The organism is Variovorax endophyticus (assembly GCF_025376855.1).
Lineage (GTDB): Bacteria > Pseudomonadota > Gammaproteobacteria > Burkholderiales > Burkholderiaceae_C > Variovorax.
Genome location: NZ_JAHUTH010000033.1, coordinates 55441 through 99328, shown reverse-complemented (window position 1 = coordinate 99328; position 43888 = coordinate 55441). Strand labels below are relative to the sequence as shown.

Below are 43888 nucleotides of genomic sequence, written 5' to 3'. Positions count from 1 at the left end.
GCGGCCGTACCGTGGGTTCGGGCGTCGTGGCCAAGATCCTCGACATCTAAGCCGAACGCAAAGGAAACACCATGGCAACCAAGCAAAAAATCCGCATCCGCCTGAAGGCGTTCGACTACAAGCTGATCGACCAATCGGCCGCCGAGATCGTTGACACCGCGAAGCGCACCGGCGCGATCGTCAAGGGCCCGGTGCCCCTGCCGACTCGCCTGAAGCGTTTCGACATCCTGCGCTCGCCGCACGTCAACAAGACCAGCCGCGACCAGCTCGAGATCCGCACGCACCAGCGCCTGATGGACATCGTCGACCCCACCGACAAGACCGTGGACGCGCTGATGAAGCTCGACCTGCCGGCCGGCGTCGACGTCGAGATCAAGCTGCAGTAAGCAGCATCGAACGAAGCCCGCTCGCGCGCCGAGCGCGGCATCGCTCCTCGAGGCCCGTTCACGGAAATGTGAGCGGGCCTTTGTCATTTGCGCGTCGTCTGTGGCATCCTCGCGCACCACCGGCCATCGATGCGTTGGCCGGAGCTGAATGAGGGCAGCACAAGCTATGAGCCACAGGATTCTTTCTGGTATCGGTTCGGCGTCGATTGCCGCGGCGCTCCTCGCGGGTTGCGGTGGAGGCGGTGGTGGTGGCGGCGGTGGAATCCCGATCGGTTTTCCGCCCCCGGTAATCGGTGGGGTCACGCTCAGCGGCAAGGCCACCTACGACTCGGTGCCCAACAACAGCGGGCCGCTGGTCTATTCGTCCACTGTCGCGAAGCCGGTGCGCGGCGCCTTCGTCGAGGTGCTCGATGCACTGTCGAACCAGGTCGCGGTGACGGCCACCGACGCCAACGGCAACTATTCGGTGTCGGTGCCGGCGAACAGCACGGTGAGCGTTCGTGTCCGAGCCCAGCTCCAGACCGCGGCATGGGACGTCAGCGTGCGGGACAACACCGGCGCCAACACACCGCTCTACTCGATGCAGTCGGCCGCCTTCGCGACCGGCTCCGCGGCGCTGACGCGCGACCTGCGCGCGGATTCGGGATGGGGCGGCTCGAGCTATACCGGGCCCCGCGTATCGGCACCGTTCGCGGTGCTCGATACGGTCTACACCTCGATGCTGAAGGTGCTGTCGGTGGCGCCCGCGACGAACTTCCCGCCGCTGAAGGTGTTCTGGAGCCCGAACAACGTGCCGAGCGGCGGCAGCCTCGCGCTCGGTCAGATCGGCAGCACCTTCTTCACCAACCGCAGCACCGGCCGCGAGATCTACGTGCTCGGCAAGGAGAACGTGGACACCGACGAGTTCGATGCGCCGGTGATCGCGCACGAGTGGGGGCACTACTACCAGTCGTCCTTCAGCCGGGACGATTCGGTCGGTGGATCGCACGACCTGAGCGACCGCCTCGATCGCCGCGTGGCCTTCTCCGAAGGCTGGGGCAACGGCTGGTCGGGCATTGCGCTCGGCCGCAGCAACTATGTCGATTCCCGCGGCGAAGGGCAGGTCGCGCCCGACGTCAGCGTGTCGGTCAACCTGGCGGCGGGGCCATCCAGCAATCCGGGCTGGTACCGCGAGCGCTCGATCCACTCGATCTTCTGGAATCTCAACCAGCAGGTGGGCTTCAAGCCGATCCACGATGCGATGACCAGCGCGCAGTTCAGGGGCGGCGCCGCCGTGACCTCGATCCATCCGTTCACCGCGGCCTTCAATGCGGCGGCGCCCGGCAGCGCGTCGGCATTGGCGGGCCTCCTGAGCGCGCAGAACATCAGCGCCGGTGCCAACGATCCGTTCGGCGAAGCCGAGGGCAACGGCGGTGGAACGCCGAGCGTGCCGAACGCACTGCCCCTGTACGGCAGCGCCGTGGTGGGCTCGCTCGCCAATGCCTGCGTCTCGACCGTGGCGGGACGCGGCAACAAACTGGGCAACTACGCCTACCTGCGCTTCGTGGCACCCACCACGCGCGAGTACCAGATCTCGGTGGCGTCGAGCGCGCCGACGGTGAATCCGGATTTCGCCGTGTTCCGCGCCGGCCAGATCCCGCGGTCGGGCAACAAGGTCAGCCTGCCGGCCGGCGAGTACGTGCTGGCCGTCACCGATCTCAACAGCTCGGGCGCGAACTGCATCAGCGTCGCGATCCAGTAAGAGGAATGATGGCCATGACGATTCGCTCGAACACACGGACCGCCGTCGCGGCGCTCTCGCTGGCGGTGCTGACGACCTGGGCGCTGGCCGACGGCACGCCGGACTCGCGCGTGCACAAGCGCGTGCCGCACAAGGCGGCGGCGGCACCCATGACCACGGCCGTGCAGAAGTCAAACGGCGCCGGTGTCGCGGTGCAGTACCGTGTCGACGGAGTGCCGCGGGCGGGGAGCGCCACGTCGGTGGTGCTGCAGTTCGACGACGTGACCGATCCGCAGGGCGCGTCGGTGCGCTTCACCGCGGACCCCGGCCTGACGCTGCGAAACGGCGCGCCGCTGACGCTTCCCGCCGGCCAACGCAGCACCGCGACGCTGTCGGTCATCGGCGAATCGGACGGGCTGCGCTACCTGAACGTGTTCGTGACCCAGGGCGGCGCGAGCAGCGCCATCTCGATCCCGATCCAGACCGGAGCGGCACCGTTGATGAAGACGCAGGGCGACACCCAGACCACCAAGGAAGGCGACAGCATCGTCACGATGCCCGCCAAATAGGCAAAAAGCGGCCTCCAGGAGCCGTTGCAGCCGCCCCGAAAGGGGCCTTTTCCAGCACTTGCAACCCGCGCAGGACGCGGGCTATAATCGCTGGCTCTGCCCTTGTTGCGTCCGCAAGGTACGTGCAGGTCGGAGATTTATCAACCTTCCCCCGTTGCCGCGAGTCGGTCATACGACTTCGGTCAAACGCTGTCGCCAATTGAAGTGGCAGCGGCGGGAGAAGCTTCCATTTTTTGGAGAAAACACATGAGTCTGAGCAACTCCCTCGGGTTGCTGGGCCGCAAGGTGGGGATGATGCGTCTCTTCACCGATGACGGGGACGCAGTTCCTGTCACGGTGGTGGATGTGTCGAACAACCGCGTGACCCAGATCAAGTCGCAAGAGACCGATGGCTACGTCGCACTGCAAGTGACGTTCGGTTCGCGCAAAGCATCGCGCGTGACCAAGCCCGAAGCCGGCCACCTCGCCAAGGCGGGTGTCGAAGCTGGCGAAATCATCCAGGAATTCCGCGTCACCGCAGATACCGCAGGTCAGCACCAGGCTGGCGGCGTGATCGCGGCCGGCAGCGTGTTCTCCGTGGGCCAGAAGGTGGACGTGCAAGGCACCTCCATCGGCAAGGGCTACGCCGGCACGATCAAGCGCCACAACATGAGCTCGCAGCGCGCGTCGCACGGTAACAGCCGTTCGCACAACGTGCCCGGCTCGATCGGCATGGCGCAGGATCCCGGTCGCGTGTTCCCCGGCAAGCGCATGACGGGCCACCTCGGCGACGTCACCCGCACGACGCAGAACCTGTCGGTGTTCCGCATCGACGAAGCGCGTCAACTGCTGCTCATCAAGGGCGCGATCCCGGGTTCGAAGGGTGGCTTCGTCACCGTGCGTCCCGCCGTCAAGGCCAAGCCGCAAGCGGCTGAAGGAGCGAAGTAATGGAACTCGAACTCCTGAACGAGCAAGGTCAGGCCGCGTCGAAGTACGACGCCCCCGAAACCGTGTTCGGCCGTGACTACAACGAAGACCTGGTCCACCAGATCGTCGTCGCATTCCAGGCCAACGCCCGCCAAGGCACGCGCGCCCAGAAGGACCGCGAACAGGTCAAGCACTCGACCAAGAAGCCTTTCAAGCAAAAGGGAACGGGCCGCGCCCGTGCCGGTATGACGTCCTCGCCGCTGTGGCGCGGGGGTGGCCGGATCTTCCCGAACATGCCTGACGAAAACTTCTCGCAGAAGATCAACAAGAAGATGTACCGCGCCGGCATGGCGTCCATCTTCTCGCAACTCGCTCGCGAAGGCCGTCTGGCCGTGGTCGATTCGATCAAGGTCGACTCGCCCAAGACCAAGCCGCTGGCTGCCCGCTTCAAGGCGATGAATCTCGACTCCGTGCTCGTGATCGCCGAAGAAGTCGACGAGAACCTTTACCTTGCCTCGCGCAACCTGGTGAACGTCCTCGTGGTCGAGCCGCGCTACGCAGACCCGGTGTCGCTGGTGCACTACAAGAAGGTGCTGGTCACCAAGGGTGCCGTCGACAAGCTCAAGGAGATGTTCGCATGAGCCGCGTGAACCCCACCCCTGCTCAACGTCAGTTCGACGAAGGCCGTCTCATGAACGTGCTGGTCGCCCCGATCGTGTCCGAAAAGGCCACGATGGTCGGCGAGAAGTCGAACGCTGTCACTTTCAAGGTGTTGCAAGACGCCACCAAGCCCGAGATCAAGGCCGCCGTCGAACTGATGTTCAAGGTCGAAGTCAAGGGCGTGTCGGTTGCCAACATCAAGGGCAAGACCAAGCGCTTCGGCAAGTCCGTCGGCCGCCGCGACCACGTTCGCAAGGCCTACGTCACGCTGAAGGCCGGTCAAGAGCTCAACCTCGTCGGGGAAGGCGCTTAATCATGGCCGTCATCAAGATGAAACCCACTTCGCCGGGCCAACGCGGCGCGGTGAAGATCTCGCGTGACCACCTGTACAAGGGTGCTCCGCTCGCATCCCTGCTGGAACCCCAGTTCCAGAAGGCCGGCCGCAACAACAACGGCCACATCACGACCCGTCACAAGGGCGGCGGTCACAAGCACCACTACCGCGTGGTGGACTTCCGTCGCAACAAGGACGGCATCCCGGCGAAGGTCGAGCGCATCGAGTACGACCCGAACCGCACCGCCCACATCGCGCTGGTCTGCTACGCCGACGGCGAGCGCCGCTACATCATCGCCCCGCGCGGTCTGGAAGCCGGTGCAACGCTGCTGTCGGGTTCGGAAGCTCCGATCCGCGCCGGCAACACGCTGCCGATCCGCAACATTCCGGTGGGTTCGACGATCCACTGCATCGAACTGCAGCCCGGCAAGGGCGCGCAGATCGCCCGCTCGGCCGGTACCTCGGCCACGCTGCTGGCCCGTGAAGGCGTCTACGCCCAGGTCCGCATGCGTTCGGGCGAAGTCCGCCGCATTCACATCGAATGCCGCGCGACCATCGGTGAAGTGGCCAACGAAGAACACAGCCTGCGCCAGCTCGGCAAGGCCGGTGTGAAGCGCTGGATGGGTATCCGCCCGACCGTTCGCGGCGTGGTGATGAACCCGGTCGACCACCCGCACGGTGGTGGCGAAGGCAAGACCGGCGAAGGCCGTCACCCTGTCGACCCGTGGGGCAACCTGACCAAGGGTTACCGTACCCGTAACAACAAGCGCACGCAGGTCTTCATCGTGTCGCGCCGCAAGAAGTAAGGGATAGCAAATGACTCGCTCTCTCAAAAAGGGTCCGTTTGTTGACCATCACCTCGTTGCCAAGGCCGACAAGGCCGTGACGACGAAGGACAAGAAGCCGATCAAGACCTGGTCGCGCCGCTCGATGGTCCTGCCCGAATTCATCGGCCTGACCATTGCCGTGCACAACGGCAAGCAGCACGTGCCCGTGTACATCACCGACCAGATGGTCGGCCACAAGCTCGGCGAATTTGCGCTCACGCGCACGTTCAAGGGGCACCCCGCGGACAAGAAAGTCCAGAAGAAGTAAGGAACGACCATGTCTGAAACACGTGCAGTCCTCCGCGGTGTCCGCCTCTCGGTCGACAAGGGCCGTCTGGTCGCCGACCTGATCCGCGGCAAGAAGGTCGATCAAGCGCTCAACATCCTGCAATTCACGCAGAAGAAGGCCGCTGTGATCGTCAAGAAGGTGCTCGAGTCGGCCATCGCCAACGCGGAGCACAACGACGGTGCCGACATCGACGAACTGAAGGTCAAGACCATCTACGTCGAACAGGGCGCCACGCTCAAGCGCTTCACGGCGCGCGCCAAGGGTCGCGGCAATCGCATCAGCAAGCCCACGTGCCATGTGTACGTGACGGTTGGCAACTAAGAGCCTGGAAGAAATATGGGACAGAAAATCCATCCGACCGGCTTCCGTCTGGCGGTTACCCGTAACTGGTCCAGCCGCTGGTACGCCAGCGACCGCGATTTCGCGGGCATGCTGGCCGAAGACATCAAGGTTCGCGAATACCTGAAGAAGAAGCTGAAGAACGCTTCGGTGTCGCGCGTCCTGATCGAGCGTCCCGCCAAGAACGCCCGCATCACGATCTACTCGGCTCGTCCGGGCGTCGTGATCGGCAAGAAGGGCGAAGACATCGAGAACCTCAAGCGCGAACTGGGCCGCCAGCTCGGCGTGCCGGTGGCAGTGAACATCGAGGAAGTGCGCAAGCCCGAAATCGATGCCCAGCTGATCGCCGACAGCATCACGCAGCAGCTCGAAAAGCGGATCATGTTCCGCCGCGCCATGAAGCGTGCCATGCAGAACGCCATGCGTCTGGGTGCCCAGGGCATCAAGATCATGTCGGCCGGCCGCCTGAACGGCATCGAAATCGCTCGTACCGAGTGGTACCGCGAAGGTCGCGTGCCGCTTCACACGCTGCGCGCCGACATCGACTACGGCACCTCGGAAGCCAAGACCACCTACGGCGTCATCGGCGTCAAGGTGTGGGTCTACAAGGGCGACACCCTGGGCCGCAACGACCTGCCCGCCGTCGAGACCCCGCGTCCCGAGGAAGAGCGTCGTCCGCGTGGTCCGCGCCGCGATGGCCGCCCGGGTGGCGACCGTCCGGGCGGTGACCGCCGCGGCGGCCCGCGTGCCGGTGCCCGTGGCCCGATCGGTGGCAACACCGCTCCCGCCGACGGCAGCGACAAGCCCGCAGAAGCAACCGGCGGTGCCGGTGCAGACTCGAAACCCGCCGTTAAGCGCGTCCGCAAAGCCGCGCCCGCTGCAGCAGCGGACGGTGCCAAGACCGAGTAATCGGTCTGTAGCCCCGGGTGTGCATTCGCACTGAAAGCCCGGGGCAGTCCTCACGGAGTAACAAGACATGCTGCAACCTGCACGCAGAAAGTTCCGCAAGGAACAAAAGGGCCGCAACACCGGCGTCGCCACCCGGGGCAACTCGGTGGCCTTCGGTGACTTCGGTCTGAAATGCACCGACCGCGGCCGCCTCACGGCGCGCCAGATCGAAGCCGCTCGCCGCGCGATTTCGCGTCACGTGAAGCGCGGTGGCCGTATCTGGATCCGCGTGTTCCCCGACAAGCCGATCTCGACCAAGCCCGCAGAAGTGCGGATGGGTAACGGCAAGGGCAACCCCGAGTACTACGTCGCCGAGATCCAGCCCGGCAAGATCGTGTTCGAGATCGTCGGCGTGCCCGAAGAACTCGCCCGCGAAGCCTTCCGCCTGGCCGCTGCCAAGCTGCCGCTGCGCACGACGTTCGTCTCGCGCCAGCTCGGCGCCTGAGAGGAGAACATCCATGGCAACACGTAAGAAGAAAGAAGCCGCGGCTCCGGCCAAGGTGAGCAAGGCAGCAGCACTGCGCGAGAAGGACGTCGCCGGTCTGCAAGCCGAAATCAAGGATCTGCAGAAGGCCCATTTCGGCCTGCGCATGCAGAAAGCCACGCAACAGCTGTCGAACACCTCGACGCTGCGCGTGACGCGTCGCGACATCGCGCGCGCCAAGACCGTTCTTGCTCAGAAGCAGCAAGAAACCCAAGCCGCCAAGTAAGGAGTGAACATGACGGAAGCTAAAAAATCCCTCAAGCGCACCTTGATCGGCAAGGTGGTCAGCGACAAGCGTGCCAAGACCGTGACCGTGCTGGTCGAGCGCCGTGTGAAGCACGAGCTCTACGGCAAGATCGTGGCGAAGACGAGCAAGTACCACGCCCATGACGAAAAGGGCGAGTACAAGCTGGGCGACACCATCGAGATCACGGAAAGCCGTCCGATCTCGAAGACCAAGAACTGGGTCGTGACCCGTCTGGTCGAGAAGGCCGTCCTGGTCTGATCCCCCTCGGGTAAGCCGGCTCCGCGAGGCAGCCGGCAGTCCATCGCGAAACGGCCCACAATGTGGGCCGTTTTTCTTTTTCCAGGAGCACTTTCAAATGATCAAAGTCGGCGACACCCTTCCCTCGGCCACCCTGCAGGAGTATTCCGAAGTCGAGGGCGAAGGCTGCAGCATTGGCCCGAACCCCGTCGACGTGAGCAAGGCAACGGCCGGCAAGACGATCGCGCTGTTCGCGCTGCCGGGCGCCTTCACGCCCACCTGCTCGGCCAAGCACGTGCCCGGCTATGTGCAGCACTTCGACGACTTCAAGGCCGCGGGCGTGGACGAGATCTGGTGCGTGAGCGTGAACGACGCCTTCGTGATGGGCGCCTGGGCGCGCGACCAGAAGACCGGCGCCAAGGTGCGCATGCTGGCCGACGGCAGCGCAGACTTCGCCAAGGCCACCGGCCTCACGCTGGACCTCACGGGCCGTGGCATGGGCCTGCGCAGCAACCGCTACTCGATGCTCGTGAAGGACGGCAAGGTCGCGACGCTCAATGTCGAGGCACCGGGCAAGTTCGAGGTCAGCAACGCCGAGACGCTGCTGGCGCAAGCCAAGGGCTGAAGCGGCGAAGCCGGGGCGACGCCTACAGGTCCACCTTCAGGTAGTGCGCCCCCGCGATGGGGTTGTGATAGAAGGGCGGCACCTCGGCGAAGCCCAGGTCCTCGTAGAGGGCACGCGCCGACTCCATCTCGTCGAGCGTGTCGAGCAGCACGCAGCCGTAGCCCGCGCCACGCGCCGCGTCGAGGATCGCCTCGGCGAGCTGGCGGCCCAGCCCCAGGCCGCGAAAGCCCGGGCGCACGTACAGGCGCTTCATCTCCGCCGCATTCACGTAGTCCGCGCTGTCGAGCGGCCGCAGCGCGCAGCAGCCGGCCACGTGCGCGAGCCGGCCATCGGCGCGCACCAGCGTGGGCGTGGCGCGGCCGGCCTCGTCCCTGACGTGCGCCGGATCGACCAGCGCCAGCAGCAGCGTGCCGCGCGGCTCGACGTATTCGCCCGGCAGCGCGGCCAGTTCCTGGTCGAAATTCTGGAAATCGAGATCGATGCCCAGCGAGGCGGCGTAGTCGCGGAAGATGAGGCGCGCGGCCTCGAGTTCGTGGGCCTCGTCGGGCGTGAGCAGCACGACGGCCGGCGTGTCCGACAGCGGCAGGGGGCGTGAGACGGATGAGCTCATGCGCGCAACGACGAAACCCAGTACGCGACGCCCGCGCACAGCAGCGCGAGCACCAGCGCGAAGCCGCGCGACGCGGCGTCGTCGCGGCTGCCGGCGGCAGCGATGTGCTTGTCGCCCGAGAGCATCGGAGCGACCAGCCGGTGGCGCTTCACCAGCACGTAGAACAGCACCGCGAGCACGTGCAGGCTCGCGAGCGCGATCACGATCCACTTGCCCTGCGTGCTGTGCCAGCCCGTGGCCAGGCTCACGAGATCGCCCGAGACGAAGCGCGTGAGCGGCCCCGCGGCCGAGATCTCGTCGTCGGCCACGAGGCCGGTGGCCACCTGCAGCGCCAGGATCGCGAGCACCGCGAACACCGACAGCGCGCCCAGCGGCGTGTGGCCGATCAGGTGGTCGGGATGGGCGCGGCCGCGCAGGTAGGCGAGGAGCGAGCCCGGCGCGTAGACGAAGGCCGCGAAGCGCGACCAGCGTCCGCCGACGAAACCCCAGACCAGCCGGAACAGCAGCAGCGCGAGCACCGTGTAGCCGAGGCGGAAGTGCCATTCCATGACGCCGCCGAGGCCGGTGGCGATCAGCCCGATCACGGCGGCGGCCAGGGCCCAGTGGAACAGCCGGGTCGGCAGGTCCCAGACGCGTGTTCGGGTGGCCTGGCGGGACGCCGCGGCCGCGGGGGAGTCGGTCATCGAAGGAGGGGGGAGCGCAAGGCTGCGGAAGGCGCAGATTAGCAAAGTCCGGGCCGTCCGCTCCATCGGGTTGTTGCTATGCGCGCCGGCCGGCCTGCCCCTACACTGCCGCGCAGGTGCCGCGCCCGACGGCATCACCCACGATTTCCCCACGTCAGGAGGACCCCGATGATCCGACTCGCCACCTTCGCGCTGGCCGCCGCCTGCGCCGCCACCACCCTGCCGGCCGCGGCCCAGTTCGCGAAGCCTGAAGACGCCATCAAGTACCGCCAGAGCGCGCTGTTCGTCATGTCGCAGCACTTCGGCCGCCTGGGCGCCATGGCCAATGGCCGCGCGCCCTACGACGCGGCCGCCGCCGCGGCCAATGCCGAGGTGGTGGCCGACATGGCGAAGCTGCCCTGGGCCGGCTTCGGCGCCGGCACCGAGGGCGGCAAGGCCAAGCCCGAGGTCTGGAAGGAAGCGCCGAAGTTCAAGGAGCACCAGGACAAGCTGATCGCCGAGACCGGCAAGCTGCTGGTGGCCGCCAAGGCCGGCAACATCGATGCGCTCAAGGCCCAGTTCGGTCCGACCGCCGCGAGCTGCAAGGCTTGCCACGACAGCTTCCGCGACCGCTGATCCGCCATCGCTTGCCCCAACGAAAAGGCGCTGCCCGGTCACGGGCAGCGCCTTTTTGGCGGGCAGGAGGAGGGCTCAGGCCTCGGCCAGCAGCTTCTCGATCAGCTTGTGCAGCTCGGCGAAATCGGGTTCGCCCACGTAGCGCTTGACGATCTGGCCCTGCTTGTTCACGAGGTAGGTGGTCGGCGTGAGCTTCACGTCGCCCCAGGCCTGCGCCACGCTGCCGGTGTTGTCGATCGCCACCTTGAACGGCAGCTTGCGGGTTTCGGCGAAATTGACGACGTAGCTCGGCGGGTCGTAGCTCATGGCCACCGCCAGCGTGTCGTAGCCGCGCGCCTTGTACTTGTCGTAGGTGGCGATCACCTTGGGCATCTCGCCGACGCAGGTCACGCAGCTCGTGGCCCAGAAGTTGACCAGCGTGACCTTGCCCTTGAGGTCCTCGGTGCTCTTCTTCGTGCCGTCGAGCAGCACGAAGGTCGAGGCGGGCGCCGCGGTGGTGCCCGAGCCGAGGTACACCCCCACGCCGGTGGCCAGGGCGACGGCAACGGCGGCTGCGATAACGTACTTTTTCATGGCTGCTGACTGAGTGGGGCGGCGCGATTCTAGTTCCGTGCGTCCGAACGTGCAGGCGCGCGCGACAGTCTCCGTGGAACGGTGGATCGATAATCCGATCCCCATGCCGCTGCCCACCTCCCGTCTTCGCCGCCGTGCGCGCGCCGCCTGCGCCGCCGCCGCGGTCCTCGCGCTCGCGGCCTGCAGCCCGACCTTCAACTGGCGCGAAGTCCCGGTGGCCGAGGCCGGCCTGGTCGCGCTGCTGCCCTGCAAGGCCGACCGCGCCACCCGCGCGCAGCCGCTGGGCGCCGAATCGGTGCAGGTCGACATGGCCGGCTGCGAGGCCGGCGGTGCCACCTTCGCGATCGCGCATGCCACCGCCGCCGATACCGCCCAGGCCGAGAGCTGGCTGCGCGCCTGGCAGCTCGCCACGCGCGAGCAGCTGCAGGGCGCGGCCACCACCGAGGCGCCCGCCACGGTGCCGCGCGCCGCCCCCGTGCCCGCGCCGCTGCGGCTCGACGCGCCGGCCACGCCCACGGGGCAGCCGCTGCAGGTGCTGTGGTTCGCCCAGGCCGAGACCCGCTCGACGCCCCCGGGCGCCGTGTCGCTCTACCAGGCGATGGTGCTGGGCCGGCCCTCGTCGGGCGAGGCCGCCAAGACCTTCTTCGAAGGACTGCGGCTGCCATGAGCCGCGCGCGGCGACGGTTTCGATCGTGCGTCGCTGCCGCGCGCCGCGGCGTCCGTTGCGCAATGGCCAAGCTTGCGGGCTGGCGCGTTATGTCGTCTATCTACTTCCTCCGGGCGCCCCCGCATAATCGAAGCGCCGTCCCCCGAGCCGCATGAACAGCATCCTCATCATTGCCCATTCGCCGTTCGCACAAGCGTTGCGGAAGTGCGCGCTGCATGTGTTTCCCGACAGCGAGAACGCCATCGTCGCGCTCGACGTGCTGCCCAACGTGCCGCCCGAGGAAACCCTGGCGGCCGCGCGCATCACGCTCGCGCAGCAGCTCAACGGGCCGCGCGTGCAGGTGCTGGTGCTGGCCGACGTGTTCGGCGCCACGCCCTGCAACGTGGCGCAGAAGCTGGTGGACGGCGTGCGCTCGCGGCTCGTGGCGGGCGTCAATCTTCCGATGCTGCTGCGCGCCGTGACCTACCGGCACGAGCCGCTCGACGTGCTCGTGCAGCGCGCCATCACTGGCGGCACTTCGGGCGTGATGCAAGTGGCGGTGGCGGCACCGCAGAACCAGGCCAAGAGAAAGCACAGTGATCAAGAAATCCGTGACCATCAGCAATAAGCTGGGACTGCATGCGCGCGCATCGGCCAAGCTGACCAAGCTCGCCGGCAGCTTCCCCTGCGAGGTGTGGCTCTCGCGCGGTGACCGCCGCATCAACGCCAAGAGCATCATGGGCGTGATGATGCTGGCCGCCGGGCTCGGCTCGACCGTCGAGCTCGAGACCAACGGGCCGCAGGAAGAAGAAGCGATGAACGCCATCGTCCAGCTCATGGACGACAAGTTCGGCGAGGGCGAATGACCTTCGCAGTCCACGGCCTCCCCGTCGCCCGTGGCATCGCCATCGGCCGCGCGGTGCTGGTGGTGTCGAGCCGCATCGACGTGGCCCACTACTTCATCAAGCCCGAGGAGATCGAGACCGAGATCGACCGGGTGCGCATCGCGCGCAACGAGGTGGCCGAGGAACTCGCCAAGCTGCAGACCAGCGTCGCGCAGATGGGGCCCAACGACGCGCCGCACGAACTCGCGGCGCTGCTCGAGGTGCACCAGCTGCTGCTGCAGGACGAGGCGCTGACCGGCGGCGTCAAGCACTGGATCACCGAGCGGCTCTACAACGCCGAATGGGCGCTGACCACGCAGCTGGAGATCGTCGCGCGCCAGTTCGACGAGATGGAGGACGAGTACCTGCGCGAGCGCAAGGCCGACCTCGAGCAGGTGGTGGAGCGGCTGCTGCACCGCATGAAGGGAACGGCCGCGGTGCTGGCACCGAGCCCGCCGCGGCGCAAGCGCGCCTCGTCCGACGAGGACGACGACCTCACCGCGGGCGACGGCATCGACGTGCCGCTGGTGCTGATCGCGCACGACCTCTCGCCGGCCGACATGCTGCAGTTCAAGAAGAGCGTGTTCGCCGGCTTCGTCACCGACGTCGGCGGACGCACCTCGCACACCGCGATCGTGGCGCGCAGCATGGACGTGCCGGCCGTGGTCGGCGCGCGCACCGCGAGCCAGCTGGTGCGGCAGGACGACTGGGTCATCATCGACGGCGATGCCGGCGTGATGATCATCGATCCCTCGCCGATCATCCTGGCCGAGTACGGCTTCAAGCAGCGCCAGGGCGACCTCGAGCGCGGGCGCCTTGCGCGGCTGCGCCACAAGCCGGCCGTCACGCTCGACGGCCAGCGCGTCGAGCTGCTCGCCAACATCGAGATGCCAGAGGACACGGTGGGCGCGATGAAGGCCGGCGCGGTCGGCGTGGGCCTGTTCCGCAGCGAGTTCCTGTTCATGGGCCGCGAGTCGTCGGCGCGCCAGACCCGGCTGCCCGACGAGGAGGAGCAGTACCAGGCCTACAAGCGCGCGGTCGAGGGCATGCAGGGCATGCCGGTCACCATCCGCACCATCGACGTGGGCGCCGACAAGCCGCTGGACAACAAGTCCGCCAACAAGCAGGAGCACCTGAACCCCGCGCTCGGCCTGCGCGCCATCCGCTGGAGCCTGGCCGATCCCGCGATGTTCCTCACGCAGTTGCGCGCCATCCTGCGCGCGGCCGCGCACGGCGAGATCCACCTGCTGATCCCGATGCTCGCGCATGCGAGCGAGATCCGCCAGACGCTGGCGCTGCTCGCGCTCGCGCGCACCGAGCTCGACAACCGCGGCGCGGTGCACGGCCAGGTGAAGCTCGGTGCCATGATCGAGATCCCGGCCGCGGCGCTCACGCTGCGCACCTTCCTGAAGCACTTCGACTTCCTCTCGATCGGCACCAACGACCTGATCCAGTACACGCTGGCGATCGACCGCGCCGACGAGTCGGTGGCGCATCTCTACGACCCGGCCCATCCGGCGGTGCTCAAGCTGGTGGCCGACACCATCGCGGAGTGCCGGCGCCAGGGCAAGGCCGTGGCGGTGTGCGGCGAGATGGCGGGCGACGTGGCCTTCACGCGGCTGCTGCTGGGCCTGGGGCTGCGCAGCTTCTCGATGCATCCCTCTCGCATCCTCGCGGTCAAGCAGGAGGTGCTGCGCGCCGACACGAGCAAGCTCGAGGCCTGGGCGCGCTCGGTGGTCGACTCGGACGATCCCGCCACCATGCTCGCGGGCTGAGCGCCGCGCGCGCTTCAAGCCCGCCGCAATAAAACGAAACACGCCGAAACCGCAGCGAAAGGACTTGCCGCGCGCCGGCAAGCACGATCAGGCCTTCTCTTCACCAACCCTGAAAGGCCCGATCCATGAAGCTCTCCCTGACCCAGGCTGTCGCCGTCGCCTCCTTCGCCATGCTCGCCGCCGCGGGCGCCAAGGCCGAAAGCTATGACGGCGTGCACCAGGCCGTGTCGGCCAAGACCCGCGCCGAGATCAACGAGGAAGCCGTGCGCGCCGCCGCGGCACCGAACCAGAACGTGACGCGCGGCTCGCGCGGTCCCGAGACCGTGGCGCGCTCCACCGACCGTGCCAGCGTGGTGGCCGAGGCAGTGCGCACCGCGGCCGCGCCCGACCAGAACGTGAGCTCGGGTTCGCGCGTCAACAGCAAGGTGATCTCGACGCTGCAGAACCCGGTGGACGCACGCGCCGCCGCCTCGCGCGACGCCAGCAAGCTCTGAGCGACACGGCCCTTCGCGCCCCCGGAAGCAAGCGACGCATCGGCGTCGCTTTTTCGTTTCGGCCCTCCCGCCTCGCGCCGCAATAAAACGAAACACGCCGATACCGCGGTGAAAGGACGCGAAGCCGCCCCGAAAGCACCATCGAGCTTCCTCCTCCAACACACACAAGGACCCGTCATGAAACACTGGATCAAACGCACGCTCTTCGGTTTTGCCGGGCTCGCCGTGGTGGCCGGCAGCGTCGCCGGCTGCGCCGGCCATCGCCACGGCTGGAACGGCGACAGCGCCGAGTTCCGCGCCAAGATGGTCGAGCGCGTGGGCAGCAAGCTCGACCTCGATGCAGCGCAGAAGCAGAAGCTCACCGTGCTGGCCGAGAAGCTGCAGGCGCAGCGCCAGGCCCTGCGCGGCGCCGACGGCTCGGGCGACCCGCGTTCGCAGTTCCGCGCCCTGTTCGCCGGCAACAAGCTCGACCAGGCCGGCGCCACGCGCCTGGTCGACGAGAAGACCGCGGCGCTGCGCAGCGGCAGCCCCGAGATCATCGCCGCGGCGGCCGACTTCTTCGACCACCTGAACCCCGCGCAGCAGCAGAAGGTGCGCGAGTTCATGGAGCGCGGCGGACGCCGCTGGAGCCGCCAAGGCTGATGCACCGGCGGCCCCGACCCTCGGCCGGGGCCGCATTCCCATCCTTTCCGGGGCCCGGCGCCCTCCACCTGATGCGAGCACACCATGAAGACCATCGAACCGAACCTGGCCGACCTGATCGCGCTGCGGCGCCAGGCCGCGCGCCGCGCGAGCGATGCCGCGACCGATGCGCAGGAAGGCGCCGCGACCGGCGGCGTGCGCACCACGCTGCGGCTCGAGGCGCTGGCCGTGCTGGCGGGCGCGCTGATCGCCTACGACCGCACCGGCAGCGGCTGGGGCCTGTTCGCGCTGCTGTTCCTGCTGCCCGACCTGTCGATGCTCGGCTACCTGGCCAATGCACGCATCGGCGCGCGGGTCTACAACCTCGCGCACTCGTACCTGGTGCCGCTGGGCATCGGCGCGCTGGGCCTGCTGGTGGCGCTGCCCTTCGCGCTGCCGCTGGCACTGGTCTGGGCCGCGCACATCGCGTTCGACCGGACGCTGGGCTTCGGCCTCAAGTACGAGGCGGGCTTCGGCTTCACGCACCTGGGCCGCGTCGGAAGGCAGGACCCATGGTGAGCGCGCGTCCCGACGATGTCGTGCGGCCCGTGCTGCGCCCCGCCGTCGCGCGCACCTGGCTGCTGGCCGAGGCGCTCGCGCTCGGCACTGCCTCGGCCGTGCACGCGGGCCGGCTGATCCCCGGCTTCGCGCATGCGCAGGCGCGCACGGCCGAGGCCGTGATCGCGCTGGTGCTGGTGGGTGCCGCGGCCGCGAGCTGGCTGCGCCCGGCCTGGACGCGCTGGTTCGCGATCCGTGCCCAGGGCTTCGCGCTGCTCGGCACGCTGGTGGGCCTGTTCACCATCGCGATCGGCATCGGGCCGCAGACCGTGCCCGATGTCGCCTATCACCTGGTCCTGCTCGCCGCGCTCGCGGCCGGCCTCGTCGTGGCGGTGCGATGCCGGGCGGGTTGATCATCAGCCAGCTCCTGGCCAGGAGGCACAATCCGCCCATGCCGCGCATCCTGCTGATCGACGACGACGAGCATCTCGGCGCGCCGCTGGCGAGCTACTTCGCGCGCTTCGGCTGCACGCTCGAGAGCGCCGTGCGGCCCAGCGAAGGCCTGGCGCGGCTGCGCGCCGAGAGCTTCGACGCCGCCATCCTCGACGTCATGCTGCCCGAGATGGACGGCTTCGCGCTGTGCCGCGAGATCCGCAAGGAAAGCGACATCCCGATCGTGATGCTGACCGCGCGCGGCGAGGTGATGGACCGCGTGGTCGGCCTCGAGCTCGGTGCCGACGACTACGTGCCCAAGCCCTTCGAGCCGCGCGAGCTGGTGGCGCGCGTGCAGACCATCCTGCGGCGCCAGCGCGTCGCGCCGCCCGCGGCGGCCGCGTCGCAGCAGCGCGTGTTCGACGGCCTGGCGATCGACCTCGACCGGCGCCTGGTGCTGCGTCAGGGCGAGCGCGTCGACCTCACCGGCACCGAGTTCGAGCTGCTGGCGCTGCTGGCGGCCGAGCCCGGCAAGGTGTTCAGCCGCGACGACATCCTCAACCGGCTGCGCGGCCACGAGGCCGAGCTCTACACGCGCGCGGTCGACATCGTGGTGAGCCGCCTGCGCAAGAAGCTCGAGCCGCTGGACTGCATCAAGACGCTGCGCAACGCGGGCTACGCGCTGGCCGTGGCGCCCGGCGAGCCTTCTTCATGAACTTCCGCCGCAGGGAACGCCGCGATCGCGAGGGCGCGTGGCACGCCTTCGCCTGCCGCCGTGACGAGCTGCACCGGCAGTGGCATGCGCAGTGGCACGAGAAGGTGCAGGGCAAGCGCCGCTGGCGCCGCTCGCTGCGCATCCGGCTGGTGATGATGTTCGTGCTGCTCGCGGTGGTCATGACCGGCGTGTTCCTCGCGGGCATGAAGAAGTCCTTCTCCACCGGCTGGGCCGAGGCCGCGCAGCCGATGCTGGTCGACTACGCCGACCGGCTGGTGGCCGAGCTCGGCACGCCGCCCGACGTGTCGCGCGCGCAGGCGCTGGTCGACCGCCTGCCGATCACCATCCGCATCGTGGGGCCGACCGTCAACTGGGATTCCAATCCCGGCGAGCACGGCACGCGCGGCGGCTGGATGCGCGACCACGACGAATCGATGTGGGGCGACAAGTGGTTCATCCGGCCCACGGCCGACGGCCACCGCGTGATCTTCGGCTGGGCGCCGCGGCTGTGGCAGATCGCGCCGCGCGCGGCCGGCTGGGCCACGCTGAGCCTGCTGCTGCTGCTCGTGGTGCTGGGCTATGCCTACGTGAGCCGGCTGCTGCGGCCGCTGATCGACATCCGCGAGGGCGCGCAGCGCTTCGGCCGCGGCGACTTCGAGCGACCGATCCCGGTGCGGCGCAACGACGACATCGGCGACCTCGCGGAACACATCAACACCATGGCCCACGACATCCAGGCCATGCTCGATGCCAAGCGCGGCCTGCTGCTGGCGCTGAGCCACGAGCTGCGCTCGCCGCTCACGCGCGCGCGGCTCAATGCCGAACTGCTGCCGTCCACGGCCGAAGGCCGGGCCGAGCGCGAGGCGCTGCTGCGCGATCTCAACGAGATGCGCGACCTGATCAGCGACCTGCTCGAGAGCGAACGGCTCGCGAGCCCGCACGCGGCGCTGCAGCGCGAGCGCATCGACCTCGCGGCGCTGGTGCGCGAGACCGTGGCCGAGATGCCGGCCGCGCGCGAGGTCCACCTCGACCTCGCCGAGGGCCTGCCGGCCCATTCGGTGGATCGCATGCGCATCCGCCTGCTGGTGCGCAACCTGCTGGACAACGCGCTGCGCTACAGCACCGAGGCGCCGCGTCCGCCGAGCGTGTCGGTGCGCGCCGTGCTCGAGGGCCAGGCGCAGGGCGTGGAGATCGAGGTGCGCGACTTCGGCCCGGGCGTGGACGAGGCGCAGCTCGAGCGGCTGACCGAGGCCTTCTACCGCACCGACGGCGCGCGCCAGCGCGCCACCGGCGGCGTCGGCCTGGGCATGTACCTGTGCCGGCTGATCGCCGAGGCGCACGGCGGCAGCCTGCGGGTGCGCAATGCCTCGCCGGGGCTGCAGATCGTGGTGCGGCTGGGCTGAGCGCGGGCCTGGCTGTCGCCTGCGCTACGCGCTGCCTGGAGCGGCGCGGCTAGCATGCGCCGCATCCGCCACACCGGGGCGCGGGCCCCATCTCCAGGAGACGCTTCATGACCGACACCACCGCACTCGTCAACCACCAGGTCCGCCTTGCCAAGCGTCCCGAGGGCGCCGCCACGCGCGAGCACTGGAGCTTCGGCAGCGAGCCCGTGGCCCAGCCGGCCGAGGGCGGCGTGCTGGTCAAGACGCTGTCGCTGTCGCTCGACCCGGCCATGCGCGGCTGGCTCAACGACGCCAAGAGCTACATCCCGCCGGTCGAGATCGGCGCCGTGATGCGCGCCGGCGGCATCGGCCGCGTCATCGCCTCGAAGAACCCGCAGTTCGCGGTCGGCGACACCGTCTACGGCACGCTCAACGTGCAGGAATACATGCTGATCCCGCAGGAGGAGATCAAGCGCAACGGCCTGGTGAAGATCGACCTGCGCGTGGGCAGCATCACCCAGTGGCTCAACGTGCTGGGCATGCCCGGCATGACCGGCTACTTCGGCCTGATGGACGTGGGCCAGCCCAAGGCCGGCGAGACCGTCGTGATCTCGGGCGCCGCCGGCGCGGTCGGCCAGACCGTGGGCCAGCTGGCCAAGATCAAGGGCTGCCGCGTGGTCGGCATCGCGGGCGGCGAGGCCAAGTGCGACTGGGTGGTCAAGGAGCTGGGCTTCGACGCCTGCATCGACTACAAGGCCGGCGCCGCCGCCGTGCGCGACGGCCTCAAGCAGCACTGCCCCAAGGGCGTGGACATCTACTTCGACAACGTCGGCGGCGAGATCCTCGACCTCGTGCTGGCGCGCATCGCGCGCAAGGCCCGCATCATCATCTGCGGCGCCATCAGCCAGTACAACAACGCCAACAGCATGCCTGCGGCCGGCCCGCGCAACTACCTGAGCCTGCTGGTGAACCGGGCCCGCATGGAAGGCATCGTGGTGTTCGACTACGCCGACCGCTATCCCGTGGCCATTGCCGAATTGGCCGGCTACCTGAAAGATGGGCGTATGAAGAGCAAGGAAGACATCGTGCAGGGCCTCGATACCTTCCCCGAGGCCCTGAACCGGCTCTTCAGCGGCGCCAACTTCGGCAAGCTGGTCCTGCAGGTGGCGACCGAGTGATGACAGCTGGGTAGTATTTGGCAAAACTTTCGTATCGAAAAGTTCGCGATTGGCTTTAGTTCACAAACAGTTAGTTAACAATGTCAACCACTGTCAACTGAGGCCAAATGCACTTCTTCTCCTAGGAATTGATTAATAGACTGCGCTCTGCCTTGTAAAGGCATGTAGTCCTTTTGTTAACAATCCCCAGGGAATTCAGATGCGTAAAAGTTTCTTCAAGCTGGCGGCTCTGGCCGCTGTTGCCGGTGCGCTGTCTCAAGGCGCGATGGCTGCCGACGGCACCATCAACTTCACGGGCGAAATCGTCGATGCGCCCTGCTCGATCTCGCCGAACAGCCAGAACATGACCGTGCCGCTGGGCAAGGTCGCGCGTACGGTGCTCGACGGCGGCAAGGGCAAGAAGGCCACGCCGTCGAAGTTCACGATCGACCTGCTCGGCTGCGGCGCCACCGCCAAGGGCGCGACCGTGTCGTTCACCGGCACGCCCGACCTCGACGACGCCACCACCCTGCGCCTGGCGAATGCCGGCCAGGTCGGCGTGACCACCGCTTCGGGCGTGGCCATCGAGCTCGGCGATTCCGCCGCCACCAAGATTCCGCTCGGCTCGGAATCGGCGCAGTACGTTCTGGGCCAGGGCGACAACGCCCTGAAGTTCCAGGCCGTGTACGTGTCGACCAAGGACACCGTGACGGTCGGTCCGGCCAACTCGGTGGCCCAGTTCACGGTCAACTACAAGTAAGCCACTGACGCGGGATCCGGCCCCTGCCATCGCGCAGGCGCCGGCCGGATTCCGCTCCGGACCGACGCGGCGCGGCGACCTCGCGTGGGCGCGCCGCGTTGGCCGGTTTTTTCCATCACCCGTCTTTTTTCCGCCGGTGCGCCGCGTGCGCCGCCGTGCTGGGGTGCGCCCGGACGCCAGCGTCCACCGCACCGAGGAACCCGTCGTATGTGCAGCAAGAATCGAATTCGTTGGACCCTGGGCATCGTGGCGATGCTCTGCCTTCAATGGCCGGCCGCGGCGGGCGTGATGCTCGGTGGCACGCGCGTCATCCTGGGCGAGAAGGACCGCGAAGCCTCGATTCCGGTGAAGAACACCGGCACCTCGCCCTACGTGGTCCAGGCCTGGATCGACGCCGGCGAAGGCAAGAACAAGACCCCGATGCTGGTCACGCCGCCGCTGTCGCGGCTCGATCCCGGCATGGAGAACATCCTGCGCATCATGCGCGTGGCGGGCGAGCTGCCCGCCGACCGCGAGTCGGTGTTCTGGCTCAACGTGAAGGAGATCCCCGAGCGCTCGAAGGACGAGAACGTGCTGCAGATCGCGGTGCGCAGCCGCATCAAGCTGTTCTACCGGCCCAGCGGCCTGGGCGGCAAGTCCGAGGAGGCCCGCGCGCAACTGCAGTGGGCGGTGGCCGGCGGCGCGCAGGGCGCGGTGCTTCGGATCGGCAACCCGACGCCCTACCACGTGACCTTCACCGGTCTCAAGATCAACGGCGGCCAGCAGGACATCAACGCCGACATGGTGCCGCCCTTCGGAGAGTCGGTATATCCGCTGACCGCGGTGAAGGCGCCGCAGGCGATCCAGGTCAACTTCACCACGCTCAACGACTACGGCGGCGAGACGCCCGAGGAACTGGTGCGCGTGCCCGCGGGCGATGCGCCGGTGGCCGTGAAGGCCGAGGTCGTTCCGGTCGCGGCGGACGGCGCGAAGCGCTGAGGAAGGCGAGCCGAGCCATGCGCCGCCGCGTGCCCACCTTCCCCGCGCTGCGTCGCGCGCCGGTCGCCGCCGCGCTGCTCGCGGGACTCGGCATGCATGGCGTCCATGCCACGCCCGCGCCGCAGAAGCAGCAGCTCGCGGCCTCGAGCTTCAACGAGGAATTCCTCGGCATCGGCGGCGACCAGCCGAATGCCGACCTCTCGCTGTTCTCGTTCGGCAACCGCGTGCTCGCGGGCAAGTACACCGTCGACGTCTCGCTCAACGAGCGCGGCGTGGGCCAGAGCGAGGTCCGCTTCGAGGACAGGGAAGGCACGAACGACGCGGTGGCCTGCCTCACGCGCGGCCTGCTCGAGGGCTGGGGCGTGAACGTCGCCGTGTTCCCCGCGATCGCCGGCGCCGCCGACGAGGCCTGTATCGACCTCGCCAGCGCCATTCCCGAATCGAAGCTCAGCTACGACGCCGGCCGCCAGCGTCTGTTCCTGAGCATTCCGCAGGCCGCGCTCAAGCGCAGCGCGCGCGGCGCCGTGGGTCCCGAGAAGTGGGACAAGGGCATCACCGCCTTCATGCTGGACTACCAGCTCAACTACTCGCGCTTCAGCGGCAGCAACTACCGCAACGACAGCCTGCTGGCCAACCCGCAGCTCAACGTCTTCGACGCGGCCGACCCGTTCAACCGCAACCGCAACACGCTCCAGCGCAACACCTTCTTCGCGGGCGTGCGCGCGGGCTTCAACATGGGCGACTGGCGCTTTCGCCACTACTCGACCTACAACCGCGGTCTCGACGGCAAGAGCCGCTGGCAGGGCGTCACCAGCTACGCGCAGCGCGACCTGGCCTCGATCAACGGCCAACTGCTGATCGGCGACGGCAACACGCCCGGCAACTTCTTCGACAGCCTGCCGTTCCGCGGCGTGCAGGTGTCCTCCGACGACGCCATGCTGCCCGACAGCCTGCAGGGCTACGCGCCCACGATCCGCGGCATCGCCCAGACCAATGCGCGCGTCACCGTGCGGCAGAACGGCTACGTGGTCTACAGCACCTTCGTGGCGCCCGGGCCGTTCGTGCTCGACGACCTCTATCCCACCGCCTCGAGCGGCGACCTCGAGGTGACGATCACCGAGGCCGACGGCCGCCAGACCAGGTACACCCAGGCCTTCTCGGCCGTGCCGACCCTGCTGCGCGAGGGCACCTGGCGCTACTCGGCCACCGTGGGCAAGTACCGCAACGGCTACGACAACGTGAACACCAACCCGCTGCTGCCGAGCCAGGCGCCGGCCGAGCCGGTGTTCCTGCAAGCGACCCTGGCGCGCGGCCTGCCCGACGAGTACTCGGTGTATGGCGGCCTGATCGCCGCGCGCAAGTACCAGTCGGGCCTGGTGGGCGTGGGCAAGAACATGCGCGCCTTCGGCGCGGTTTCGTTCGACCTCTCGGCCGCGCGCACCGTCGACCGTTTCGACAAGACCTATAACGGCCAGTCGCTGCGCTTCCTCTATTCGAAGGCCTTCGTCGACTCGGGCACCAACTTCCGCGTGGCCGGCTATCGCTACTCGACCAGCGGCTACCGCACCTTCCAGGAGGCGGCGCAGATGCAGGGCCTGCTGCTGCCCGACAACTTCAACAGCCGCCGCAACGAGCTGCGCTTCGAACTCTCGCAGCAGATCGGCAGCTGGGGCTCGGTGTTCGCCTCGGCGCGCCAGCAGACCTACTGGGGCACGCCTGCCAAGGACCGGCTGGTGCAGATCGGCTACTCGGGCAACTACAAGCAGTTCGGCTACAGCGTCTTCTACAACTACAGCACCAACAACGGCGGCATCAACACCTTCGGCTCCGGCACGGCGCGCCCGGTCAACCGGCAGCTCATGGTGATGATCAGCATCCCGCTGGGCGACACGCGCGCCAGCGCGCAATACACGGTCACTCGCGACAGCGACGGGCGCCTCAGTCAGCAGGCCAGCGTCTACGGCAGCGCCTTCGAGGACAGCCGGCTCAACTACAACGTCACCGCGGGCCACTCGAACATCGACAGCCAGGGCTCGAGCGGCAGCGCCAGCGCGAGCTACCTGTCGCCCGTGGGCCGCTTCGACCTCGGCCATTCGCAGGGCAAGGGCTATGGCCAGACCACCTTCGGCATGTCGGGCGGCCTGCTCGCGCATGGCGGTGGCGTCACCTTGTCGCAGCCGCTGGGCGAGACCGTCGCGCTGGTGCAGGCGCCCAAGGCCGGCGGCGTGGGCTTCGAGTCGCAGCCGGGCGTGGCGACCGACAGCGCGGGCAACGCCGTCATCCCGAACCTGAGCCCGTACCGGCTCAACCGCCTCGCGCTGCGCACCGGCGACCTCGGCGACACCGTCGAGGTGAAGAACGCGGCGATGGAAGTGGTGCCCACGCGCGGCGCCGTGGTGGTCGCGAAGTTCGAGACCTCGGTGGGTTTCCGCCTGCTGATGACGCTGAGCGACGCGAAGGGCCGGGCCTTGCCGCTGGGTTCGAAGATCGAGAACGAGGCGGGCCAGGAGGTCGGCATCGTCGGCCCCGACGGCCAGGCCTTCGTGACCGGCGCGGGACAGAGCGGCAATCTCACGGTGCGCTGGGGCCAGGGCGCGAGCGACCAGTGCACGGTGGCCTACAGCCTGCCCGAGGAGGCCAATCCGCCGCCGATCCGCGAGCTCGCGGGGCAGTGCGCCGCCAGTTCGCAGGACAGCGCGGCGCTGTTCAAGCCGCAGGCAATGAAGAAAGAGGCGAAATGACCCGCAGCAATCCGTCGGGCGCGATGAAGGCGTTCTTCTCTTCCCCGTTGCGTCGCGGCGCTTCGCTGATCGCGGGGCTCGTGCTGCTGGTGGCCGCGCAGGAAGCGAGTGCCTATTGCCAGCTCAACACCGCCAATGGCTACGTCGTGAAAGACATCAACATGGTGGTGGGGCGCATCGTGGTGGACCCTACCTGGCCCGTGGGTTACCTGATCAAGGAGGCCCGTTTCCCCATCTACGAGGCGGGCAAGAACAACACCCCCTTCGACTGCTCCACCGGGTCCGGCACGCTGCGTGGCGAGATCAACCGTGCATCGGTCGGTGCCGAGTGGTCCGGCAAGGAGAAGGTGTTCGCCACCAGCGTGCCGGGGATCGGCATCCGGCTGCTTCGACGAGGTATCGGCAATTCCCCCGACACCTACTACCCCCACACGCTGTCCGGCGTCTTCGGCGCGTTTGCCACGAATGCCGACTTCGTGGTCGAGCTCTACAAGATCGCTCCCGTCACCGGCAGCGGTCCGCTGGTCAGCGGGATCTACACCACCTACTCCGGCGACCGTGGCGGCTCGGCGGTGACCACGCGCGTGGTCGGCGACGCCATCACCATCGTCACGCCGACCTGCAGCGTGGACACCGGCTCGAAGAACATTCCCGTGCTGTTCGGCAAGGTGCCGCAAAGCGACTTCAAGGGCCGCGGCACCACCACGGCCGAGCGCAACTTCAACATCAGGCTCAACTGCAACGCGGGCGTGGGCACGCAGAACACCGTCTACCTGCGCATGGACGCCACGCCCGACCCGGCCGGCGACGCGGGCGTGCTGCGCATCACCCAGGGCGGTACGAGCACCGCGACCGGGGTGGGCATCCAGGTCATCGACGGCAAGAAGGTGCCCGTGAAGTACGGCGACGACGCGCTGGTGGGGCCGTCGAAGGATGGCGAATACCTGCTGCCCTATACCGCGCGCTACTTCCAGACCGGCAATGCCGTGACGCCGGGACAAGCCAACGGCATCGCGACCTTCACGCTGGACTACAAGTAACTGGGCAAGGCGATCCGCAAGATGGATGCGCCGGGCCCGGTGAGCACCCGGGCCGGCGAGCGGCCGTCGCCGCTTCGTGCTCAGCCCAGGTCCGGCCGCATCGGAATGTCGCCCATCGCGTCATCCTCGCGCAGCCCGCGCGCGGCCTTCAGCAGCTCGATCGACAGTCCGTCGCCGTGGCCCGCGAAGCCCTGCGCGATGCCCTCCAGCGCGGTCGAGAGTCCGAGTTCCCCGTCGGCGCGCGCGTCCATGCTGATGTTGAGCACGCGCGCCGCCATCTGGCGGTAGGTGACGGCGCCCGCGCCCTCGAGCGCCGCGACCAGGTCGAGGTACAGCGCGAGGTTCATGTCGAACACGAGCTTGGGGGTGATCTCGAAATCCTCGTTGTTGTTCTTCTTGTCCATGCGATGACTCCTTTCTTCGGGAGTCACCACTCTAGCCACAAAAAGCGCGCGCGCCCGTCGGACACGGGCGATGTTGTGCCGCGTGCACGCATCCGGGGCCGCGCCCGCGCCGCGGTCATCCCAGCCGCAGCAGCAGCGCCGAGGCCGCGCACACCAGCAGGAAGGGCACGCTCAGGCGGTGGAACTCGCGCAGCCCGTGGGGCAGCTTCGCGAGCCGCAGCGCGATCAGGTTGGCGAGCGAGCCCAGCACGCAGCCGAAGCCGCCCACGCTCACGCCGGCGGCCAGCGCCGGCAGGTCGTGCACGTAGCGGTCGAGCAGGATGGTGGCCGGCACGTTGCTGATGAATTGCGAGCTCACGATCGCCGCCAGGTAGGCGCGCCAGCCTTCGGCGATCGGCCATTGCGTCATCAGCGCGGCGATGAAGGGCAGCTCGGCGAGCTGGCGCAGGTCGACGAACATCAGCGCGATGATCGCGAGCAGCGCCCAGTCGACGTCGCGCAGCACGCGGCGCTGGAACAGCAGGTAGGCACCGAACACCACCGCCAGGCCCGCGGCCAGCCAGTGCCGGTCGAGCGCGATCACGAAGCCCACGAACAGCAGGCCCGACAGCGCCAGCAGCCGCGGCTGCACCGGCGCGCTGTCGGCCGCCGGCTTGAGCGCGATCGCGGTGCGCGGCACCAGCAGCCAGACGGCGGCGAACAGCCAGAACAGCATCACGCCCACCGTGGGCGTCATCATCCCCATGAAGCCCGCGAAGCTCTCGCCGCTGCGGTGCCACAGGTAGAGGTTCTGCGGATTGCCGATCGGCGTGAGCGCCGAGCCCGCGTTGACCGCCAGCGCTTCCAGCACCACCAGCCGTGCCAGCGGCAGGTGCGCCTGGGTGGCGAGCACGCGCGTGAGCGGCACCAGCAGGAACAGGCTGACGTCGTTGGTGACCAGCGCCGACAGCACGGCGGCGCTGGCCACGAGCAGCAGCGCGAGCCGGCGCAGGTCGGTGGTGCGCGCCAGCAGGCGCTGCGCGGCCGACTGCAGCACGCCGCTCTTCTCCACGCCCTGCGTGATCGCGAGCAGGCCCGCGAGCGCGCCCACGGTCTGCCAGTCGATCAGCTTGAGCCAGTCGAGCGGCGCGCGCGGCCGCAGGAAGGCGAACAGCACGGCCACCGCCACCAGCACCCAGAGCAGGCCGTTGCCGCCGCCCTCGTGGGGCGAGCTGGTGTCCGTGGCGGCGGTGGCGGGGGGCAGGGCGGACGCGGCGGTGTCTTTGGTCATGGAGCGGCGGTGATCGGGGCGCGGGCGGCGGGAGCGTGCGCGGCACGCACCTGCCGCCCCCGAGTTTCGGGCATGGCGAGCGCGAACAGCGCGAGCGCGGCGGCGGCGATGGCCGCGAGCACGACGAAGGCGGTGCCGTAGCCGGCCGCGTGCGCGATGCTGCCCGCCAGCAGGTTGCTGAGCGCGGCACCCAGCCCGACGCAGGCCGCGCCCAGGCCGAGCGCGAAGTTGAAGTGGCCGCTGCCGCGCGTGAGGTCGCCGATCATCAGGGTCAGCATCACGCCGAAGATGCCCGCGCCGATGCCGTCGAGCACCTGCAGCGCGAGCAGCGTGGCGGGACTGTCGGCCAGCAGGTAGAGCAGCCCGCGCACCGGCAGCACCGCGAAGCCGACCAGGAACACCGGCTTGCGCGCGAGCCGTGGTGCCCAGCGCCCGACCGCCATCGCGATCGGGATGGTCACCAGCTGCGTGACGATCACGCCGGCCGACAGCCACAGCGTGGCCGCGGCGCCGGTGCGCGAGCCGACCTTCTGCGCCACCAGCGTCAGCATCGCGGCATTGGCCAGGTGGAACAGGAAGGCGCAGGCCAGCAGCACGACGAGGCGGCGATCGTGCCAGCGGACGGTGCCGCTCGCGGCATCGGGCGGCGCGTCGGCGCCGCGCGCCAGCCGCGGGTCGACGTCGCGGTCGCGGATCAGCAGCGCCGCCGCGATGGTCGGCAGCGCCATCGCCACCGCGTAGAAAAACATCGCGCGCGGCCCGAAGGCATGGCCGACCCAGCCGGTGCCCAGCGCCCACAGCACCGTGCCGGCCGCGGTGATCGCGGCATTGCGGCCGATGCGCGCATCGAGGCCGGCGCGGCCCACCATGCCGAGGCTGGTGGCCGCGATGGCGGGCGCGACCAGCGTGCCCGCGGCGCCGATCAGCGACTGGCCCGCGAGGATCACGCCATAGGTCGGCCAGCGCGCCATCGCCACCAGGCACAGCGCGATCAGCGCGATGGCGCCCGCGATCCAGCGCGGCTTGCGGCGCACGCTGTCGATCAGCGCGCCGGCCGGCGCCTGCACCGCCAGCCCGACCAGCGCCGAGACGAACATCACGCTGCCGATGCGCTGCGGATCCCAGGCCAGCGTGCCGGCCATGAAGACCACCAGGAAGGGGCCGACGCCGCCCTGGATGTCGGGTGCGAAGAAGGCCAGCGCATCGAGGGCGCGCAGGCTGCGGCGGGCGGGCGTGGTCGTCATGGCGGGCGAGCCGAGGATCAGGAAGCCGGGCCGCGCGGGGCAGGGCGCGGACCGGGCCCCATGCCCGGGCCCGGACGTGGACCGCGCAGCACCTCGGCGACCGTGTCCGCCGTCGGGCCCAGGCCGGTGGCCTCGAGCGCCGTGCCCTGCGCGCCGCGCGTGCCCCAGCCGCGCGCATGGAGCTCGGCGCCCGGCCGCAGCTGGTCGCGGTACATCGCGCCCACGTGCGGCGGGAAGCGCACGATGGTCTGGTCGGCCAGCAGCACGCCGTTCACATCGCCGCGGTCGGTGTAGAGCAGGCGGTCGATGCGGCCCTGCGCGCTCAGCGCGTCGAGCGCGCCCGGTTCGCGCGGCGGCCGCGGCGGCGCCATGCCGGGCGCGGGCGGGGTGTCGGCCAGGCTGCGGCCGTTGGCCTCGAGCGAGCGCATGCGCAGCACCGGCACGCCGGGCGCGCGCCAGCCGCCGACCTGCACCGTGTCGCCGGGCCGCAGCAGCTGCATCGCGTCGGCCGACAGGTGCGGCGGGAACGCGACCTGGGTGCCGTCGGCCAGCAGCAGGCCGTCGGCCTCGCCGCCGGGGTTGAGCAGGAAGCGCTGCACGCGGCCTGTGACGACCGTGCCGGCCTCGGGCGCGGCGGCCGCGGCGGCGGGGCCCGGCGGCAGCGGGGCGCCGGGCGGCGGGGGGGGCAACTGGGCGAAGGCCGAGCCGCCCGCGAGCAGGAAGGCGGCGGCGATGAAGGGGGGGCGGACTGTCATGGGAGGCTCCTTGCGGGTGGATGTCCTCAAGACATCTCACGCAACGTGCCAGCACCGAAACCTTTTGAAATCAACGACTTGCGATCGCTGCCGCGGCCGCATCCGGATGATCCGGGGACAGCGGTCGTCCGCTTTCCGGACACCGCGTCATTCGAGGCCGTACTGCGTCAGCTTGCGATAGAGCAGTTGGCGGTGGATGCCGAGCCGGCGCGCGGCCTCGGCCCGGTTGCCTTGCGCCTGCGCGAGCGCATGCGCGATCAGCAGCCGCTCCAGCCTTTCGACGGCCACCGGCAGTTCGGCCTCGAGCCAGTCCGCGGGCAGCGCCGGCGCGGCATCGGTGGCCGGCGCGGCACCCAGCGCGGCGGCCAGGTCGGCCTCGCCGATCACGCGGTGCCGCACCAGCGCCTGGCAGCGCTCCATCGCATTGCGCAGCTCGCGCACGTTGCCGGGCCAGGGATGGCCGAGCAGGCGGCGGGCGGCCTCGGCCGACAGCGACTTCGGCGGCTCGGTCGCATCGCGCGGGACCGCGCGGCGCAGGAAGTGCTCGGCCAGCGGGATGATGTCGGCCAGCCGCTCGCGCAGCGGCGGCAGGCGGATCGACAGCACGTCGAGCCGGTACAGCAGGTCCTCGCGGAAGCGCCCCTCGCGCACGGCCGCGCGCAGGTCGCGGTGGGTCGCGGCGACCACGCGCACGTCGACCTTCACCGTGCGGTGCCCGCCCAGCGGCGTCACTTCGCCCTCCTGCAGCGCGCGCAGCATCTTGGCCTGCACGTCGAGCGCCATGTCGCCGATCTCGTCGAGCAGCAGCACGCCGCCGTCGGCCGCGCGAAAGCACCCGGGCCGCTCGCCGGTGGCGCCCGTGAAGGCGCCGCGCACATGGCCGAACAGCTCGCTCTCGAGCAGCTCCTTCGGGATGGCCGAGCAGTTGATGGCCACGAAGGGCCCGCCGGCGCGCGCCGAATGGCGGTGCAGCGCGCGCGCCACCATCTCCTTGCCGGTGCCCGTCTCGCCGAGCACCAGCACCGGCATCGCGCTGGCGGCGGCCAGGCCGATGCGCTTGTGCACCTCGCGCATGGCTTCGCTCGGCCCGATCAGTTCGGCGTCGTCCGCGTCGTCGGGTGCGGCCGAGGGCGCGGTCGCCGTGCGCTGCTGCAGCGCGCGCTCGAGCACCTCGCGCACCGCCTCGCGGCCGATCGGCTTGGCCAGGTGGTCGAAGGCACCCAGGCGCATCGCCTCGATGGTGTTGCCCGCGCTCGCGAACGCGGTCAGCACGATCACCGGCGGCAGCCGGCCCGCGCGGGCGCGCAGCGCCGAGAGCGTCTGCAGACCGTCCATGCCGGGCATGCGGTGGTCGAGGAACACGGCGTCGAAGCGCGTGCGCGCGAGCGCATCGAGGGCCTCGGCGCCGCCGGCCACGGCCGTCACGCCATGGCCCAGGCCCTCGAGGGTTTCGGCCAGCGTGTCGCGGAAAGCGTCGTCGTCGTCGACGATCAGGAGGTGCGCCATGGAAGCTCCAGTTCGAAGCGGGTGCCCGGCGCCAGCGGCAGGTGGCGCAGCTCGCCGCCATGCGCCAGCGCCACCTCGCGCGCCAGCGCCAGGCCCAGGCCGGTGCCGTCGGCGCGACCGGTGGCGAAGGGCTCGAACAGGCTGGCCTGCAGCGACTCGGGCACGCCCGCGCCGTCGTCGTCGACGCGCAGCGCCAGCGTGCGCGCATCGGGTTGCACCGCCGCGAGCACGACCTCGCCGCCGCGCGGCGCATGGCGCACGGCGTTGTCGAGCAGGTTGTCGATGGCGCGCGCCAGGTGCACGGGGTCGAACACGGCGCTGTCGGGCGCCTCGTGCCGCAGTACGAGCCGCACGCCCGCGGCCTCGGCCTTCGGCGCCACGGCCGCCAGCCGCTCCTCGAGCCAGCGCGCGAGCGGCACCGGCACCGGGGCCAGCGTCACGGGCTGCACCAGCGCCAGCAGGCTCTGCACCAGTCCGTCGAGCCGGTCGATCTGGCCGACGATGGCCTGCAGCGCCGGGCCCTGCCGTTCGGGCGAGGCGGCCAGCGCGTTCTCGGCCTTCAGCCGCATGGTGGCGATGGGGTTGCGGATCTCGTGCGCGATGCCGCCCGTCATGCGGCCCAGCGCGGCCAGCCGCTGGTCGCGGCTGCGCTGCTGCGCGGCCGCGCGCAGGTGGGCGCGCGCCTCCTCGAAGCGCAGCCGGTAGCGGTTGAAGCCGTCGACGATGCGGTCGAGCTCGCGCACGCCGGTGCGCGGCAGCTCGGGCATGGCGTCGCCATCGGCGTCGGCCCGCGCCAGCCGGCTCTCGAGGCGCTGCACATGGCGCAGCCCGCGCAGCAGGATCGAGCCCAGCCACAGGCCCGAGGCCAGCACCAGCAACAGCAGCACGCCGAGCCCGGTGCGCAGGCTGTCCTGGGCCGCGAGCGCGCCGCCGTTGGTGCGCGTCATGGTCCAGGCGGCGAGGTCGTCGGCCGGCGCTGGCAGCGGGCAGGCCGAGACGATCAGCGCCTCGCGGCTGCCGCGCACCACGTCGGTCTGCGGCTGGCGGGTGCGCGCCGCGAGCTGCGCCAGCTGGGCGATCAGCGGCTGCTCGGCCGCGGGCACGTCGCGCTTGACGCCGCTGCCCTCGTAGGTCGGATAGGCGTAGGCCAGTGGGCCGTCGACCGCATGCCAGACGCCGCCCTCGACATGCGGCGCCTCGATCAGCACCAGTTGCAGCAGCACGCGCAGCAGGTCGAGTTCGGGCCGCGGCGGGGCGGGCGTGGCGATCGACCTGGCGTAGCGCGCCGCGATCGCGCGGCAGGACTGCTCGGTGGCGGCGCGTCCGGCCGCCACCTGGGCGCCCGCGCTGCTGCGGTAGAGCGTGAACATCACGACCGCGAGCGCGGCGCACATGCCGAGCAGCAGCACCCAGAAGAAGACCAGTTGACCGCGCAGGGATTTCATCTGCCGCGATCCTGCCCGGTCTTCGGGTCGCGGCGCGTCAGCCGCGGACGCGTTCTCGCAGCTCGCGCTTGAGCACCTTGCCGATCGCGCTGCGCGGCAGTTCGTCGATCAGTTCCAGGCCCGCGAGCCGCTGCGTCTTGCCGAGCTGGGCATTGGCCCACTGCAGCAGCGCGTCGCCGGGGGTGGCATCGCCCTCGCGCCGCACCACGAAGGCCACCGGCGTCTCGCCCCATTGCTCGGAGGGCACGCCGACCACCGCCACGTCGGCCACGGCCGCATGGCCGCGCAGCACCGCCTCGAGGTCGCTCGGGTAGATGTTGAAGCCGCCGCTGATGATCATGTCCTTCTTGCGGTCGAACAGCGTGAGGAAGCCGTCGGCGTCGAAGCGGCCCACGTCGCCGGTGCGGATGAAGCGCTTGCCCGTCGCGTCGAACCACTCGGCCTCGCGCGTCTTCTCGGGCTGGCGGTGGTAGCCGGTCATCATGCCGGCCGAGTGGCCGACCACCTCGCCGGCCACCTCGGTGTCGCCCGCCGGCAGCTCGCGGCCTTCCTCGTCGATCAGCCGGATGTCGCTGCCCGGTGCCGGCTGGCCCACGGTGTGCAGCTTGGTCGGATGCAGGTGGGCCTCGAGGATGCAGGTGCCGCCGCCCTCGGTCATGCCGTAGAACTCGATCAGCCCGCCGGGCCAGCGCGCGAGCACGTCGGCCTTGAGCGCGGCATTGAAGGGCGCGCTGGTGCTGAACTTGAAGCGGTAGGCCGAGAGGTCGTGCGCGTCGAAGCGCGGATGCGCCATCAGCCGCTGGTACTGCACCGGCACCAGCATGGTGTGGGTCACGCGGTGCCGTTCGGCCAGCTGCAGGTAGCCGAGCGCGTCGAACTTGGGCATCAGCACCACGCAGCCGCCGAAGGCCAGCGTGGGGAAGAACACGACCAGCGTGGTGTTGGAGTAGAGCGGCGTCGACAGCAGCGTGACGGTGTGGCTGTCGTACTCGTACTTGGCACCGCGCTGCACATGGGCCCAGCGCATGCCGTGGCCCTGCACGATGCCCTTGGGTTCGCCCGTGGTGCCCGAGGAATAGATGATGTTGAAGGCCGTGCCGGGCTGCACGTCGGCGGGCTCGGGCGTGGCGCCCTCGGGCGCGATCCAGTCGGCCAGCGAGCGGCCGATGGCCGAGCCGTCGAGCGCCACGCGCGCGATGCCGCCGGGCTGCGCCGGGCCGATCACCTCGGCCGCGCCCGCGTCGGCGAAGAGGATGCGCGCATCGGCGTCCGAGATCATGCGCGCCAGGCTGGCCGGCGTGGAACCCGGGGCCAGCGGCGCCACCGCCACGCCCGCGCGCAGCGCGCCCAGGAACACGGCCGCGTAGTTCACCGACGAGGCGGCGCAGACCGCGATTGCGTCGCCGGCGCGCAGGCCGTCGCGCTGCAAGCTGGCGGCGATGCGGTCCATCAGCGCGTCGAGCGCGCGGTAGTCGAGTTGCTGCGCGGCATCGGCGAGCGCGGGCCGCTCGGGGGTGTTGTGCGCGTGGAAGCGGATCAGGTCGGCGATCACGCCGAAGTCGCGTTCCATCAGGGCCTGAAAGGAAGCGTCGGAAGAAGCGGAAGCGGGTTGCTGCAAGGTCGGTCCTCGGTCGTTGCCGGTCGTGCAGGATAGCGAAGATGCCCCGCGCCCGGTGAGCCCGAGGCGACGGGCCGCGCCATGAAAAAAGCGGCCCGGAGGCCGCTCGTTGCAGGGGCTCGCTCGGCTCAGACGCCGGCCGCGTGCGCCTGCTGGTCCGCGTGGTAGCTCGAGCGCACCATCGCGCCCACGGCCGCGTGCGAGAAGCCCATCTTGTAGGCCTCTTCCTCGAACATCTTGAAGGTGTCGGGATGCACGTAGCGGCGCACCGGCAGGTGCGAGCCCGACGGCGACAGGTACTGGCCGATGGTCAGCATGTCGATGTCGTGGGCGCGCATGTCGCGCATGACCTGCAGGATCTCCTCGTCGGTCTCGCCGAGGCCGACCATGATGCCGCTCTTGGTCGGCACGTCGGGGTGCAGCGCCTTGAACTTCTTCAGCAGGTTGAGGCTGAACTGGTAGTCGCTGCCCGGGCGCGCTTCCTTGTACAGGCGCGGCGCGGTCTCGAGGTTGTGGTTCATCACGTCGGGCGGCGCGGCCTTGAGGATCTCGAGCGCGCGGTCGTCGCGGCCGCGGAAGTCGGGCACCAGGATCTCGATCTGCGTCATCGGCGAGAGCTCGCGGATGTTCCTGATGCAGTCGACGAAGTGCTGGCTGCCGCCGTCGCGCAGGTCGTCGCGGTCGACGCTGGTGATCACCACGTACTTCAGGCGCAGCTTGGCGATGGTCTTCGCGAGGTTGAGCGGCTCGTCCTTGTCGAGCGGATCGGGGCGGCCATGGCCCACGTCGCAGAAGGGGCAGCGCCGCGTGCACTTGTCGCCCATGATCATGAAGGTGGCGGTGCCGTTGCCGAAGCATTCGCCGATGTTGGGGCACGAAGCCTCTTCGCAGACCGTGTGCAGGTTGCTCTCGCGCAGGATCTGCTTGATCTCGTAGAAGCGCGTGGTGGGGCTGCCGGCCTTGACGCGGATCCACTCGGGCTTCTTGAGCACCTCGCCCTGCTGGATCACCTTGACGGGGATGCGCGAGAGCTTGGCCGCGGCCTTCTGCTTGGCCAGCGGGTTGTAGGTTTCGGCGCTCTGGGCGTCGCGGACGACTTCGGTGGTGCTCATTGGAGTTCTCGTCAAGGCGCCAGGAAAGTACCGAGCTTGCGGCCCAGCACGGCGGCGGCTTCTTCCCATGTGGATTGGACGCCGATTGTAGAAAGGTCGACCGTTTGCAGCCCGGCGTAGCCGCAAGGGTTGATTCGCGAGAAGGGTTCGAGGTCCATCGCGACGTTGAGCGCCACGCCGTGGTAGGTGGCGTGGCGGCTGACCTTGATGCCCAGCGCGGCGATCTTGCCGAGGCCGCGGAACGGGTCGTGCTCGGGCCGCGGGCCGGTGAGGGCGGCGTGCGAGAACGGGTCGTCCAGGCGCACGTAGATGCCGGGCGCGCCCGCCACGCGGTGGCCGGTGACGCCGAAATGCGACAGCGTGCGCAGCACCGCCTCCTCGAGCCGGTAGACGTATTCCTTGACGAAGTAGCCCGCGCGGCGCAGGTCGATCAGCGGATAGGCCACCACCTGGCCCGGGCCGTGGAAGGTGACCTGGCCGCCGCGGTCGGTCTGCACCACGGGGATCTCGCCGGGGTTGAGGATGTGGTCCTGGCGGCCCGCGATGCCCTGCGTGAAGACCGGCGCGTGCTCGCAAATCCATAGCGCATCGGGCGTGTCGGGCGTGCGTTCCAGCGTGAACTGCTTCATCGCGGCGAAGGTGGCGGCGTAGTCGACACGGCCTTGCCGGTCGAGGGCGATGGGGGGCGCTGCGGTGTCGGTGCTCATCGTGGGGGCTGCCGCTCGGGCAGGGTACGGGTCTCGCCGATGGCGAGCGTGAAGAAGTCGTCGGCGGCCACGCCCTGGGCCTGGCGCGCGGCGGCGAGGTCGCGCGGCGGCTGGTCGAGCGCCTCGTCGGTCAGCGCGAAGGTGCCCCAGTGCACGCCCAGGCTGCGCCTGGCGCCGAGTTCGCGGTGGATGCGCACGCTCTCCTCGGGATTCACGTGCTGGTCCTTCATGAACCAGCGCGGCTCGTAGGCGCCCACGGGCAGCAGCGCGAGGTCGAAGCCGCCGCCCTGGCTCGGGCCCTGGCGCGGCGCGAAGCGGGCCTGGATGTCGGCGAAGTCGCGCGAGTAGCCGGTGTCGCCCGAATAGAAGAGCTGCAGCTTCGGCGACAGCACGGCGAAGCCGCCCCACAGCGTCTTCAGGCGGTCGCCGAGGCCGCGCGCGCTCCAGTGCTGGGCGGGCGTGAGGAAGACCTGGGTGGCGTCCGTCGCAGCCGCGAGGCCCGCGCCGTTGCGCTGGATGCGCACCTGCGAAGCCCGCGGCGGGGCGCTGCCGGCGCCCGTGCCGGCCGGCAGCTCGAGGCTGTCCCACCAGTCGAGCTCGACCGCGTTGGCGATGCCGCGCTCGGCCAGCCAGGGCGCGATGCCCAGCGGCACCACGAACAGCGGCGATCCGCCGGCCTGCGCCGCGAGCGCCTTCACGCTGGCCTCGTCGAGGTGGTCGTAGTGGTTGTGGCTGATCAGCACCAGGTCGATGCGCGGCAGCTCGGCCAACGCCAGGCCCGGCGGCTGGAAGCGCTTCGGGCCCGCGAAGGACACCGGCGAGGCGCGTTCGCCGAACACCGGATCGGTCAGCACATGGAGGCCGCCGGCCGCGGTCGGCAGCTGCACCAGCACGCTGGCATGGCCGATGAAGGTGGCGGTGGGGCGCATCGGCTGCGCCGTGGCGTTGGCGCGCAGCAGCGCGAGGTCGGGCTTCACCACCGGCGGCGGCGCCTCGGGCGCCTTCGGCAGGCCCTTGAACCACGACGGGATCTGCCAGCGCACCAGCACGTCGATGAAGAAGTTCTTGGGCTGGAACTCGACGTAGTTGTCCTGGAAGCCGTCGGGCCGGTGGTGCGGGCGGCTCGCGTCGTAGTAGGGATTGGGGGCGGTGGAGCAGGCCACCGCCAGGCCGCCCGCGCACAGCGCGGCCGCGAGGTGCCGCCAGCGTGTCAGCGCGGAACGCGGCATCGCTCGCCCGTGCTCAGAGCACGACCTTGACCATCGGGTGCGAGGACAGGGCGCGGTAGAGGTCGTCGAGCTGCTCGCGGCTGGTAGCGGTCACGGTGATCGTCACGCCGAGGTAGTTGCCGGCCTTGCTGTCGCGCAGCTCGACGGTGGTGGCGTCGAACGTCGGGTCGAAGCGCTCGGCGATCTGGGTGATCGCGTGCACGAAGCCGTCGACCTTCGCGCCCATCACCTTGATCGGGAACTGCGAGGGGTACTCGATCAGCGAATCCTTGCGCGGATCGGTGACGGCGTCGGTGGCGGGCGTGTCGGGACGGTCGGTGCTCATGCGGATACTCCTCGTGGCGGCTGCTGCGCCTGTGCGTTGCGTCGCTTGGCCTCCTGGTAGGCCGCGTACAAGCCCTGGTAGATGGGGCCGGGTCGGCCATTGCCAATGGGCCGGTCGTCGAGCTGCGTCACGGGCAGCACCTCCTTGGTGGCCGAGGAGATCATCAGCTCGTCGGCCGCGAACACCTCGTCGCGCGCGATGCGCCGCAGCACGAACGGGATGCCGCGCTCGGCGCACAGGCGCTCGAGCAGGCCGTAGCGGATGCCGGTCAGCACGAGGTTGTCGCGCGGCGGGCCGTACACGGTGCCGTCCTTGACCACCCAGACGTTGCTCGAGGCCGCTTCGCTGAGCCATTCGTCGCGGAACATCACGGTCTCGGTCGCGCCCGCGTCGACGCCGATCTGGCGCGCGATCACCGCGCCCAGCAGGCTGGTGCTCTTGATGTGCGCCTTGGCCCAGCGGAACTCGTCGGCCGTCACGCATTTCACTCCGTTGGTGCGCGCCGCCTCATTCGGCAGGCTGAGCCGGTTGACCATCGCGAAGACGGTGGGCGCGATGCCCTGGACCATGGCGTGGTCGCGCGGCGCGACCCCGCGCGTGACCTGGATGTAGACTGAAACGGTCGCCTCTTCCGTGGCCGAGTCCACGAGCCGCTGCGCCAGGGCGCGCCAGCCCTCGCGGTCGTGCGGGTTCGGGATGCGCACCTCGGCGAGCGAACGCTCGAGCCGGGCCAGGTGCTCGTCGAGGCAGAACAGGTGGCCGTCGTAGGCCGGGATCACTTCGTAGATGCCGTCGCCGAAGATGAAGCCGCGATCGAGGACGCTGATCTTCGCGTCGCGCAGCGGGAGGTATTCGCCATCGAGGTGGCACAGGGTGGCGGGCAGGGCTTGCATGGCGCAAATTATGAGCGCCGTCCCCAATGTGTCGCTTGTGCGCCCAAGATGTCCGGATCGGGGCGGGTTTGTCCTTATAATCAGAGGCTTTGTAGAATTCTCGGCTGGCGAGGGGTCGCATTCCAAATGACAACCAGAACCCCGGAAGCCCACGTGGAGGCCGAAGAAGATGATTTCAAGCCGCTGACGCCCGAAGAGGCACGGCGGTTGCGCGAGAAAAATCCCGGACTGTCGCCCTGGTGGGTGATCGGGGCCCAGGTGGCCTTGGGATTGATCGTGGCGGGGGTGGCATGGATGTGGACTGGACGGCCTTCGGCTGCCGTGTCGGCGCTCTACGGGGCGATCGCGGTGGCTGTTCCGGCGGCACTGTTCGTTCGAGGCGTACGGCGCGGAACGGGTGCAGTGTCACAGTCGGCTGCCATGCTGAGGTTTTTTGTGTGGGAGTCGATCAAGATCGTGCTGACCGTGGCCATGCTGGTCGCGGCGCCCTGGCTGATCGGCGGGCTGAACTGGCTGGCGCTGGTCGCCGGCGTGATCGCCGCCCTGAAGACGTACTGGATCGCGCTCATGGTGCGGCCCAGGTTGTTGAACCGGATTTGATGTTTAAGAAGAGACGCTGAAGATGGCCGCCGAAGGACACGCACCGACTGCGAGTGAGTACATCGTTCACCACCTCCAGCATTGGCAGGTCGACTGGAATCTCAATCCCGTGGTGCAGAAGTCGATCGTCGACTTCAACATCATCAACCTCGACTCGATCCTGTATGCGCTGGTCATCGGCGCGCTGGGCTGCTTCGTGCTGTGGCTCGCCGCGCGCAAGGCCACGCCGGGCGTGCCGGGTCGCTTCCAGGCCGCGGTCGAGATCCTGGTCGAGATGGTGGACAACCAGGCCAAGGCCAACATCCACAACGCCAAGAGCCGCAAGTTCATCGCGCCGCTCGCGCTCACGGTGTTCGTCTGGATCTTCCTGCTCAACGCCATGGACATGCTGCCGGTGGATCTGCTGCCGGCCATCTGGGCGAAGCTGCACGAAGTCGCCGGCCACGATCCGCACCATGCGTACATGCGCGTCGTGCCCACGGCCGACCTGTCCACCACGCTGGGCCTGTCGACCTCCGTGCTGCTGCTGTGCCTGATCTACAGCGTCAAGATCAAGGGCGCCGGCGGCTGGGCGCACGAACTGGTGACCGCGCCGTTCGGCACCAGCAAGAACCCCGCGTTTGCCGTGATCCTCGGCATCATCAACCTGCTCATGCAGATCATCGAGTACGTGGCCAAGACCGTGTCGCATGGCATGCGGCTGTTCGGCAACATGTACGCGGGCGAACTCGTTTTCATGCTGATCGCGCTCATGGGTGGTGCGATGGCTGCGTCGTTCTCGGGAGTGCTGTTGCCAGTGGGCCACGTCATTGCCGGTACTGTCTGGGCGATCTTCCACATTCTGGTGATCACGCTCCAGGCATTCATTTTCATGATGCTGACGCTCATTTATCTGGGCCAGGCTCATGAGGCCCACTGAGGCTCGGTTCCCTTTCGTTCTTTTTCTTTTGCATTCATCCAGTTAAATCTAAGGAGTCATCATGGAAGCATCCAACGTTCTCGGTCTCGTTGCCCTCGCCTGTGGTCTGATCGTCGGTCTCGGCGCTATCGGTGCATCGATCGGTATCGCCCTGATGGGTGGCAAGTTCCTGGAATCGTCGGCCCGTCAGCCCGAGCTGATGAACGACCTGCAGACCAAGATGTTCATCTTGGCCGGTCTGATCGACGCGGCCTTCCTGATCGGCGTGGCCATCGCCCTGCTGTTCGCGTTCGCCAACCCCTTCCTGTCCGCCCTGCCGAAGTAATCCGGTTTCAACGCCACTCTAGAAAGGTGTTGCCGTGAGTATCAACGCGACCCTGTTCGTTCAGGCCATCGTCTTCCTGTTGCTCGTGCTGTTCACGATGAGATTCGTGTGGCCGCCGATCGCGAAGGCTTTGGATGACCGGGCACAAAAGATCGCCGCGGGCCTGGCGGCCGCCGACAAGGCCAAGGCCGAACTGCAGTCCGCCAACCAGCGCGTCGAACAGGAACTGTCGGCGTCTCGCACCGAGACCGCCAGCCGTCTTGCCGACGCCGAGCGCCGCGCCCAGCAGATCATCGAAGAAGCCAAGGGCCGTGCGAACGAAGAGGCCAGCAAGATCGTCGCGGCTGCCCGCGACGAGGCCGAGCAGCAGACCGTGCGCGCCCGCGAAGCCCTGCGCGAGCAGGTCGCCGCGCTGGCCGTCAAGGGTGCCGAGCAGATCCTCCGCAAGGAAGTCGATGCCGGCGTCCATGCCGACCTGCTCCAGCGCCTGAAGACCGAGCTCTGAGGACGACATGGCCGAACTCGCGACCATTGCCCGTCCCTACGCTGAAGCGCTGTTCCAGGCCAGTGCCGGCAACCTCGACGCCACCGCCGGCTGGATCGACCAGCTGGCCGCCGTCGTCGGGAACCCGCAGCTGATGCAGTTCGCGGCCAATCCCAAGGTCGCGCCCGAGCAGGTCGTCGGCCTGGTCGCCGGCCTGTTGTCCCAGCCGCTGCCGGATCTCGGCACGAACTTCCTTCGCACCGTCCTCGACAACGGCCGCCTCGCGGCCGTTCCCGAGGTGGCGGTCCAGTTCCGTGCCCTCAAGAACGCCAGCAGCGGTTCGTCCGATGCGGTGATCTACAGCGCCTTCCCGATCGAAGGCGCCGCGCTGCAGGACATCGAGGCGGCGCTCGTGCGCCGCTTCGGTCGCAAGCTCAAGACGAGCGTCGCGATCGATCCCGAGCTGATCGGCGGCATCCGTGCCGTGGTCGGCGACGAGGTGCTCGACATGTCCGTCAAGGCCCGGCTCGAACAAATGAAAGCAGCGCTCACCGCCTGAGGCGGTCTGTCGCCGCGGTAAGCCCTATTTATTGAAAGAAGGAAAGAGTCATGCAACTCAATCCCGCAGAAATTTCCGAGCTGATCAAGAGCCGCATCGAAGGGCTTGGCGTCAGCGCAGACATCCGTAACCAGGGCACCGTGGTGTCGGTGACCGACGGCATCGTGCGCGTGCACGGCCTGTCGGACGCGATGCAGGGCGAAATGCTCGAGTTCCCGCCCACGGCCGACGGCGTCCCGTCGTACGGCCTGGCGCTGAACCTCGAGCGCGATTCCGTCGGCGCCGTGATTCTGGGCGAGTACGAGCACATCTCGGAAGGCGACACCGTCAAGTGCACGGGCCGCATCCTGGAAGTGCCGGTGGGCCCCGAGCTCATCGGCCGCGTGGTCAACGCGCTGGGCCAGCCGATCGACGGCAAGGGTCCGATCAACGCGAAGATGACCGACGTGATCGAGAAGGTCGCGCCGGGCGTGATCGCACGGAAGTCCGTCGACCAGCCGATGCAGACCGGCCTCAAGTCGATCGACTCGATGGTGCCCGTCGGCCGTGGCCAGCGCGAGCTGATCATCGGCGACCGCCAGACCGGCAAGACCGCCGTGGCGATCGACGCGATCATCAACCAGAAGGGTCAGAACATGACCTGCGTCTACGTCGCGATCGGCCAGAAGGCTTCGTCGATCAAGAACGTGGTGCGCGCTCTCGAACAAGCCGGCGCGATGGACTACACCATCGTGGTGGCCGCATCGGCGTCGGAATCGGCCGCCATGCAGTACGTGTCGGCCTACTCGGGCTGCACGATGGGCGAATACTTCCGCGACCGCGGCCAGGACGCCCTGATCGTCTATGACGACCTGTCGAAGCAGGCCGTGGCCTACCGCCAGGTGTCGCTGCTGCTGCGCCGCCCGCCGGGCCGCGAAGCCTACCCCGGCGACGTGTTCTATCTCCACAGCCGCCTGCTCGAGCGCGCGGCCCGCGTGAACGCCGACTACGTCGAAGCCTTCACCAAGGGCGAAGTCAAGGGCAAGACCGGTTCGCTGACCGCGCTGCCGATCATCGAAACGCAGGCCGGCGACGTGTCCGCCTTCGTGCCGACCAACGTGATCTCGATCACCGACGGCCAGATCTTCCTGGAGACCAACCTGTTCAACGCCGGTATCCGTCCCGCCATCAACGCCGGTATCTCGGTGTCGCGCGTGGGTTCGTCGGCACAGACCAAGGCGATCAAGGGCCTGTCGGGCGGTATCCGTACCGACCTCGCGCAGTACCGTGAACTGGCTGCGTTCGCGCAGTTCGCTTCCGACCTCGACGAAGCCACCCGCAAGCAGCTCGACCGCGGTGCCCGCGTGACCGAACTGCTGAAGCAGGCCCAGTACAGCCCGCTGTCCATCTCGCTGATGAGCGCGTCGCTGTTCGCGGTCAACAAGGGCTTCATGGACGATCTCGACGTCAAGAAGGTCCTGGCCTTCGAGCACGGCCTGCACCAGTTCCTCAAGACCAGCCACGCGGCCCTGCTCGACAAGGTCGAACAGGCCAAGGCGATCGACAAGGACTCGGAAGCCGAACTGCACGCGGCGATCACCTCGTTCAAGAAGTCGTTCGCCTGATCGACCCCCAAAGGAATCCTCATGGCAGCTGGTAAGGAAATCCGCGGCAAGATCAAATCGGTGGAGAACACCAAGAAGATCACCAAGGCCATGGAAATGGTGGCCGCGTCGAAGATGCGCAAGGCGCAGGAACGCATGCGCGCCGCCCGCCCCTACAGCGAGAAGATCCGCAACATCGCGGCCAACCTCGGCCAGGCGAATCCGGAGTACACGCACGCGTTCATGAAGGAGAACGAGGCCAAGGCCGCGGGCTTCATCGTCGTCACGACCGACAAGGGTCTGTGCGGCGGCATGAACACCAACGTGCTGCGCGCCGTCACCGCCAAGCTGCGCGAGCAGCAGTCGGCCGGCAACGCGGTCGAGGCGGTCGCCATCGGCAACAAGGGCCTGGGCTTCCTCAACCGGATCGGCGCACGCGTGGTGTCGCATGTCACCCAGCTGGGAGACACGCCGCACCTCGACAAGCTGATCGGCCCGGTCAAGGTCCTGCTCGACGCGTACGCCGAGGGCAAGCTGAGCGCCGTGTACCTGTGCTACACGAAGTTCATCAACACGATGCGCCAGGAATCGGTGGTCGAGCAGCTGCTGCCGCTCGCTTCCGAGACGCTGCAGGTCGAGAGCGGCCAGCACGCCTGGGACTACATCTACGAGCCCGATGCGCAGAGCGTCATCGACGAGCTGCTGGTGCGCTACGTTGAGTCGCTGGTCTACCAGGCCGTGGCCGAGAACATGGCGTCCGAGCAATCGGCGCGCATGGTCGCGATGAAGGCCGCCACCGACAACGCGGGCAACGTGATCAGCGAGCTGAAGCTGGTCTACAACAAGACCCGCCAGGCCGGCATCACGAAGGAGCTTTCGGAAATCGTGTCGGGCGCGGCCGCGGCGGCGGGCGTCTGATCGAGGCAATGCACAGGGCCACATTGCCCACGGGTTCGCACGCGGACCGGTGACAACGGCCCAGCTCATAAGAAGGGGACCCGACTCAATGAAGAAACTTCTCGCCCTGGTAGCCGTGGCTGCCGCTCTGACCGCCTGTTCCAAGAAGGAAGAGGCACCGGCACCCGCGCCCGCTCCGGCGGCCGCACCGGCTCCGGCGCCTGCTCCCGCTGCATCGGCTCCCGCCGCGGCACCGGCAGCGCCCGCTTCGGCACCGGCCGCAGCAGCACCGACGGCTTCGGCCGCCGACCTGCCGCAAGAGTGCAACGACTACCTGACGAAGGTCAGCGCCTGCGTCGCCTCGCAAAGCGGTGCCGCCGCCGACGCAATGAAGGCCAGCCTCGACCAGACCAAGGCAACCTGGGCTTCGATGGGCGCCGACAAGGCCGCCCTGGGCCAGGCCTGCAAGGCTGCGTCGGACGCTTTCGCCGCGCAAGCCACGGCGATGAAGTGCTGAGCACGGCGAGCGCAGAGATCCGAACGCATCGTCATTGACCTCGAGGATGCCGGCCCGGCCGGCATTCTTGCAAAAGCGGCCCGCATTGGCACCAGGACGCTTCTGCAAGAACCTGTCGCAAATTTATTGAGAATCCATCCAGAAGGAAACGCCATGGCTGAAGGAAAAATTGTCCAATGTATCGGCGCCGTGGTCGACGTGGAGTTCCCGCGTGACCAGATGCCCAAGGTGTACGACGCCTTGAAGTTCGAAGGCAGCGCG

54 protein-coding genes (1 of these 54 cut by a window edge) are annotated in these 43888 nt (G+C 68.8%); 39 read left to right on the top strand and 15 right to left on the bottom strand.

The genetic code is table 11. The annotated features are described in order from the left end of the window. Positions 1-71 precede the first annotated feature (71 nt). The 14 genes from rpsJ to KV106_RS32825 all read left to right on the top strand — a co-directional run bounded on the left by rpsJ (position 72) and on the right by KV106_RS32825 (position 8571). Positions 72-386, top strand: coding sequence for a 30S ribosomal protein S10 (gene rpsJ, locus KV106_RS32890; protein ID WP_057596142.1), 315 nt, complete (start codon positions 72-74; stop codon positions 384-386). Positions 387-717: 331 nt separating this feature from the next. Further along, complete coding sequence (locus tag KV106_RS32885) at positions 718-2127, top strand: carboxypeptidase-like regulatory domain-containing protein (protein WP_261215610.1); 1410 nt, start codon at positions 718-720, stop codon at positions 2125-2127. 14 nt (positions 2128-2141) lie between these two features. Beyond that, positions 2142-2675 carry a hypothetical protein gene (locus KV106_RS32880; protein ID WP_261215609.1) on the top strand — a complete coding sequence of 178 codons (534 nt, stop codon included), beginning with the start codon at positions 2142-2144 and terminating at the stop codon, positions 2673-2675. A 246-nt stretch (positions 2676-2921) separates the two neighbouring features. Next, complete coding sequence (gene rplC, locus KV106_RS32875) at positions 2922-3602, top strand: 50S ribosomal protein L3 (RefSeq protein WP_057596145.1); 681 nt, start codon at positions 2922-2924, stop codon at positions 3600-3602. Then, positions 3602-4222 (top strand): 50S ribosomal protein L4, encoded by a 621-nt coding sequence (gene rplD / locus KV106_RS32870; protein WP_057596147.1) that lies wholly within the window; start codon positions 3602-3604, stop codon positions 4220-4222. Before rplC ends, rplD begins: the two co-directional genes overlap by 1 nt. After that, complete coding sequence (gene rplW, locus KV106_RS32865; RefSeq protein WP_057596149.1) at positions 4219-4554, top strand: 50S ribosomal protein L23; 336 nt, start codon at positions 4219-4221, stop codon at positions 4552-4554. The genes rplD and rplW overlap by 4 nt, the downstream gene beginning before the upstream one ends. A gap of 2 nt (positions 4555-4556) precedes the next feature. Further along, positions 4557-5381 carry a 50S ribosomal protein L2 gene (rplB, locus tag KV106_RS32860; protein ID WP_057596151.1) on the top strand — a complete coding sequence of 275 codons (825 nt, stop codon included), beginning with the start codon at positions 4557-4559 and terminating at the stop codon, positions 5379-5381. Between the two features lie 10 nt (positions 5382-5391). Beyond that, entirely contained in the window at positions 5392-5670 is a 279-nt protein-coding gene (rpsS, locus tag KV106_RS32855; protein ID WP_007838132.1) for a 30S ribosomal protein S19, read from the top strand. 9 nt (positions 5671-5679) lie between these two features. Further along, positions 5680-6012, top strand: a complete 333-nt coding sequence (gene rplV / locus KV106_RS32850; RefSeq protein WP_019657678.1) for a 50S ribosomal protein L22 — start codon at positions 5680-5682, stop codon at positions 6010-6012. 15 nt (positions 6013-6027) lie between these two features. Continuing rightward, positions 6028-6939 carry a 30S ribosomal protein S3 gene (gene rpsC, locus KV106_RS32845; RefSeq protein ID WP_057596153.1) on the top strand — a complete coding sequence of 304 codons (912 nt, stop codon included), beginning with the start codon at positions 6028-6030 and terminating at the stop codon, positions 6937-6939. Between the two features lie 67 nt (positions 6940-7006). Next, positions 7007-7423, top strand: a complete 417-nt coding sequence (gene rplP, locus KV106_RS32840; protein WP_057596155.1) for a 50S ribosomal protein L16 — start codon at positions 7007-7009, stop codon at positions 7421-7423. Positions 7424-7478: 55 nt separating this feature from the next. Beyond that, positions 7479-7688, top strand: a complete 210-nt coding sequence (gene rpmC, locus KV106_RS32835; RefSeq protein WP_057596180.1) for a 50S ribosomal protein L29 — start codon at positions 7479-7481, stop codon at positions 7686-7688. Between the two features lie 9 nt (positions 7689-7697). Further along, on the top strand, positions 7698-7967 hold the full coding sequence (rpsQ, locus tag KV106_RS32830) for a 30S ribosomal protein S17 (RefSeq protein WP_015867662.1): 270 nt from the start codon (positions 7698-7700) through the stop codon (positions 7965-7967). Positions 7968-8064: 97 nt separating this feature from the next. After that, positions 8065-8571 (top strand): peroxiredoxin, encoded by a 507-nt coding sequence (locus KV106_RS32825; RefSeq protein WP_057596157.1) that lies wholly within the window; start codon positions 8065-8067, stop codon positions 8569-8571. A 22-nt stretch (positions 8572-8593) separates the two neighbouring features. Here the strand turns inward: KV106_RS32825 and KV106_RS32820 are convergent, their stop codons facing one another. Both KV106_RS32820 and KV106_RS32815 read right to left on the bottom strand, forming a co-directional pair. After that, positions 8594-9181 carry a GNAT family N-acetyltransferase gene (locus tag KV106_RS32820; RefSeq protein WP_261215582.1) on the bottom strand — a complete coding sequence of 196 codons (588 nt, stop codon included), beginning with the start codon at positions 9179-9181 and terminating at the stop codon, positions 8594-8596. After that, a complete protein-coding gene (locus tag KV106_RS32815; RefSeq protein ID WP_261215580.1) occupies positions 9178-9864 on the bottom strand; it encodes a cytochrome b/b6 domain-containing protein in 687 nt (228 codons plus the stop codon). The genes KV106_RS32820 and KV106_RS32815 overlap by 4 nt, the downstream gene beginning before the upstream one ends. Positions 9865-10032: 168 nt before the next feature. Here KV106_RS32815 and KV106_RS32810 point away from each other — a divergent pair, with 168 nt between their 5' ends. Further along, on the top strand, positions 10033-10479 hold the full coding sequence (locus KV106_RS32810) for a c-type cytochrome (protein ID WP_057596160.1): 447 nt from the start codon (positions 10033-10035) through the stop codon (positions 10477-10479). 75 nt (positions 10480-10554) lie between these two features. On the opposite strand, the gene KV106_RS32805 is transcribed toward KV106_RS32810, so the two are convergent. Then, entirely contained in the window at positions 10555-11052 is a 498-nt protein-coding gene (locus KV106_RS32805; protein ID WP_057596161.1) for a TlpA family protein disulfide reductase, read from the bottom strand. A 103-nt stretch (positions 11053-11155) separates the two neighbouring features. On the opposite strand from KV106_RS32805, the gene KV106_RS32800 reads away from it, so the two are divergent. From KV106_RS32800 to KV106_RS32730, 15 genes are all read left to right on the top strand, one after another. After that, entirely contained in the window at positions 11156-11719 is a 564-nt protein-coding gene (locus KV106_RS32800; protein WP_261215576.1) for a hypothetical protein, read from the top strand. Positions 11720-11870: 151 nt separating this feature from the next. After that, complete coding sequence (locus tag KV106_RS32795) at positions 11871-12326, top strand: PTS sugar transporter subunit IIA (protein WP_057596163.1); 456 nt, start codon at positions 11871-11873, stop codon at positions 12324-12326. After that, complete coding sequence (locus tag KV106_RS32790; RefSeq protein WP_057596164.1) at positions 12295-12564, top strand: HPr family phosphocarrier protein; 270 nt, start codon at positions 12295-12297, stop codon at positions 12562-12564. The genes KV106_RS32795 and KV106_RS32790 overlap by 32 nt, the downstream gene beginning before the upstream one ends. Beyond that, the gene (gene ptsP, locus KV106_RS32785; protein ID WP_057596165.1) at positions 12561-14357 is read left to right on the top strand and encodes a phosphoenolpyruvate--protein phosphotransferase; all 1797 of its coding nucleotides are present in this window, start codon (positions 12561-12563) and stop codon (positions 14355-14357) included. The genes KV106_RS32790 and ptsP overlap by 4 nt, the downstream gene beginning before the upstream one ends. Positions 14358-14482: 125 nt before the next feature. Continuing rightward, positions 14483-14851, top strand: coding sequence for a hypothetical protein (locus KV106_RS32780; RefSeq protein ID WP_057596166.1), 369 nt, complete (start codon positions 14483-14485; stop codon positions 14849-14851). Positions 14852-15028: 177 nt separating this feature from the next. Continuing rightward, positions 15029-15493, top strand: a complete 465-nt coding sequence (locus KV106_RS32775) for a Spy/CpxP family protein refolding chaperone (RefSeq protein ID WP_261215571.1) — start codon at positions 15029-15031, stop codon at positions 15491-15493. 84 nt (positions 15494-15577) lie between these two features. Then, on the top strand, positions 15578-16051 hold the full coding sequence (locus tag KV106_RS32770) for a DUF4260 domain-containing protein (RefSeq protein ID WP_261215569.1): 474 nt from the start codon (positions 15578-15580) through the stop codon (positions 16049-16051). Further along, a complete protein-coding gene (locus KV106_RS32765; protein ID WP_409976582.1) occupies positions 16045-16443 on the top strand; it encodes a hypothetical protein in 399 nt (132 codons plus the stop codon). Before KV106_RS32770 ends, KV106_RS32765 begins: the two co-directional genes overlap by 7 nt. A gap of 38 nt (positions 16444-16481) precedes the next feature. Beyond that, positions 16482-17177: a response regulator transcription factor gene (locus tag KV106_RS32760; protein ID WP_057596169.1), complete on the top strand. Its 696-nt coding sequence runs from the start codon at positions 16482-16484 to the stop codon at positions 17175-17177. Beyond that, positions 17174-18580: a HAMP domain-containing sensor histidine kinase gene (locus KV106_RS32755; RefSeq protein WP_057596170.1), complete on the top strand. Its 1407-nt coding sequence runs from the start codon at positions 17174-17176 to the stop codon at positions 18578-18580. The genes KV106_RS32760 and KV106_RS32755 overlap by 4 nt, the downstream gene beginning before the upstream one ends. A 107-nt stretch (positions 18581-18687) precedes the next feature. Continuing rightward, complete coding sequence (locus tag KV106_RS32750; RefSeq protein ID WP_057596171.1) at positions 18688-19737, top strand: NADP-dependent oxidoreductase; 1050 nt, start codon at positions 18688-18690, stop codon at positions 19735-19737. 199 nt (positions 19738-19936) lie between these two features. Next, positions 19937-20476 (top strand): fimbrial protein, encoded by a 540-nt coding sequence (locus KV106_RS32745; protein WP_057596172.1) that lies wholly within the window; start codon positions 19937-19939, stop codon positions 20474-20476. A gap of 252 nt (positions 20477-20728) precedes the next feature. After that, on the top strand, positions 20729-21454 hold the full coding sequence (locus tag KV106_RS32740) for a fimbrial biogenesis chaperone (RefSeq protein WP_261215562.1): 726 nt from the start codon (positions 20729-20731) through the stop codon (positions 21452-21454). Positions 21455-21471: 17 nt separating this feature from the next. Continuing rightward, positions 21472-24195, top strand: coding sequence for a fimbria/pilus outer membrane usher protein (locus tag KV106_RS32735; RefSeq protein ID WP_261215560.1), 2724 nt, complete (start codon positions 21472-21474; stop codon positions 24193-24195). Continuing rightward, entirely contained in the window at positions 24192-25235 is a 1044-nt protein-coding gene (locus tag KV106_RS32730) for a fimbrial protein (RefSeq protein ID WP_057596175.1), read from the top strand. The genes KV106_RS32735 and KV106_RS32730 overlap by 4 nt, the downstream gene beginning before the upstream one ends. 80 nt (positions 25236-25315) lie before the next feature. On the opposite strand, the gene KV106_RS32725 is transcribed toward KV106_RS32730, so the two are convergent. The 12 genes from KV106_RS32725 to KV106_RS32670 form a co-directional block, all read right to left on the bottom strand. Continuing rightward, on the bottom strand, positions 25316-25639 hold the full coding sequence (locus KV106_RS32725; RefSeq protein WP_261215558.1) for a hypothetical protein: 324 nt from the start codon (positions 25637-25639) through the stop codon (positions 25316-25318). Positions 25640-25754: 115 nt separating this feature from the next. Further along, a complete protein-coding gene (locus KV106_RS32720) occupies positions 25755-26909 on the bottom strand; it encodes an SLC13 family permease (protein ID WP_261215557.1) in 1155 nt (384 codons plus the stop codon). Next, complete coding sequence (locus tag KV106_RS32715; protein ID WP_261215556.1) at positions 26906-28153, bottom strand: MFS transporter; 1248 nt, start codon at positions 28151-28153, stop codon at positions 26906-26908. Before KV106_RS32715 ends, KV106_RS32720 begins: the two co-directional genes overlap by 4 nt. Before the next feature lie 17 nt (positions 28154-28170). Then, positions 28171-28908: a hypothetical protein gene (locus KV106_RS32710; RefSeq protein WP_261215548.1), complete on the bottom strand. Its 738-nt coding sequence runs from the start codon at positions 28906-28908 to the stop codon at positions 28171-28173. A 147-nt stretch (positions 28909-29055) separates the two neighbouring features. After that, entirely contained in the window at positions 29056-30414 is a 1359-nt protein-coding gene (locus KV106_RS32705; RefSeq protein WP_261215546.1) for a sigma-54-dependent transcriptional regulator, read from the bottom strand. Continuing rightward, complete coding sequence (locus KV106_RS32700; protein ID WP_057593990.1) at positions 30399-31859, bottom strand: sensor histidine kinase; 1461 nt, start codon at positions 31857-31859, stop codon at positions 30399-30401. Before KV106_RS32700 ends, KV106_RS32705 begins: the two co-directional genes overlap by 16 nt. Before the next feature lie 37 nt (positions 31860-31896). Then, on the bottom strand, positions 31897-33429 hold the full coding sequence (locus tag KV106_RS32695) for a class I adenylate-forming enzyme family protein (protein ID WP_261215616.1): 1533 nt from the start codon (positions 33427-33429) through the stop codon (positions 31897-31899). A gap of 176 nt (positions 33430-33605) precedes the next feature. Beyond that, positions 33606-34589, bottom strand: coding sequence for a lipoyl synthase (gene lipA, locus KV106_RS32690; RefSeq protein WP_057593988.1), 984 nt, complete (start codon positions 34587-34589; stop codon positions 33606-33608). An 11-nt stretch (positions 34590-34600) separates the two neighbouring features. Then, positions 34601-35296, bottom strand: coding sequence for a lipoyl(octanoyl) transferase LipB (gene lipB / locus KV106_RS32685; RefSeq protein ID WP_057593987.1), 696 nt, complete (start codon positions 35294-35296; stop codon positions 34601-34603). After that, positions 35293-36525 carry an MBL fold metallo-hydrolase gene (locus tag KV106_RS32680; RefSeq protein WP_261215535.1) on the bottom strand — a complete coding sequence of 411 codons (1233 nt, stop codon included), beginning with the start codon at positions 36523-36525 and terminating at the stop codon, positions 35293-35295. The genes lipB and KV106_RS32680 overlap by 4 nt, the downstream gene beginning before the upstream one ends. Positions 36526-36538: 13 nt before the next feature. Next, a complete protein-coding gene (locus KV106_RS32675) occupies positions 36539-36850 on the bottom strand; it encodes a YbeD family protein (protein WP_261215533.1) in 312 nt (103 codons plus the stop codon). Next, entirely contained in the window at positions 36847-37743 is an 897-nt protein-coding gene (locus KV106_RS32670) for a D-amino acid aminotransferase (RefSeq protein WP_261215531.1), read from the bottom strand. Before KV106_RS32670 ends, KV106_RS32675 begins: the two co-directional genes overlap by 4 nt. Positions 37744-37869: 126 nt before the next feature. On the opposite strand from KV106_RS32670, the gene KV106_RS32665 reads away from it, so the two are divergent. The 9 genes from KV106_RS32665 to atpD form a co-directional block, all read left to right on the top strand. Then, positions 37870-38343 carry an ATP synthase subunit I gene (locus KV106_RS32665; RefSeq protein WP_057593984.1) on the top strand — a complete coding sequence of 158 codons (474 nt, stop codon included), beginning with the start codon at positions 37870-37872 and terminating at the stop codon, positions 38341-38343. Positions 38344-38365: 22 nt separating this feature from the next. Beyond that, entirely contained in the window at positions 38366-39262 is an 897-nt protein-coding gene (atpB, locus tag KV106_RS32660; RefSeq protein WP_057593983.1) for a F0F1 ATP synthase subunit A, read from the top strand. 61 nt (positions 39263-39323) lie between these two features. Continuing rightward, on the top strand, positions 39324-39587 hold the full coding sequence (atpE, locus tag KV106_RS32655) for a F0F1 ATP synthase subunit C (protein ID WP_057593982.1): 264 nt from the start codon (positions 39324-39326) through the stop codon (positions 39585-39587). Between the two features lie 34 nt (positions 39588-39621). Next, positions 39622-40092, top strand: coding sequence for a F0F1 ATP synthase subunit B (locus KV106_RS32650; RefSeq protein ID WP_057593981.1), 471 nt, complete (start codon positions 39622-39624; stop codon positions 40090-40092). Between the two features lie 7 nt (positions 40093-40099). Next, complete coding sequence (locus KV106_RS32645) at positions 40100-40630, top strand: F0F1 ATP synthase subunit delta (protein WP_057593980.1); 531 nt, start codon at positions 40100-40102, stop codon at positions 40628-40630. Positions 40631-40680: 50 nt separating this feature from the next. Further along, on the top strand, positions 40681-42234 hold the full coding sequence (atpA, locus tag KV106_RS32640) for a F0F1 ATP synthase subunit alpha (protein ID WP_057593979.1): 1554 nt from the start codon (positions 40681-40683) through the stop codon (positions 42232-42234). Positions 42235-42255: 21 nt separating this feature from the next. After that, positions 42256-43131 carry a F0F1 ATP synthase subunit gamma gene (atpG, locus tag KV106_RS32635; RefSeq protein ID WP_057593978.1) on the top strand — a complete coding sequence of 292 codons (876 nt, stop codon included), beginning with the start codon at positions 42256-42258 and terminating at the stop codon, positions 43129-43131. An 88-nt stretch (positions 43132-43219) separates the two neighbouring features. Then, on the top strand, positions 43220-43627 hold the full coding sequence (locus KV106_RS32630) for a hypothetical protein (RefSeq protein WP_057593977.1): 408 nt from the start codon (positions 43220-43222) through the stop codon (positions 43625-43627). A gap of 153 nt (positions 43628-43780) precedes the next feature. Then, positions 43781-43888, top strand: partial view of a F0F1 ATP synthase subunit beta gene (atpD, locus tag KV106_RS32625; protein WP_057593976.1) — the 5' end (the start) only. It continues 1293 nt past the right edge of the window; 108 of the gene's 1401 nt are visible here — the first part of the coding sequence; the start codon lies at positions 43781-43783; its stop codon lies off the right edge, out of view.

What these genes read in the sequence shown, in the direction of transcription:
- lipB (WP_057593987.1), bottom strand. Translation starts at nt 35,296, where the DNA reads ATGAGCACCGACACCGCAGCGCCCCCCATCGCCCTCGACCGGCAAGGC.
- KV106_RS32715 (WP_261215556.1), bottom strand. Translation starts at nt 28,153, where the DNA reads ATGACGACCACGCCCGCCCGCCGCAGCCTGCGCGCCCTCGATGCGCTG.
- ptsP (WP_057596165.1), top strand. Translation starts at nt 12,561, where the DNA reads ATGACCTTCGCAGTCCACGGCCTCCCCGTCGCCCGTGGCATCGCCATC.
- KV106_RS32820 (WP_261215582.1), bottom strand. Translation starts at nt 9,181, where the DNA reads ATGAGCTCATCCGTCTCACGCCCCCTGCCGCTGTCGGACACGCCGGCC.
- KV106_RS32730 (WP_057596175.1), top strand. Translation starts at nt 24,192, where the DNA reads ATGACCCGCAGCAATCCGTCGGGCGCGATGAAGGCGTTCTTCTCTTCC.
- rplD (WP_057596147.1), top strand. Translation starts at nt 3,602, where the DNA reads ATGGAACTCGAACTCCTGAACGAGCAAGGTCAGGCCGCGTCGAAGTAC.
- KV106_RS32675 (WP_261215533.1), bottom strand. Translation starts at nt 36,850, where the DNA reads ATGAGCACCGACCGTCCCGACACGCCCGCCACCGACGCCGTCACCGAT.
- rpsJ (WP_057596142.1), top strand. Translation starts at nt 72, where the DNA reads ATGGCAACCAAGCAAAAAATCCGCATCCGCCTGAAGGCGTTCGACTAC.
- KV106_RS32720 (WP_261215557.1), bottom strand. Translation starts at nt 26,909, where the DNA reads ATGACCAAAGACACCGCCGCGTCCGCCCTGCCCCCCGCCACCGCCGCC.
- KV106_RS32765 (WP_409976582.1), top strand. Translation starts at nt 16,045, where the DNA reads ATGGTGAGCGCGCGTCCCGACGATGTCGTGCGGCCCGTGCTGCGCCCC.
- atpG (WP_057593978.1), top strand. Translation starts at nt 42,256, where the DNA reads ATGGCAGCTGGTAAGGAAATCCGCGGCAAGATCAAATCGGTGGAGAAC.
- KV106_RS32705 (WP_261215546.1), bottom strand. Translation starts at nt 30,414, where the DNA reads ATGGCGCACCTCCTGATCGTCGACGACGACGACGCTTTCCGCGACACG.
- KV106_RS32725 (WP_261215558.1), bottom strand. Translation starts at nt 25,639, where the DNA reads ATGGACAAGAAGAACAACAACGAGGATTTCGAGATCACCCCCAAGCTC.
- KV106_RS32670 (WP_261215531.1), bottom strand. Translation starts at nt 37,743, where the DNA reads ATGCAAGCCCTGCCCGCCACCCTGTGCCACCTCGATGGCGAATACCTC.
- KV106_RS32645 (WP_057593980.1), top strand. Translation starts at nt 40,100, where the DNA reads ATGGCCGAACTCGCGACCATTGCCCGTCCCTACGCTGAAGCGCTGTTC.
- rplW (WP_057596149.1), top strand. Translation starts at nt 4,219, where the DNA reads ATGAGCCGCGTGAACCCCACCCCTGCTCAACGTCAGTTCGACGAAGGC.
- KV106_RS32735 (WP_261215560.1), top strand. Translation starts at nt 21,472, where the DNA reads ATGCGCCGCCGCGTGCCCACCTTCCCCGCGCTGCGTCGCGCGCCGGTC.
- KV106_RS32740 (WP_261215562.1), top strand. Translation starts at nt 20,729, where the DNA reads ATGCTCTGCCTTCAATGGCCGGCCGCGGCGGGCGTGATGCTCGGTGGC.
- KV106_RS32810 (WP_057596160.1), top strand. Translation starts at nt 10,033, where the DNA reads ATGATCCGACTCGCCACCTTCGCGCTGGCCGCCGCCTGCGCCGCCACC.
- KV106_RS32750 (WP_057596171.1), top strand. Translation starts at nt 18,688, where the DNA reads ATGACCGACACCACCGCACTCGTCAACCACCAGGTCCGCCTTGCCAAG.
- rplB (WP_057596151.1), top strand. Translation starts at nt 4,557, where the DNA reads ATGGCCGTCATCAAGATGAAACCCACTTCGCCGGGCCAACGCGGCGCG.
- rpsC (WP_057596153.1), top strand. Translation starts at nt 6,028, where the DNA reads ATGGGACAGAAAATCCATCCGACCGGCTTCCGTCTGGCGGTTACCCGT.
- KV106_RS32815 (WP_261215580.1), bottom strand. Translation starts at nt 9,864, where the DNA reads ATGACCGACTCCCCCGCGGCCGCGGCGTCCCGCCAGGCCACCCGAACA.
- KV106_RS32805 (WP_057596161.1), bottom strand. Translation starts at nt 11,052, where the DNA reads ATGAAAAAGTACGTTATCGCAGCCGCCGTTGCCGTCGCCCTGGCCACC.
- rplC (WP_057596145.1), top strand. Translation starts at nt 2,922, where the DNA reads ATGAGTCTGAGCAACTCCCTCGGGTTGCTGGGCCGCAAGGTGGGGATG.
- lipA (WP_057593988.1), bottom strand. Translation starts at nt 34,589, where the DNA reads ATGAGCACCACCGAAGTCGTCCGCGACGCCCAGAGCGCCGAAACCTAC.
- rpsQ (WP_015867662.1), top strand. Translation starts at nt 7,698, where the DNA reads ATGACGGAAGCTAAAAAATCCCTCAAGCGCACCTTGATCGGCAAGGTG.
- KV106_RS32800 (WP_261215576.1), top strand. Translation starts at nt 11,156, where the DNA reads ATGCCGCTGCCCACCTCCCGTCTTCGCCGCCGTGCGCGCGCCGCCTGC.
- atpE (WP_057593982.1), top strand. Translation starts at nt 39,324, where the DNA reads ATGGAAGCATCCAACGTTCTCGGTCTCGTTGCCCTCGCCTGTGGTCTG.
- atpA (WP_057593979.1), top strand. Translation starts at nt 40,681, where the DNA reads ATGCAACTCAATCCCGCAGAAATTTCCGAGCTGATCAAGAGCCGCATC.
- KV106_RS32795 (WP_057596163.1), top strand. Translation starts at nt 11,871, where the DNA reads ATGAACAGCATCCTCATCATTGCCCATTCGCCGTTCGCACAAGCGTTG.
- KV106_RS32825 (WP_057596157.1), top strand. Translation starts at nt 8,065, where the DNA reads ATGATCAAAGTCGGCGACACCCTTCCCTCGGCCACCCTGCAGGAGTAT.
- rplV (WP_019657678.1), top strand. Translation starts at nt 5,680, where the DNA reads ATGTCTGAAACACGTGCAGTCCTCCGCGGTGTCCGCCTCTCGGTCGAC.
- KV106_RS32880 (WP_261215609.1), top strand. Translation starts at nt 2,142, where the DNA reads ATGACGATTCGCTCGAACACACGGACCGCCGTCGCGGCGCTCTCGCTG.
- KV106_RS32755 (WP_057596170.1), top strand. Translation starts at nt 17,174, where the DNA reads ATGAACTTCCGCCGCAGGGAACGCCGCGATCGCGAGGGCGCGTGGCAC.
- KV106_RS32665 (WP_057593984.1), top strand. Translation starts at nt 37,870, where the DNA reads ATGACAACCAGAACCCCGGAAGCCCACGTGGAGGCCGAAGAAGATGAT.
- KV106_RS32770 (WP_261215569.1), top strand. Translation starts at nt 15,578, where the DNA reads ATGAAGACCATCGAACCGAACCTGGCCGACCTGATCGCGCTGCGGCGC.
- KV106_RS32710 (WP_261215548.1), bottom strand. Translation starts at nt 28,908, where the DNA reads ATGACAGTCCGCCCCCCCTTCATCGCCGCCGCCTTCCTGCTCGCGGGC.
- KV106_RS32775 (WP_261215571.1), top strand. Translation starts at nt 15,029, where the DNA reads ATGAAACACTGGATCAAACGCACGCTCTTCGGTTTTGCCGGGCTCGCC.
- rpsS (WP_007838132.1), top strand. Translation starts at nt 5,392, where the DNA reads ATGACTCGCTCTCTCAAAAAGGGTCCGTTTGTTGACCATCACCTCGTT.
- rplP (WP_057596155.1), top strand. Translation starts at nt 7,007, where the DNA reads ATGCTGCAACCTGCACGCAGAAAGTTCCGCAAGGAACAAAAGGGCCGC.
- KV106_RS32745 (WP_057596172.1), top strand. Translation starts at nt 19,937, where the DNA reads ATGCGTAAAAGTTTCTTCAAGCTGGCGGCTCTGGCCGCTGTTGCCGGT.
- KV106_RS32760 (WP_057596169.1), top strand. Translation starts at nt 16,482, where the DNA reads ATGCCGCGCATCCTGCTGATCGACGACGACGAGCATCTCGGCGCGCCG.
- KV106_RS32780 (WP_057596166.1), top strand. Translation starts at nt 14,483, where the DNA reads ATGAAGCTCTCCCTGACCCAGGCTGTCGCCGTCGCCTCCTTCGCCATG.
- atpB (WP_057593983.1), top strand. Translation starts at nt 38,366, where the DNA reads ATGGCCGCCGAAGGACACGCACCGACTGCGAGTGAGTACATCGTTCAC.
- KV106_RS32630 (WP_057593977.1), top strand. Translation starts at nt 43,220, where the DNA reads ATGAAGAAACTTCTCGCCCTGGTAGCCGTGGCTGCCGCTCTGACCGCC.
- KV106_RS32680 (WP_261215535.1), bottom strand. Translation starts at nt 36,525, where the DNA reads ATGCCGCGTTCCGCGCTGACACGCTGGCGGCACCTCGCGGCCGCGCTG.
- KV106_RS32700 (WP_057593990.1), bottom strand. Translation starts at nt 31,859, where the DNA reads ATGAAATCCCTGCGCGGTCAACTGGTCTTCTTCTGGGTGCTGCTGCTC.
- KV106_RS32695 (WP_261215616.1), bottom strand. Translation starts at nt 33,429, where the DNA reads ATGGAACGCGACTTCGGCGTGATCGCCGACCTGATCCGCTTCCACGCG.